Source organism: Herbiconiux flava (assembly GCF_013409865.1).
Lineage (GTDB): Bacteria > Actinomycetota > Actinomycetes > Actinomycetales > Microbacteriaceae > Herbiconiux > Herbiconiux flava.
Map to the genome: position 1 here is coordinate 1,343,827 of NZ_JACCBM010000001.1, position 56,696 is coordinate 1,400,522.

At 70.1% G+C, this 56,696-nt stretch carries 50 protein-coding genes (2 of these 50 only partly in view); 25 read left to right on the forward strand and 25 right to left on the reverse strand.

Going from position 1 to position 56,696, the window contains the following annotated elements; translation table 11 throughout:
- Positions 1–1,605: the 3' portion of a cellulase family glycosylhydrolase gene (locus tag BJ984_RS06445; RefSeq protein WP_179547325.1), read on the forward strand. 138 nt of this gene lie to the left of the window's left edge; 1,605 of the gene's 1,743 nt are visible here — the last part of the coding sequence; its start codon lies off the left edge, out of view; the stop codon is at positions 1,603–1,605.
- Positions 1,606–1,711: 106 nt separating this feature from the next.
- On the opposite strand, the gene BJ984_RS06450 is transcribed toward BJ984_RS06445, so the two are convergent.
- A complete protein-coding gene (locus BJ984_RS06450) occupies positions 1,712–1,996 on the reverse strand; it encodes a putative quinol monooxygenase (RefSeq protein ID WP_179547326.1) in 285 nt (94 codons plus the stop codon).
- 83 nt (positions 1,997–2,079) lie between these two features.
- Here BJ984_RS06450 and BJ984_RS06455 point away from each other — a divergent pair, with 83 nt between their 5' ends.
- Together BJ984_RS06455 and BJ984_RS06460 are read left to right on the forward strand one after the other, a co-directional pair.
- Complete coding sequence (locus BJ984_RS06455; RefSeq protein WP_179547327.1) at positions 2,080–5,259, forward strand: DUF2207 domain-containing protein; 3,180 nt, start codon at positions 2,080–2,082, stop codon at positions 5,257–5,259.
- A gap of 98 nt (positions 5,260–5,357) precedes the next feature.
- Positions 5,358–6,947, forward strand: coding sequence for an APC family permease (locus BJ984_RS06460; protein WP_373877389.1), 1,590 nt, complete (start codon positions 5,358–5,360; stop codon positions 6,945–6,947).
- On the opposite strand, the gene BJ984_RS06465 is transcribed toward BJ984_RS06460, so the two are convergent.
- Both BJ984_RS06465 and BJ984_RS06470 read right to left on the reverse strand, forming a co-directional pair.
- Entirely contained in the window at positions 6,944–7,099 is a 156-nt protein-coding gene (locus BJ984_RS06465; protein ID WP_179547328.1) for a hypothetical protein, read from the reverse strand. The genes BJ984_RS06460 and BJ984_RS06465 overlap by 4 nt on opposite strands.
- A gap of 137 nt (positions 7,100–7,236) precedes the next feature.
- Positions 7,237–7,602 carry a VOC family protein gene (locus tag BJ984_RS06470; protein ID WP_179547329.1) on the reverse strand — a complete coding sequence of 122 codons (366 nt, stop codon included), beginning with the start codon at positions 7,600–7,602 and terminating at the stop codon, positions 7,237–7,239.
- 60 nt (positions 7,603–7,662) lie between these two features.
- Between BJ984_RS06470 and BJ984_RS06475 the strand changes: the two genes are divergently transcribed.
- Positions 7,663–8,109, forward strand: a complete 447-nt coding sequence (locus tag BJ984_RS06475; RefSeq protein WP_179547330.1) for a MarR family winged helix-turn-helix transcriptional regulator — start codon at positions 7,663–7,665, stop codon at positions 8,107–8,109.
- 115 nt (positions 8,110–8,224) lie between these two features.
- Here the strand turns inward: BJ984_RS06475 and BJ984_RS06480 are convergent, their stop codons facing one another.
- From BJ984_RS06480 to BJ984_RS06500, 5 genes are all read right to left on the reverse strand, one after another.
- The gene (locus tag BJ984_RS06480; RefSeq protein WP_179547331.1) at positions 8,225–9,463 is read right to left on the reverse strand and encodes a metal-dependent hydrolase family protein; all 1,239 of its coding nucleotides are present in this window, start codon (positions 9,461–9,463) and stop codon (positions 8,225–8,227) included.
- Positions 9,464–9,514: 51 nt separating this feature from the next.
- Positions 9,515–10,804 (reverse strand): ABC transporter permease, encoded by a 1,290-nt coding sequence (locus tag BJ984_RS06485; RefSeq protein WP_179547332.1) that lies wholly within the window; start codon positions 10,802–10,804, stop codon positions 9,515–9,517.
- A complete protein-coding gene (locus BJ984_RS06490; protein WP_179547333.1) occupies positions 10,801–11,919 on the reverse strand; it encodes an ABC transporter permease in 1,119 nt (372 codons plus the stop codon). Before BJ984_RS06490 ends, BJ984_RS06485 begins: the two co-directional genes overlap by 4 nt.
- Positions 11,916–13,472, reverse strand: coding sequence for an ABC transporter ATP-binding protein (locus BJ984_RS06495; protein WP_179547334.1), 1,557 nt, complete (start codon positions 13,470–13,472; stop codon positions 11,916–11,918). Before BJ984_RS06495 ends, BJ984_RS06490 begins: the two co-directional genes overlap by 4 nt.
- A gap of 113 nt (positions 13,473–13,585) precedes the next feature.
- Positions 13,586–14,626 (reverse strand): BMP family lipoprotein, encoded by a 1,041-nt coding sequence (locus tag BJ984_RS06500; RefSeq protein ID WP_173183220.1) that lies wholly within the window; start codon positions 14,624–14,626, stop codon positions 13,586–13,588.
- Positions 14,627–14,817: 191 nt separating this feature from the next.
- Between BJ984_RS06500 and BJ984_RS06505 the strand changes: the two genes are divergently transcribed.
- The 4 genes from BJ984_RS06505 to BJ984_RS06520 are packed head-to-tail and all read left to right on the forward strand — an operon-like array spanning position 14,818 to position 18,957.
- The gene (locus BJ984_RS06505; protein ID WP_179547335.1) at positions 14,818–15,933 is read left to right on the forward strand and encodes a LacI family DNA-binding transcriptional regulator; all 1,116 of its coding nucleotides are present in this window, start codon (positions 14,818–14,820) and stop codon (positions 15,931–15,933) included.
- Entirely contained in the window at positions 15,930–16,730 is an 801-nt protein-coding gene (locus BJ984_RS06510) for a glutamine amidotransferase (protein WP_179547336.1), read from the forward strand. Before BJ984_RS06505 ends, BJ984_RS06510 begins: the two co-directional genes overlap by 4 nt.
- Positions 16,727–18,172, forward strand: a complete 1,446-nt coding sequence (locus BJ984_RS06515; RefSeq protein ID WP_218869987.1) for an amidohydrolase — start codon at positions 16,727–16,729, stop codon at positions 18,170–18,172. The genes BJ984_RS06510 and BJ984_RS06515 overlap by 4 nt, the downstream gene beginning before the upstream one ends.
- Positions 18,173–18,210: 38 nt before the next feature.
- Entirely contained in the window at positions 18,211–18,957 is a 747-nt protein-coding gene (locus BJ984_RS06520; protein ID WP_179547337.1) for a creatininase family protein, read from the forward strand.
- A gap of 18 nt (positions 18,958–18,975) precedes the next feature.
- Here the strand turns inward: BJ984_RS06520 and BJ984_RS06525 are convergent, their stop codons facing one another.
- Positions 18,976–20,376, reverse strand: coding sequence for a glucose-6-phosphate dehydrogenase (locus BJ984_RS06525; RefSeq protein WP_179547338.1), 1,401 nt, complete (start codon positions 20,374–20,376; stop codon positions 18,976–18,978).
- A 171-nt stretch (positions 20,377–20,547) separates the two neighbouring features.
- Between BJ984_RS06525 and BJ984_RS06530 the strand changes: the two genes are divergently transcribed.
- From BJ984_RS06530 to ppk2, 6 genes are all read left to right on the forward strand, one after another.
- On the forward strand, positions 20,548–20,841 hold the full coding sequence (locus BJ984_RS06530; protein WP_179547339.1) for a DUF4287 domain-containing protein: 294 nt from the start codon (positions 20,548–20,550) through the stop codon (positions 20,839–20,841).
- Between the two features lie 122 nt (positions 20,842–20,963).
- Complete coding sequence (locus BJ984_RS06535) at positions 20,964–22,280, forward strand: ABC transporter substrate-binding protein (protein ID WP_271206431.1); 1,317 nt, start codon at positions 20,964–20,966, stop codon at positions 22,278–22,280.
- A gap of 76 nt (positions 22,281–22,356) precedes the next feature.
- A complete protein-coding gene (locus BJ984_RS06540) occupies positions 22,357–23,241 on the forward strand; it encodes a carbohydrate ABC transporter permease (protein ID WP_179547340.1) in 885 nt (294 codons plus the stop codon).
- 4 nt (positions 23,242–23,245) lie between these two features.
- A complete protein-coding gene (locus BJ984_RS06545; protein WP_179547341.1) occupies positions 23,246–24,160 on the forward strand; it encodes a carbohydrate ABC transporter permease in 915 nt (304 codons plus the stop codon).
- A 1-nt stretch (position 24,161) separates the two neighbouring features.
- Complete coding sequence (locus tag BJ984_RS06550) at positions 24,162–26,813, forward strand: alpha-L-rhamnosidase (RefSeq protein ID WP_218869989.1); 2,652 nt, start codon at positions 24,162–24,164, stop codon at positions 26,811–26,813.
- A gap of 58 nt (positions 26,814–26,871) precedes the next feature.
- Positions 26,872–27,690, forward strand: a complete 819-nt coding sequence (gene ppk2 / locus BJ984_RS06555) for a polyphosphate kinase 2 (RefSeq protein WP_179547342.1) — start codon at positions 26,872–26,874, stop codon at positions 27,688–27,690.
- Positions 27,691–27,750: 60 nt separating this feature from the next.
- Here the strand turns inward: ppk2 and BJ984_RS06560 are convergent, their stop codons facing one another.
- Positions 27,751–28,743, reverse strand: coding sequence for a LacI family DNA-binding transcriptional regulator (locus tag BJ984_RS06560; RefSeq protein ID WP_179547343.1), 993 nt, complete (start codon positions 28,741–28,743; stop codon positions 27,751–27,753).
- Positions 28,744–29,082: 339 nt separating this feature from the next.
- On the opposite strand from BJ984_RS06560, the gene BJ984_RS06565 reads away from it, so the two are divergent.
- Positions 29,083–31,911 (forward strand): beta-glucosidase, encoded by a 2,829-nt coding sequence (locus BJ984_RS06565; protein ID WP_218869991.1) that lies wholly within the window; start codon positions 29,083–29,085, stop codon positions 31,909–31,911.
- A 70-nt stretch (positions 31,912–31,981) separates the two neighbouring features.
- Here the strand turns inward: BJ984_RS06565 and BJ984_RS06570 are convergent, their stop codons facing one another.
- Positions 31,982–32,839 carry an NmrA family NAD(P)-binding protein gene (locus tag BJ984_RS06570; protein ID WP_179547344.1) on the reverse strand — a complete coding sequence of 286 codons (858 nt, stop codon included), beginning with the start codon at positions 32,837–32,839 and terminating at the stop codon, positions 31,982–31,984.
- Between the two features lie 82 nt (positions 32,840–32,921).
- Between BJ984_RS06570 and BJ984_RS06575 the strand changes: the two genes are divergently transcribed.
- Entirely contained in the window at positions 32,922–33,680 is a 759-nt protein-coding gene (locus BJ984_RS06575) for a TetR/AcrR family transcriptional regulator (RefSeq protein ID WP_271206432.1), read from the forward strand.
- Positions 33,681–33,713: 33 nt separating this feature from the next.
- Entirely contained in the window at positions 33,714–34,145 is a 432-nt protein-coding gene (locus BJ984_RS06580) for a hypothetical protein (protein WP_179547345.1), read from the forward strand.
- 83 nt (positions 34,146–34,228) lie between these two features.
- Here the strand turns inward: BJ984_RS06580 and BJ984_RS06585 are convergent, their stop codons facing one another.
- The 6 genes from BJ984_RS06585 to BJ984_RS06610 form a co-directional block, all read right to left on the reverse strand.
- Complete coding sequence (locus BJ984_RS06585; RefSeq protein ID WP_179547346.1) at positions 34,229–34,621, reverse strand: ChaB family protein; 393 nt, start codon at positions 34,619–34,621, stop codon at positions 34,229–34,231.
- 66 nt (positions 34,622–34,687) lie between these two features.
- On the reverse strand, positions 34,688–36,100 hold the full coding sequence (locus tag BJ984_RS06590; RefSeq protein WP_179547347.1) for an amidohydrolase: 1,413 nt from the start codon (positions 36,098–36,100) through the stop codon (positions 34,688–34,690).
- A gap of 11 nt (positions 36,101–36,111) precedes the next feature.
- A complete protein-coding gene (locus BJ984_RS06595; protein ID WP_173183234.1) occupies positions 36,112–36,810 on the reverse strand; it encodes a purine-nucleoside phosphorylase in 699 nt (232 codons plus the stop codon).
- Between the two features lie 109 nt (positions 36,811–36,919).
- Positions 36,920–38,611, reverse strand: a complete 1,692-nt coding sequence (locus tag BJ984_RS06600) for an ABC transporter permease (protein WP_179547348.1) — start codon at positions 38,609–38,611, stop codon at positions 36,920–36,922.
- A 2-nt stretch (positions 38,612–38,613) separates the two neighbouring features.
- A complete protein-coding gene (locus BJ984_RS06605; RefSeq protein ID WP_179547349.1) occupies positions 38,614–39,441 on the reverse strand; it encodes an ABC transporter ATP-binding protein in 828 nt (275 codons plus the stop codon).
- Positions 39,442–39,518: 77 nt separating this feature from the next.
- Complete coding sequence (locus BJ984_RS06610; protein ID WP_179547350.1) at positions 39,519–40,574, reverse strand: ABC transporter substrate-binding protein; 1,056 nt, start codon at positions 40,572–40,574, stop codon at positions 39,519–39,521.
- 285 nt (positions 40,575–40,859) lie between these two features.
- On the opposite strand from BJ984_RS06610, the gene BJ984_RS06615 reads away from it, so the two are divergent.
- Positions 40,860–41,876 (forward strand): LacI family DNA-binding transcriptional regulator, encoded by a 1,017-nt coding sequence (locus BJ984_RS06615; protein ID WP_179547351.1) that lies wholly within the window; start codon positions 40,860–40,862, stop codon positions 41,874–41,876.
- A 4-nt stretch (positions 41,877–41,880) separates the two neighbouring features.
- Here the strand turns inward: BJ984_RS06615 and BJ984_RS06620 are convergent, their stop codons facing one another.
- Entirely contained in the window at positions 41,881–42,594 is a 714-nt protein-coding gene (locus tag BJ984_RS06620; RefSeq protein WP_179547352.1) for an SOS response-associated peptidase, read from the reverse strand.
- A gap of 147 nt (positions 42,595–42,741) precedes the next feature.
- On the opposite strand from BJ984_RS06620, the gene BJ984_RS06625 reads away from it, so the two are divergent.
- The 3 genes from BJ984_RS06625 to BJ984_RS06635 all read left to right on the forward strand — a co-directional run bounded on the left by BJ984_RS06625 (position 42,742) and on the right by BJ984_RS06635 (position 45,371).
- Entirely contained in the window at positions 42,742–43,371 is a 630-nt protein-coding gene (locus tag BJ984_RS06625) for a TetR/AcrR family transcriptional regulator (protein WP_179547353.1), read from the forward strand.
- A 72-nt stretch (positions 43,372–43,443) separates the two neighbouring features.
- Positions 43,444–44,070 (forward strand): hypothetical protein, encoded by a 627-nt coding sequence (locus tag BJ984_RS06630; RefSeq protein WP_179547354.1) that lies wholly within the window; start codon positions 43,444–43,446, stop codon positions 44,068–44,070.
- Entirely contained in the window at positions 44,067–45,371 is a 1,305-nt protein-coding gene (locus BJ984_RS06635) for a glycosyltransferase (protein ID WP_179547355.1), read from the forward strand. Before BJ984_RS06630 ends, BJ984_RS06635 begins: the two co-directional genes overlap by 4 nt.
- A 24-nt stretch (positions 45,372–45,395) precedes the next feature.
- Here the strand turns inward: BJ984_RS06635 and BJ984_RS06640 are convergent, their stop codons facing one another.
- From BJ984_RS06640 to BJ984_RS06655, 4 genes are all read right to left on the reverse strand, one after another.
- Entirely contained in the window at positions 45,396–46,187 is a 792-nt protein-coding gene (locus BJ984_RS06640; RefSeq protein WP_179547356.1) for a spermidine synthase, read from the reverse strand.
- Entirely contained in the window at positions 46,180–47,334 is a 1,155-nt protein-coding gene (locus BJ984_RS06645; RefSeq protein ID WP_179547357.1) for a winged helix DNA-binding domain-containing protein, read from the reverse strand. The genes BJ984_RS06640 and BJ984_RS06645 overlap by 8 nt, the downstream gene beginning before the upstream one ends.
- A gap of 82 nt (positions 47,335–47,416) precedes the next feature.
- On the reverse strand, positions 47,417–47,914 hold the full coding sequence (locus BJ984_RS06650; protein WP_179547358.1) for an anthrone oxygenase family protein: 498 nt from the start codon (positions 47,912–47,914) through the stop codon (positions 47,417–47,419).
- A 31-nt stretch (positions 47,915–47,945) separates the two neighbouring features.
- Positions 47,946–48,782 (reverse strand): DNA/RNA non-specific endonuclease, encoded by an 837-nt coding sequence (locus BJ984_RS06655; protein WP_179547359.1) that lies wholly within the window; start codon positions 48,780–48,782, stop codon positions 47,946–47,948.
- Between the two features lie 209 nt (positions 48,783–48,991).
- Between BJ984_RS06655 and BJ984_RS19185 the strand changes: the two genes are divergently transcribed.
- On the forward strand, positions 48,992–50,002 hold the full coding sequence (locus tag BJ984_RS19185) for a replication initiator (RefSeq protein WP_373877390.1): 1,011 nt from the start codon (positions 48,992–48,994) through the stop codon (positions 50,000–50,002).
- 83 nt (positions 50,003–50,085) lie between these two features.
- Positions 50,086–52,338: a hypothetical protein gene (locus BJ984_RS06660; RefSeq protein ID WP_179547360.1), complete on the forward strand. Its 2,253-nt coding sequence runs from the start codon at positions 50,086–50,088 to the stop codon at positions 52,336–52,338.
- A 35-nt stretch (positions 52,339–52,373) separates the two neighbouring features.
- On the opposite strand, the gene BJ984_RS06665 is transcribed toward BJ984_RS06660, so the two are convergent.
- Complete coding sequence (locus BJ984_RS06665) at positions 52,374–53,387, reverse strand: Cfr10I/Bse634I family restriction endonuclease (RefSeq protein ID WP_309298937.1); 1,014 nt, start codon at positions 53,385–53,387, stop codon at positions 52,374–52,376.
- Entirely contained in the window at positions 53,387–53,617 is a 231-nt protein-coding gene (locus BJ984_RS19190; protein ID WP_179547362.1) for a helix-turn-helix transcriptional regulator, read from the reverse strand. Before BJ984_RS19190 ends, BJ984_RS06665 begins: the two co-directional genes overlap by 1 nt.
- Before the next feature lie 116 nt (positions 53,618–53,733).
- Here BJ984_RS19190 and BJ984_RS06675 point away from each other — a divergent pair, with 116 nt between their 5' ends.
- Positions 53,734–55,005 carry a DNA cytosine methyltransferase gene (locus BJ984_RS06675; RefSeq protein ID WP_218869993.1) on the forward strand — a complete coding sequence of 424 codons (1,272 nt, stop codon included), beginning with the start codon at positions 53,734–53,736 and terminating at the stop codon, positions 55,003–55,005.
- Positions 55,006–55,059: 54 nt separating this feature from the next.
- Here BJ984_RS06675 and BJ984_RS06680 read toward each other — a convergent pair whose 3' ends face one another.
- Complete coding sequence (locus BJ984_RS06680) at positions 55,060–55,278, reverse strand: hypothetical protein (RefSeq protein WP_179547363.1); 219 nt, start codon at positions 55,276–55,278, stop codon at positions 55,060–55,062.
- 1,116 nt (positions 55,279–56,394) lie between these two features.
- Here BJ984_RS06680 and BJ984_RS06685 point away from each other — a divergent pair.
- Positions 56,395–56,696, forward strand: partial view of a hypothetical protein gene (locus BJ984_RS06685; protein ID WP_179547364.1) — the 5' portion only. The gene runs 22 nt beyond the window's last position; only the first 302 of its 324 coding nucleotides appear in the window; the start codon lies at positions 56,395–56,397; its stop codon lies beyond the right edge, outside the window.

Consider the following 56,696-nt stretch of genomic DNA (forward strand, 5'->3'; position numbering starts at 1 on the left):
AGCGGCGCCCAGATCGTCACCGCCTCGAACACGCCCTACGTCGTCAAGGCCGCCGCCTGGTTCGGCATGGAGACCTCGAACTGCGCCCCGCACGGCCTGTGGTCGATCTCGCTCGACGCGGGCATGGGGCAGATCGCGTCGATGGGGTTCAACACCATCCGGCTGCCGTTCTCGAACGAGTGCCTCGCGCAGGCGGCGCCGAACTCGATCAACGAGCAGGTCAACCCTGGCCTGTCGAAGCTGACCGTGCTGCAGCTGCTCGACCGGGTGGTGGCGCGGGCCAACGCCTACGGGCTGAACGTCATCCTCGACCGGCACCGCCCCGACTCGGGCGGGCAGTCCGAACTCTGGTACACGGGGCGGTACAGCGAGGCGAAGTGGATCGCCGACTGGAAGGCCCTCGCCACCCGCTACAAGTCGAACCCCGCCGTGATCGGCGTCGACCTGCACAACGAGCCGCACGGCAGTGCGTGCTGGGGCTGCGGCGACGCCTCCCGCGACTGGCAGGCCGCAGCGACGCGGGCGGGCGACGCCGTGCTCGCGGTCAACCCGAAGCTGCTCATCGTGGTCGAGGGCGTCGAGCGCCAGCCCGACGGCAGCTCCACCTGGTGGGGCGGCGGGCTTTCCGGCGTGGCGAGCAAGCCGGTCAGGCTCTCAGTCGCGAACCGCGTCGTCTACTCGCCGCACGACTACCCGTCGACGGTCTTCGCGCAGAGCTGGTTCCAGGCGTCCGACTACCCGGCGAACCTGCCGGCCGTGTGGGAGAAGAACTGGGGCTTCATCGCCACGAAGAAGATCGCCCCCGTGCTCCTGGGTGAGTTCGGCACGAAGCTCGAGACCCGCAGCGACCAGCAGTGGCTCGCGAAGCTGGTCGGCTACCTGTCCGCCAAGAAGCTCAGCTTCGCCTACTGGTCGTTCAACCCCAACAGCGGCGACACGGGCGGGCTCGTGAAGGACGACTGGGTCACCCCGCAGTCGGCCAAGCTCACCGCGCTCCGCCCCCTCCTCGGCGCCGGCGTCCCCGTCCCCACGCCGACCCCGGCGCCCACCACGCCCAAGCCGACCCCGAAGCCGACGTCCACCCCGGTGCCCACGCCGAAGCCGACGTCGACGCCGAAGCCGACGTCCACCCCGGCGCCGACTCCGAAGCCGACGACGACCGCCACGCCCAAGCCCACCTCCACCCCGGCGCCCACGTCCACCCCGAAGCCGTCGACCACCCCCGCGCCCACGTCCACCCCGAAGCCCACGACCGCCCCTTCCCCCACCCCCACCCCGAAGCCGACGGGCACCCCCGCGCCGGGCGCCCCGGTCGCGGCGGCCTGGGCGCTGCAGAGCGCGTGGGGCGAGGGCTACGTCGCCGACCTCACCCTGACGGCGACGTCCACGGTCGCCGGCTGGACGGTCACCTGGCCCGACCCCACGGTCACCTCCGTCGCGAGCTCCTGGGGAATGAGCTGCACGGCGGTCCCGAAGACCTCGATCACCTGCACCGGCGCCGACTGGGCCGCCGCGCTCGCCCCCGGCCAATCCGTCCGCGTGGGCCTCCAGGTCGTGGCCCCCAAGGCGCCGACCACCCCCACCCTCACGGTCACCGCCCGCTGACCACGGCCCGGTCGCCGCCCACGGTGCAGTGACCCGACCACCCTCACCCGCCCGCTAGTCGCGTCCCTCCCGCCCGCGGCCACGTGCGGTCATGCGCCGAGCTGCGTCAGGCGGGGAGGCCGGTGGTCGTGTAGTCGCGGGCGAGGTGCGCCGTGGCGCGGCCCCAGGGGCTCTCCGCCGCGCGCGACCGGTGGGCACGGAAGGAGGGTTCGCCGTCGAAGCGCTCCTCGACGGTCCAGACGAGCGGGTCGGCCGTCGGCGTCACCTCGAACGAGAGGCAGCCGGGCTCCGCGCGGGTGAGCGCGAGATGCGCCGGGAGGTGCTCGGCGACGATCGACGCGTCACGGGCATCCGCGCAGATGAGGCGGCCGGACAGGTGCACGACGGTCATGCCCCCACTGTAGCCAGCGGCCGATGGGGCGGATGCGGCCGGCTTCTCGTAGGCTCGAGTGATGAGCCGCGGCCGCTCGGCGGGTGGGCCGGACGCGGTGGGCCGACGATGACGGGGGAGACGACATCAGCGACGACAGCAGTGGGCGCGGCGACGACCACCCCGACACGAATGCCGAGGCCGCGACCGGTTCGCCCGACGAGCGGGTGGCGGATGCTCCGCCGCAGCACACCGCCCTCTGGGTCGTGCTGTCGCGGTGGCTGCTCGCGGCCGAGGCGTGGCTGCGGTCGCACGGCGGCACGCGGCTGCGGAACGGGATCCGCGCGTTCTGGGCCCTGGTCGCCGTCGGCGGTCTGGTGCTGCTGTTCGGCCCGGTCATCAACGAGCCGCTGAGCCTCGAGGACATCACCGGATCGGCCGACACCGCCACCGACACCTGGATCGCCCGCGACTTCGACGTCGACTACACCGTCGAGCGCGGCGACGACGGCCGCCTGACCGCCCACGTCGAGGAGACGATCACCGCGTTCTTCCCCGACGACGTCGAGGAGACCGGCATCCGGCGCGTTCTGGCGACGCATTACCAGGGCCACGCCCTCGAGCCGTCGGACGTCACGGCGACCGTCGACGGGGTGGCGGTCGAACCCCGCCGCAGCGAGACGTCCGACCAGATGGCCCTCGACCTCGAGGCGCCCGACACCACCGACGGTGCCGCCGGCGGCAGCGCCGTGCTCCAGGGCGACCACGTCTTCGTCATCACCTACGACCTCCACGACCTCGCCTACGTCACCACCCAGGCCGACGCCTCGAACACCGCCGACGACGAGAACCCCGACACCACCCCCGTCGACCTGCTCGAGTGGGACGTCTTCGGCCCCGACTGGCGCCAGGCCCTCGCCGGCCTCGACGTCTCGGTCACCCTGCCCGACGACGTCGACGCCCAGCTGCTGCAGCAGCCCCGCGGCACCCTGGCGTGGCTGCTCATCGGGGGCGGCGAGTGGCTCGCGCCCGAGCCCGGCCCGGATCCCGGCACCACGACCTACGGCTTCAGCAACGACCAGAACATGCCGCCCTACGCCCAGGCCCGCTTCCGGATGGTCTTCGAGCCCGGCACCTTCACCATGCCCGCGCCGACCGCGCTGTTCTGGCTGCAGACGTACGGACCGCTGGCGCCGCTCGCCATCCTGTCCGCCACCCTGCTGCTCGCGCTCGCCGCCCGCGCCGTCGCCTGGAGCGACGCCCGCGGACGCCCCTGGTTCATCGCCCAGTACGACCCGCCGAAGGGGGTCTCGGTGCGGATGGCCGCGCAGATCCTCCGCGAGCCCGCCGCCCTCGAGCTCGCCGAGGCGCTCGCCAAGGCCCGGTCGGCTCCCCGCGCGGCCACGACGAAGCGCCGCTGGGGTCGCCGCAAGAAGACCGGCACGACCGGCACGACCGCTCCGCCGGCGCCGAGTGCCGCGCGCCAGCGGCTGCTGCGCGAGGCGTCCCGCGTCGCCGCGCGCACGGGCCGCCTCGGTGATCGCCCCCGCGCCCTCAGCCGGTACCTCACGGCGTCGGAGCGGGCGGGGCAGCTGCGGGAGGGCATCCGTCGCCTACCCCGCGGCTTCGTGCGCGACCTCTTCATCGCCGCACCGCTCGCGCTGACCGTGGTGCAGTGGGGGCTCGTGCGGCAGCTCTCGCATCAGACCGTGCTCGCGGTGGTGTGGTGGCCGGTCGCGTTCGTGCTGCTCTCGTCGGCCATCGCCGTCGTCGTGCTGGCGATCGCCCTCACCTCGCGCCCGCTGACCCGCAAGGGCGCCCTGCTCAAGCAGCACCTGCGCGGCATCGGCGTCTATGCCGAGCGCACGCGGATGCTCGCCCGCGGCCCCCTCCGCGAAGACGCCCTGGCCTACGCCGTGCTGCAGTCGCCGCCGCGCGAGGCCGGCCGCAGCGTCGTCGCCCTGATCGACCAGGAGCTCGGCGAGGACTCCAGCCGCGGCTGGCGGTCGAGGTCGTTCCTCGGCGGCGGCCGCATCGGTCTCCGGATGCTCGCCCTGCTCCTCGTGGCCGGCGCCGTCGCCGCGGTGGCCTTCCTGCCGTCGCCCTTCCCGCGCTCCTACGACTACGCCACCTATTCGGGCGATGTGCCCGGTGCCCTCTTCACGACGGTGCAGTCGCTCGACGCCGTCGCGGAGCTCACGCGGGACGACGACGGCGCCGCCCGGCTCGCCGTCACCGAGACCCTCGACGTCACGTTCGACGACGAGGGCTCGCGGGTTCCGCAGTTCGCGCAGCAGTGGCCTCGCGAGGCCGGCGGGCAGGACCTCGGACTCCGCGTCGAGGACGTGCGGGTCGACGGGGGCTCGGTGCCCTTCGCCACGCGGCCCGACGGGGACACGCTGCTCGTCGTGACACGGCTGGTCGAGGTGCTCGACGGCTCGCACGAGGTGGAGGTCGATTACGTGCTGGGGTCGGCGGCGGTGGCGGCCGGGCCCGTGTCGGGTGGGGCGGCCGGTTCGGGTTCCAGCTCCGACTCCCGTGGTTCCGATGCGGTGGTCGACTCGGTGCGCTGGGCCGCCCTCCTCGAGTCGTGGGAGTACGACTCCAACTGGGGCGACGACCCGGGCCTCGACCCGCTGCGCCTGGAGCTCCGGATGCCCGAATCCCTCGCCTCCGAGGCGGTCGCCGGCGGCTGGATCACCCTCGACACCGACTCGGCCGACGAGCCGAGCCAGTGGGCCGAGGACGTGATCCCCTTCGGCTCGGTCGGCGAGGACCTCGCCCCGTCGAGCGACTCCACCTCGACCGCCGACGACATGCGCTCCGTCGTGCTCGACCTGAAGCAGGACGGCGACGCCGGCTGGCCCTTCGAGCTGACGACCGACGACCTCGGGGCCCGCCTCGACTTCCCGGCCGGAACCTTCGCCGGCCCCGATCCCGACGCCCTCGCCGCGACCCGGGCCGCCGCCGTGCTCCCGGTCGCGGTGGTCGGCGCCTTCGGCGGCCTCGCGCTGCTCATCGGCCTCGCCGGCCTCCTGCTGCGGCGCCGGCACCTCGCGTCGCTCACGACCCCCGGCCTCGGCCGTGACCTCGTGCGCTGGCTGGCGCCGGCCCTCGGCCTCGCTGCGATCATCCTCTTCATCTGGATGACCATCGACATGCCCGACGACCGCCCCGAGTTCGCCCCCCTCGCCCTGGCGGCCCTCGCCGCGGCCGCGGGCACGGCCCTCGCCCTCACGGCCACCCGCCGCCCGCGCCCCACCCCCACCCGCACCCGCCCCTGAGGCCGGCGTCGCCGCCGCGTCGCCCCGAACGGGTGGGGCGCGGCCGCGGCGCGGTTCCCCTACTGTGTGCACAGGGGCGAGGGCCGGAACGGGGTGCGGTGAGCGGGCACAGCGACCACGGGCGTGCGAGCGACGCGCCCCCGGCGAGCGCCGCCGGCACGCCGAGCGACGACGGCATGGCCGAGTTCGGGTACCGCCCCACGCTCTCCCGCAGCATCGGCCGCTTCGCCAGCTTCGCCGCCGGGGTCAGCTACATCTCGATCCTGACCGGCACGTTCCAGCTGTTCTACTTCGGCTTCCTCAACGGCGGCCCGGCCTACTGGTGGTCGTGGCCGCTGGTGTTCGGCGGGCAGCTCATGGTGGCGCTCTGCTTCGCGGAACTGGCCGCCCGCCATCCGGTGGCAGGATCCGTCTACAACTGGAGCAAGCGCGTCGCCGGCCCCACCGTGAGCTGGCTCGCCGGCTGGCTGATGGTGATCGCGTCGATCGTCTCGCTCGCCGCGGTCGTGCTCGCCTACCAGGTGACGCTGCCGCAGCTCTGGAGCGGCTTCCAGCTGGTCGGCGACGGCACGGGCGCGAGCTTCGGTGTCAGCGCGGTGATCTGGGGAACGATCCTGGTCGTCTTCACCACCGTCGTGAACGCGGTCGGCGTGAAGCTGATGGCCCGCATCAACAGCATCGGCGTGATGATCGAGCTGGTCGCGGCCGTGCTGCTCGTCGTGGTGCTCGCGGTGAACGTCGTCAATCCGCCGTCGGTGCTCGTGGAGACCCAGGGCTTCGGCACCGGGATGCCCGGCGGCTACGCGGGCGCCTTCCTGATCGCGGCCATCGCGTCCGCCTACGTGATGTACGGCTTCGACACGGCGAGCTCCCTCGGCGAGGAGACGATCGACCCCCGCCGCACCGCGCCGACCGCGATCCTCCGGGCCGTCGTGGCGTCGTTCGTGATCGGCGGGCTGATCCTGCTCTTCGGCATCCTCGCCGCGCCCGATCTCGCCGATCCGGCCCTCGGCGAGCCCTCGGGCGGGTTGCAGCTGATCGTGCTGCAGGTGCTCGGCGGCCCGCTCGGCTCGGTCTTCCTCGGCTGCATCGTCGTCGCGATCACGGTCTGCGCGCTCGCGGTGCACACGGCGGGCATCCGTCTGGTCTTCGCGATGGCCCGCGACAACGCCCTCCCGGCCAGCGCCGCCCTCGCGAGGATCGACCCTCGCCGCCGCACGCCTCTTATCCCCGCGATCGTCATCGGCGTGCTCGCCGTGCTCATCCTGGCCGTGAACATCGGCACCCCGCAGATCTTCACCGCGGTCACGAGCGTCGCGGTCATCCTGATCTATCTCGCCTACCTGCTCGTCACGCTGCCTCTGCTCATCAGGCGCCTGCGCGGCGAATTCAGGTCGACGGATGCTCGTCCCGGCCGCTTCTCGCTCGGCCGACTCGGGCTGCCGATCAACATCCTCGCGGTGCTCTGGGGTGCGGCGATGGCGGTCAACCTGGCATGGCCGCGCGTGGAGGTCTACGGCGACGACGGGCCGCTGCAGTACATCGCGGTGATCGTGATCGGCGCGGTCGTGGCGCTCGGGCTCGCGTGGTACCTGCTGCGGGGGCGGCACCGTGTCGGCACGCTGCCGGAGCACGCGGAGCAGACCCGGAATGCCGGCCGGACCCGGAATGCGGGGGAGGTCGGCTAGACGCCGGGACGGCCCCAGAGCGCCAGGACGCTCAGCACCAGCGCGGCGACGGCCGACGCCGAGACCGCGAGGGCCTTCAGCGCCGACGAGCGGCGTTCGCGCACCTGGTGCCGTGCGATGTCGGGGTAAGCGGTGTGGATGTCGATCGCCATGGGTTCTCGCCTTTGAGTGGGTGGCAACGGGTGGACGGATGATCCGGGTGGCCAGGGACCACGACGGACCCCGGTCACCCGATCATGCCATGACCGCCGCACTCGTGCGAGGGCGCTCGCGCGTGTCGGCAGGCCCGTCAGGCGCGATCGTGAAGCGTGATCTGGTAGCCGTCCGGGTCGGCGAAGGTGAAGGTGCGACCGAACGGGCCGTCGATCGGCTCCGCCACGATCGTCACGCCGGCCTCGACGAGGGTGTCGTGCACGGCCTGGGTGTCGGGGGTGTGCAGCCAGATGGCGACGCCGATGCCGGGCTGCGGGATCGCGTCGAGGTCGACCCCCGGGAGCGCGCTCCGCACCGCGAAGGCCGCCGGGACCGTCGCGAAGACGACGGCGTGCGGAGGGCCCGCCTGGCGGGTGAAGCCGAGGTGCGTCTCGTAGAACGCCGCGGACGCGTCGAGGTCGCGCACCTGGAGGGAGATGAAGCCGGGGCCGGAGGAGGTCATGGGAACTCGCTTTCGTCGATGTCAGTTTGTTGACATAGAAGAGTATGTCAGAATACTGACATGAAAAGCGAATCCCCCGGTATCGAGTTGCCTACATCGGTCGGGTACCTGCTGAAGGAGGCGGCGACGGCGCTGAGGGTCTCGATGGAGGCGGTCCTGCGTCCACTCGGGATGAGCGTCACGCACTACTCGTGCCTCGAGCTGCTCGCCCAGCGGCCGGGGCTGTCGAACTCGGAGCTGGCGCGCGGCGCCTTCGTGACGCGGCAGTCGATGAACGTGCTGCTGCAGTCCCTGGAGCGGGACGGTCAGGTGACCCGTCCGGAGCAGCCGTCGTCGGGCCGCGTGCTGCCGACCGAGCTCACGCCGGAGGGTCGGGCCGCGCTCGCGCGGGCCAGCGCGGCGGTCCGAGGCGTCGAGGACCGCATGAAGTCGGGGTTGAGCGAAGCGGAGCAGGCGGCTTTCGCCGACTTCCTGCGCCGCAGCGTCGCCGCGCTGGCCGCCGGCTGAGCCGCACCGCACTGAGCCGCACCGCTCCGCACCGGAGCGCTCCGCACAGAAGCGCTCCGCTCCGGGGCGCTCCGCACAGAAGCGCTCCGCTCCGCTGGCCGCTGAGCGCTCCGGGTCAGGCGCCGGGGAGGGCGCCCGCCACGACGCGGCCGCGCGAGACCACCGCGACGATGCGGGAGGTGTCGAGCTCGGCGAGGTCCTGCCAGGGCCGCCCCTCCATCACGAGGAAGTCGGCCGCCGCACCGGGAGCGAGGGTGCCGAGCCGGCCCTCTTCGCCGATCGCCTGGGCGGCGCGGGAGGTCGCCGACTCCAGTGCCCGCGCCGGCGACCAGCCGAAGGTCGCGGCCATCAGGCGCACCTCCTCCATCTGGTCGCCGAAGTCCACGTGGTGGCCGTTCGCGTCGGTGCCCAGCACGAAGTCGACGCCGAGGTCGGCGGCCTCGCGCATCCGGGAGTCGCGCAGGGCGACGAGGTCGGCCGCCTTCTCGGCCTGCTCGGCCGAGACCCCGGCCCGGCCGGCCGCGATGCGGTCGTTGATGAGCAGGGTGGGGGCGACCGTGATGCCGAGGCCCACGATCCGGCCGGCCTGCGAGGCGCTCAGCAGCGTGCCGTGCTCGATCGAGTCGACCTCGTGCCAGATGGCCGCGTCGATGCCGGCCTCGGTGTGGGCGTGGGCGGCGACGCGCAGGCCCAGGGCGTGCGCCTCGTCGACGATCGCGTCGATCTCGGGGGCGGTGTAATTGCGCCAGGCGCTCTTGTCGCCCACCGAGAGCACGCCGCCGCTGGTGGCGATCTTGATACCGTCGGCGCCGGCGCGCGCCCAGTGCCGCACCAGCTTGCGGCACTCGTCCGGGCCGTCGGCGACGGGCTTCCGCAGCGGGAACGCCGGCGGGATGAAGAGATCGCCGTGCCCGGCGGTCATGCTGACCATGCCGTGCGCCTGCAGCCGGGGACCCTCCACGACACCCTGCTCGAGTGCCCGCCGCAGCGAGAACTGGATGTCGTCGGCCGAGAGGTCGCGCAGCGTCGTGACTCCGCCGCGCAGGGCGGCGCGCGCGTTGGCGAGGCCGTGCAGGGTCTGCTCCTCGGGGCGGGTGGTGAGCGGCCAGGTGAGGAAGTCGGCGGTGCCGTGGCCGGCGTGGCCGACGAGGTGCACGTGGGTGTCGATCAGCCCCGGGATGATGCTCAGCCCGGCGGGCAGAGCGGATGCGGGCAGAGCGGATGCGGTCGTGCCGCCGTCCGCCGGCCGCAGCCCCGAGATGGTTCCGTCGACACCGTCGACCGTCCAGTCGAGGGTGACGGTGCCCCGGGCGGTGGTGCCGTCCCAGAGCTCGGCGGTGAGGGAGTGGTTCATGGGGTCCTGACGGGTGGTGAGCGCGGAACGTGGTGCGGGCGGGAGGGTGGGTCAGCTGCGGGAGGTGCGGCGCGGGAAGAGGTGGCCGAGGGCCGCCGGTGGGCGCATCGTGGTGCCCGCCACCACGAGCACCGCGAGGGTCACCAGGTAGGGCGCCGCCGTGGCGAGCTCGGGCGGCAGCGGCACGAACAGGAACACCAGCACGAGCACCGCGCCGAGCGCGAGCGGGGCGATGCCCGAGCGGCGGGCGCCGCGCCAGAACCGCAGGGCTCCGACGACGAGGAAGATCACCGCGAGGATGAACAGCAGCGCCCGGAACGTCTCGGGCCGCCCGAGCCCGACGGCGTCGGAGAAGCCGAAGAGCGACGATCCGAGGAAGACGCCCGAGGGCATCCAGTTGCCGAAGATCAGCGTCGCGAGACCGATGAAGCCCCGCCCCGCGGTCTGGTTCTCGACGTAGGCCTGCGAGATGAGCGCGAGGTAGCCGCCCGCGAAGCCGGCCAGGCCGCTGCCGACGAGCACGGCGATGTACCGGGTGCGGTGCACCTTGCCGCCGAGCGCCTGCAGCGCAGCCGGCTCCTCACCCGCGGCCCGCCAGCGCAGGCCGAACCTGGTGCGCCAGAGCACGTAGGCCGTGGCGGGGATGAGCAGCAGCCCGATCACGGCCGCGAGCGAGACGTTGTGCGTGAGCCCCCCGACGATGCCGCCGAGCTGCGAGACGACCGGGATGCCCGACTGCTCCATCGTGGCGGTGAGGTCGGGCGTGCCGAGCCCGCCCGAGAGGAACGGCACGCTGAGCACCGGCAGCGAGCCGTCGATGCGCGGCGAGCGGGCGATGGTGCCGCCGTCGACCCCGTTGAACACGATGTCGCTGGCGAAGCGCGCGGAGGCCCCGGCGATCACGTTGATGGCCACACCGACGACGAGCTGGTTCAGCCCCATCTCGATGCAGAGCACCGCCATCAGCAGCCCGAACACGAGGCCGCCGACGACCCCGCCGCCGAGGGCGGCCCAGGGGCCCCAGAGCCAGCCGAACACCCCGGCCATCCAGGTGCCGCCGATCATCATCCCCTCGAGGCCGACGTTGATGACTCCCGCGCGCTCGGAGTAGAGGCCGCCGATGGCGACCACCGCGATCGGCACGGTGAGCCGCAGCGCCGAACCCCAGGTGGCCGAGGCCGCGATGCCGGGCGCGTCGGCGACGTACTGGGCCACGATGACGAGGCCGAGGCCGAGCAGGCCCCAGCGGAGTCCGGCGCGCAGCCGCTGCCGACTCGGGGCGAGCGATCGCGGGGCGGCCGCCGGGGCGGTGGGGGCGGTGGGCTCGACGGTGTCGGTCATCGCGAGGCCTCCATTCCGGTCGGCAGGGGAGCGGCGGGCGGCGGGGTCTCGCGGCGGCGGCGGCGGAGCGTGTTCCAGAGCGTGACGCGCTGGTCGGCGCGCTCGGTGAGCCAGTAGCCGACGGCCGAGCTGAGCAGGATGACGGCCATGAACACCGAGCCGACCTCGGTCGGCAGCTGCACGAGCCCCAGCACCTGCGAGCTGCGCTCGACGAAGGCGAGCACGAAGGCGCCGGCCGCGATGCCGATCGGATGCGAGCGGCCGAGCAGCGCGGCGGCCAGCCCCGTGAACATGAGGTCGGTGGGCAGGGTGCCGTCGAAGCGGAATGCGGTGCTCAGCACGTGCGGCATGCCGACGAGCCCGGCGATCGCGCCCGAGCCGAGCATTGCCCAGATGATCCGCCGGTTCACCTTGATGCCGGCCGACTCGGCCGCCTCGGGCGAGCGCGAGGCCACCTGCAGGGTGAAGCCGAAGACGGTGCGGTACTGGATCAGGTAGAACAGGATGCCCACCACGATCGCCACGACGAGGAAGCCGGTGATCGAGGTGCGGTTGCCGATGCCGAGGTCGATCAGCACGGGCATCGCACCGTCCTCGCCGATGATCGCGGTGCCGGTGTTCTGGCCGCCGCCGGAGCGGAAGACGTCGGCCAGCAGGATGGCGACGACCGTGGTGGCGATCGCGTTCATCAGGATCGAGGTGATCACCTCGCTGACACCCCGGTAGACCTTCAGCAGGGCGGGCACGAGAGCCCAGAGGGCACCGGTGGCGCAGCAGACGATCAGGGTGATGGGCAGCCGGAGGTAGAGCGGCAGCGGCAGATTCGCGGCGACGACCGCGCCGGCCAGGGCGGCGACCCGGTACTGGCCGTCGACGCCGATGTTGAACAGGCCCATCCGCAGCGCGAAGGCCGCGGCGACGCCGGCGAGGTAGAGCGGAACGGCGTTGTTCAGCGCCGACACGAGCGAGGCGGGCTCGATGCCGTAGTTCCACATCACCTCGTAGGCGCTCGTGGCCGAGTAGCCGCCGATGGTGAGGAAGAGGGTGGTGACGAGCAGGGCGAGCAGCACCGAGACGACGGGGCCGGCCAGGGTGACCGCGATGCGCCGGATCATGCGGCACCTCCTTCGGCTGTGTTCGTCGTGTGGCCTCGTACCCCGGTCATGTACTCCCCGAGCTCCTGCGCATCCACCCGCCGCGGATCGAGCGCCCCTACGATGCGCCCGCGGTAGAACACGAGCAGCCGGTCGCTGAGCGCGAGCAGCTCGTCGAGGTCGGCCGAGATGAGCAGTGTTCCGAGACCGCGGTCGCGGGCGGCGGTGAGTTCGCTCCAGACCGCCGACTGGGCGCCGATGTCGACACCGCGGGTCGGATGCGCGGCGATCAGCACGCGCGGATCGCTGCCGAGCTCGCGCCCCACGATGAACTTCTGCTGGTTGCCGCCCGAGAGCGCCGACGCGAGCGTGGACGGGTCGCCGCCCCGCACGTCGAAGCGGCTGATGATGGCCCGGGCCTGGGCTGCGGCACCGGCCCGGCTGAACCACGGCCCCCGCTTCACCGGCGGCCGGCCGTGGTAGCCGAGGGCGGCGTTCTCGCGCAGCGCCATCGACAGCACGACGCCGTCGCGATGCCGGTCTTCGGGGATGTAGGCGAGCCCGCGGGCCCGCCGGGTCTCGGTGGGGAGGGCGTCGATGTCCTCTCCTCCCATGCTGATGCGCCCGGTGTGCGCGACGCGGCCGAGCAGGGCCATCAGGAGCTCCGACTGCCCGTTGCCCTCGACGCCCGCGATGCCCACGATCTCGCCGGAGTGCACCTCGAGCGAGACGTCGTCGAGCGCCGGCACCTCGCCGGCCTCCCCGACGGTGACCCCGTGCGCGGAGAGCACCACGTCGGTGCCCGGCGGAACCGCCCGCGGGGCGACCGCCGGCATCGCGACCTTGACCATCAGGGCGGCGAGGTCGGAGGCGGACGATTCCAGGGGGGTCGTGTGCCCCACCACGGCGCCGGCGCGGATGACGGTGATCTCGTCGGCGAAGTCGAGCACCTCGTCGAGCTTGTGCGAGATGAAGATGACGGCGGCTCCCGCCTCGGTGAAGCGGCGCATGGCGGCGAACAGCGACGCGGCTTCACTCGGCACGAGCACGGCGGTGGGCTCGTCGAGGATGATGATCCGCGCGTCGCGGTAGAGCACCTTGAGGATCTCGACCCGCTGGCGGCCGCCGACCCCGACGTCGCGCACCACGGCGTCGACGTCGACCTCGAACCCGTTGCGCGTCGCGAGCGCGGCCACCCGTGACCGGGCGGCGGCGCTGTCGAGCCGGAAGGCCGATCCGGGTTCGTCGGCCAGCACCACGTTCTCCCACACGCGCAGCGCCGAGGCGAGCAGGAAGTGCTGGTGCACCATGCCGATGCCGGCCTGCTGCGCATCCCGCGGCGAGGAGAAGGAGCGCGGGGAGCCCGCGATCTCGATCGTGCCCTCGTCGGGCCGCTCCTCGCCGGCGAGGATCTTCATCAGAGTGGACTTGCCGGCCCCGTTCTCGCCGACGATCGCGTGCACCGTGCCCGCCCGCACCGTGAGGTCGATGCGGTCGTTCGCCACGAAGGCGCCGAAGCGCTTGACGATGCCCGTCAACCGCACCAGCACGTCGTTCTCGGCTGTCTCGCTCATCAGGTGCTCCTGTCGGGGAGGGAAACGGGGGACGGAGGCGGCGGGGGAGTGGAAGCGCCCGACCGCCGGCGGTGTGGGGCCGCCGGCGACCGGGCGCCGTCTGGGTGAGCGGATCAGACCGCGCTCGGCACCTCGATGGTGCCGTCGATGATGTCCTGCTTGGCCTTCTCGAGCTGATCCGTGTACGCATCGAGGAAGTCGCCGCTCGTGGAGTAGCCGACGCCGTCGTTCGAGAGGTCGAAGTCCTGCTCGCCCGCCTCGAGGCTGCCGTCGAGGAACGACTTGATCGAGTCCTCGACCGCGACGTTCACGTTCTTGATCGCCGAGGTGAGGATGAACGGCTTGATCGACTCGTCCACCTGGTTGTAGACGTCGCCGTCGACCCCGATGGCCCAGTTCTTCTGCGCATCCGTCGACGAGGCAGCGGCCTGTTCGTAGACGCCCTGGCCCGAGCCGCCCGCGGCGGCGTAGATCACGTCGGCGCCACCGGCGTACATCGAGGCGGCGGCCTCCTTGCCCTTGGTGGGGTCGGAGAAGCCGGTGAAGTCGCCGAGGGGCGAGAGGTACGTCGTGTCGACCGTGATCGACGGGTTCACCGACTTGGCGCCGGCCTCGTAGCCCACGAAGAAGTTCTGGATGCTCGGCTGGTCGACCCCGCCGATGAAGCCGATGTGACCGGTCTTCGAGGTGAGGGCTGCGGCCACGCCGACGAGGTAGGAGGACTGCTCGGCCGCGAACGAGATGGTCGTGACGTCGGGGATGGAGGTGCCCTTGTCGATGTCGACCGCCACGAACTGCGTGTCGGGGTGCTCGGTGGTCTGCTCCATCGGGGTGGCGTACTGGAAGCCGATGCCGATCGCGAGGCCGGCACCCTGCGAGATCGCGAGGTCGAGGCGGTCCTGGTAGTCGTCGGTGTTGGGGCTCGAGAAGTCGAGGGGGGTGAACGAGAACTCCGACTGCGCGTCGGTGAAGCCCTTGTAGGCGCTGTCCATGAAGGAGAAGTCGCCGGTGGTGCCGTAGAGCATCGCGACCTTCGGCAGATCGGCGTCGGCGCTCGGCTGCACCGTGGCGGTCTTGCCCGAGCAGGCCGAGAGCAGCAGGGCGGCGGTGAGTGCGGTGGCGCCGAGGGCGGCGGCCTTGCGCGAGAACGTCATGGGGCTCCTTGGAAATCGTTTGCAGAAACGTCGGGCGGGGGGAACGGAAACCGGTGCGAGAATCAGTGTTCGCCCGCGCCGTTGCCGCCGCATTTCTCGAATGTTTCTAGCATGTTTAACGTCGGCAAGGTTCTGCAATCGTTTGCCTAAATTTGCCCGAGGCGGGGCCCCGGAGAGCCTATGCTGTCGGCATGCAGACCCCCGAGCCGACCCTCGCCGACGTGGCCGCCCGCGCCGGCGTCAGCGTGGCCACGGCATCGCGGGCACTCACCGGGGCCCGGCCCGTCAGCGACACCCTGCACCGAAAGGTGCGCGACGCCAGCCGTGAGCTCGGTTATCGGCGGAACGCCGTGGCGAGCGCCCTTCGCCTGCAGCGCACCGAGACGGTCGGCCTGGTGCTGCCCCGCTACACCACCGGCTTCCTGTCCGCGCTGATCGAGTCGGTCAGCGACGGCCTCGAGCGCAACGACCTCTCGCTGGTGCTGCGCTACTCCGAACCCGACGCGCTGCACGACGTCGGCAACGTCGAGTCGCTGATGGCGCGCCGCGTCGACGGCATCATCATCTGCCCCTCCTCCCTCGAGGCGAGCCAGGAGTCGATCGAGGCCGCCGGTCCCGTGCCGATCGTGCAGGTCGGCCGCTTCGTCATCACCGATCGCTCCGACTCGGTCGGCCTCGACGAGGACCGCGCGACCGCGATGCTCGTGGCGCACCTCGTCGAGCGGGCGGCCCGGCGCATGCTCGTCGTCGGGCTCGATCCGGATGCTCCCGCCGACGCCCGCCGCATCCGGGCCCTGCGCGGCGCCGCCGAGGGCGCGGCGGTCGTCGACGTCGCCCCCTTCACCCCGGCGGTGCTCGACGGCGGCATCCGTGCCGCCGAACGCGTGGTGGCGGCCGGACCGGCTGCCCTCCCCGACGCCATCGTCTGTGCCAACGACGACGTGGCCGCGGGCGTGCTGGCCGTGCTGCGGATGCGCGGCCTCGCCGTTCCCGCGCGGGTGCAGGTGGCCAGCCTGCTCGATCTGTCGCCCGGCCGGGAAGACCTGACGGTGACGACCCTCCGGCATCCGTGGCCCGAGATGGGGCGGGAGGCCGTTCGCCTGCTGCTCGACTCGCAGCAGCGGGGGCGCGGACCTGGGGCCGAACCCGCCGCCGAGCGGATAGCCCGCCGGGTCAGTCTCGCCCCTCAGCTCGTGCCCGGCCAGTCGACCCGCGAGCACCCCGTGCCCGATGCCGCCTCGCCCGGGGCCGTGTCGTCCGCCACCGTCCCGACCGCCACCGTCCCCCACCCGAAGGAGATCCCGTGACCCGAATCCTGCTGCTCGGCGAATCGTGGTTCGTGCACTCGATCCATCAGAAGGGTTTCGACTCCTTCACCACCTCGGAGTTCACCCTCGGCGGCGCGGAGTTCAGCGCCGCGCTGCGCGAGGCCGGCCACGAGGTGACGCACCTGCCCTGCCACGAGATCGTGGACGGCCTGCCCGCGACGCCCGAGGGGCTTCGTGCGATCGCCGACGTCGTCGTCATCTCCGACGTCGGGGCGAACACCCTGCAGCTGCCGCCGGCCACCTTCGGCCGCTCCGAGACCTCCGTCGATCTGATCGAGGTGCTGCGGCGCTACGCCGAGCTCGGCGGCGGGTTGCTCATGGCGGGCGGGTACATGTCGTTCTCGGGAATCGACGCCAAGGCCCGGTGGGGGCGCACCGTGCTCGCCGAAGTGCTGCCGGTCGGCGTGCTCGACCGCGACGACCGGGTCGAGCTGCCGGCGGGGGCGGCGCCGTCCACGGTGGCCGCCCATCCGGTGACGGCGGGCCTCGAGGGGGAGTGGCCGGCGCTGCTCGGGCTGAACGAGGTCACGGTGCGCGAGGGAGCGGTGGAGCTCGCACGCTGCGCCGGGCATCCGCTGCTCGTGGTCGGCGGCTACGGCGAGGGGCGCACCGCCGCGTTCACCTCGGACATCGCGCCGCACTGGGCGCCGCCCGGCTTCGTGCAGTGGCCGGGCTACGCCGCGCTGTTCGACCGGCTCGTGCGCTGGCTCGCGGGCGAGGAGCTGCCGGTGGCGTCCGATTCGGCAACGGGCGCGACGAGCGAGGTCTCGGCGTGAGCGGCGACGAGCGGATGCGCTCCGACTCGGTCACGCTGGCCGACGGTTCCGACACCGTCGACACGGTCATCACGCCGGTCACCGTGCTGGCGGGCACCACGCGGCCCGCGCCGGGCTACCCCGACCTGCCGCGCGACGACGTGGCCGCCCGCGGGACGGCCACATTCCTCGAGGGGCATGCGATCGGCATCCGCGACGGGATGATCGCCTGGATCCGGCCGGCGGCCGAGGTCGAGGCCGCCACCCTCGCGCAGGCGGCGGTGATCGACGGCAGCGGGCAGGTCGCCATCCCGGGCCTGATGAACTCGCACACCCACTCGCCGATGACGATGTTCCGCGGCTCGGCCGAGGACGTGCCCATCAAGGACTGGTTCAACAAGCACATCTGGCCGATGGAGGTGAACCTGACCGAGCGCGACGTCACGCTGGGCGCCCGCCTGGCCGTCGGCGAGATGCTGCTCGGTGGGGTGACGAACTTCGCCGACCACTACTTCTTCACGGATCGCATCGCCGAGGTCGTCGCGGAGAGCGGCGCCCGCGGGCACCTCGCGTCGACGTTCTTCTCGTCGCAGGGCCCGGAGGGGCTCGAGCGCTCGGCGGCCTTCGCCGAACGGTGGAACGGTGCAGCCGACGGACGCATCACGACCACGCTCGGCCCGCACGCGACCTACACCGTGACCGACGCCGACCTGGAGGCGACGGCCGAGCAGGCGCGACGACTCGGGGTGCGCACCCACATCCATGCCGCCGAGAGCATGAACCAGACGGAGTCGAGTCTCGAGCGGCACGGCCGCACGCCGGTGCAGGTGCTGCACGACACCGGCATCCTCGAGACGGGGGCGATCATCGCCCACGGCGCGGGCATCGTCGAGAGCGACCTCGAGTGGCTGGTCCCGCACGCCGACCGCGTCGCCGTCGCGTCCTGCACCAAGGTCTACATGAAGCACGCGCACACCACGACTCCGGTGCGGATGCTGCACGACGCGGGTCTCACCGTGGGCCTCGGCACCGACGGGCCGGCCTCGCACAACACACTCGACGTGCTGGAGAGCATGCGGATGATGTCGCTGAAGCAGAAGGACGACCACCTCGACGCCACCTGGATGACCTCGGCCCACGCCCTCGACCTCGCCACCCGGCAGAGTGCGGCGGCGTTCGGACTTCAGGACTCGCTCGGGGTGCTCGCGCCGGGCTACAAGGCCGACGTGGTGCTGATCGACCTGCAGAAGCCGCACCTCCAGCCGATGCACGACCTCGCGGCCGCCCTGGTGCTGAGCGTGAAGTCGAGCGACGTCACCACGGTGCTCGTCGACGGCCGGCTCGTGGTCGAGCACGGCCGTCTCGTGACGATGGACCTCACCGACACCATCGCCGAACTCAACCGCCGCCTGCCCGAGCTCTCCGACCGCACCCGCGGCACGATCCAGGACTACGCCCCGTGAGCGCCCCCCGCCCGCGCGCACACGCCGGAGGCCGTCCGATGACCCGCGTCGACGCCTACTCCACACCCTGGACCGACGTGGCGAGCCACCTCGCCGCCGGCGACGGGCTCGTGCTGCTGCCGTTCGGCGCGCTCGAGCAGCACGGCCCGCACCTCCCGCTCGGCACCGACACGGCCACCGCCGTCGCCGTCGCGGAGCGCCTCGCCGACCGGCTCGACGCCCTGCTCTTGCCGCCGATCCACTACGGGGACACCTGGAACAACGCCGGCTACCCCGGCACCGTTTCCCTCTCGCCCGAGACGGTCACGTCGATCGCCGTCGACATCGGCCGCTCGCTCGCGGCCTCGGGCGCCCGGGCGCTGATCGTCGTGAACGGCGACTGGGGCAACCGGCAGCCGCTCTACACTGCCGTGCGCCGCCTGAACGCCGAGCGCATCCTGCCCGCTCTCGCACTGGACTACCCGGGCATGGACGAGGCCGTCGCCGAGGTGCGCACGAGTCGCGGCGCCGCCCCGGGCCTCAACCACGCCGAGGAGGTCGAGACGTCGATCATGCTGGCCCTCGAGCCGGAGCACGTGCATCCGGAGCGCTTCGCCGCCGAGTACCCCGAGTTCCCGAGCGACTTCGGCACGCGGCCGATGCAGCTGCACCCGTTCTCGCCCTCGGGCGTCTTCGGCGACCCGTCGCACGCGACCGCTGCCAAGGGCGAGCACATCCTGGCAGCCACCGTCGAGGGCTCGCTCGCGGTGCTCGCCGACTTCATCGCCGGGCTGCCCCCGCGCTGAGGGGTGGAGCACCGGCACTCACCAGTCCGCGGGCCCCGCGCTCCCCGCCTCGTACTCCTCGAGCGGCGTCTCGCCCGCGGCCCAGGCGGTGAGCACCGGCGTCACGATGCGCCAGCACTGCTCGGCGATGTCGCCCCGCACCGACAGAAGCCGGTCGTGGGCCAGGATGCCCGCCAGCACCTGCCCGTAGGCATCGAGCTCGGCCTCCCCGGGCCGCGCCTCGAGCTGCACGCGCTCGAGCCGGTCGGTGTCGTCGGCGCTGTTCACGAACAGGTCGAGGTCGACGTCGCCGTTCAGGAGGGACATCCGCAGCACGGTGCCTTCGCCCGCGTCGGCCCCGCCGAGCCCCTCCGGCGGGGTCGACGGCCGGAAGTGCACCGCGACCTCGGCCCGCGGCGAGCCGATCGCCTTGCCCGAGCGCAGCACGAACGGCACGCCGGCCCAGCGCGGGGTGTCGACCTGCAGCAGCAGCTGGGCGAGGGTCTCGATGTCGTTGGCGGGATCCACGTCGTCCTCGTCGACGTACGACGGGAAGAACCGGCCGTCGACGCGCCCCTCGGTGTAGCGGGCGCGGCGGGCGGTGTGCGGGTCGTCGCGCCAGAGCCGCACAGCGCCGAGCACCTCGGCCATCCGGTCGTGCACGTCGTCGGCCGTGATGCGGTCGGGCCGTTCGAGCGTGGTCAGCGCGAGCACCATCAGCAGGTGGCTCTGCAGCATGTCGCGCAGGGCGCCGGTGGAGTCGTAGAACGCGGCCCGGCCCTCGAGACCGAGCTCCTCGTCGAAGACGATCTCGACCTTCTCGATCTCGTCGGCGCTCCAACCCGACTCGAGCAGGCGATTGCCGAAGCGGAGGCCCAGCATGCCGAGCACGGTGGCGTTGCCGAGGAAGTGGTCGATGCGCCAGAGCCGGTCCTCGGGGATGACGGCGGCCAGCGCCTCGTTCAGCGAGCGGGCGTCGTCCAGGTCCTCGCCGAAGGGCTTCTCGATCGCCACGACGAGGTCGTCGGGCAGCTCGAGCTGCGCGAGCGACTCGGCGACGGCGTGCCCCATCGCGGGCGGCAGGGCCACGTAGAGCACGGGCGAGGACGGGCAGGCCGCCAGCAGCGCCTTCAGCTGCTCGGGGTCGGAGGCGTCGGTCGCCACGAAGCGCGCCGCCTTCGACAGGGCGTCGACGGTGGCGGGCGCGATCTGGGCCGCTTCGAGGCTGCGGCGCACGAGGCCCTGCCACTCCTCGTCGCTCTGCGGCGTGCGGGCGGCACCGATCAGCGTGAGCTCGAGCCCGCCGGCGAGCTCGGCGACCTTCCCCAGCCCGGGCAGCAGCAGCCGTTCGGTGAGATCACCACCGGCGCCGAGGATGGCGATGCTCCGCGGCTCGCGGCCGAGCGACTCGGCGTCGGGGATTCCGGGCTGATCCGACATGGCTGACTCCTCGCTGATGCGGCCCGTGCAGCCGCCCCGAGCGCGACCCTACCCGGCCTTTCTGGCCATGGCCCGCCCCGCCCGCCCGCGGCCGGCCCGCTTCCGCGCCGCACTCGCCATGCGTCACACTGGCACCACGGCCGGCAGGAGGCCGACCACCAAGGAGGACCCATGTCGTTCCAGGCCTACCTCGACACCGTCGAGAAGAAGACCGGCCTCACGCCCCGCGAGCTCGTCGCCCTGGCGACCGACCGCGGCTTCGGCCCCGACACGAAGGCCGGCCCCATCCTCGCCTGGCTCGCCGACGACTACGGCCTCGGCCGCGGTCACGGCATGGCGATGGTGCACGTCATCACCAAGGGCGATCGCATCGCGTCGAAGCACGTCGACTCCGGCACCACCCACAGCGATCCGAACGACCACCTCTGGCTCGACGGCGTCGCGACGAAGCCTGACGGCTACTGACCCGGGCCCGGGTTGAATCGTTACACCGCCAGAACATCCGCGCTTGACACCGACCCCCCGCGTTCTTATGGTGGTCACTTGAAGCGCTTCAATTACGAAGGCTCGCACTTCAAGGAGGAATTGTGACCACAGCACGCACCGCTCGTCTCCGCCGCTCCCTCGTCCCCATGGTCGCGCTGGCCGGTGCCGGCGCCCTGGTTCTGACGGGATGCTCGGCGGGAGGCGGAGGCTCGGAGGGTTCCGGCGACGGAGCCTCCGAGTTCACCTACCTGTCCCTCACCGAGAACACCGCGGTGGCCGACATCCTGACCGGTCTCAGCACCGGCGCCTGCAAGGCCGAGAACGACGCCCTGCCCCTGAAGATCACGAACCAGCCGCAGGCGAGCTTCGACCAGCAGCTCCAGCTGCTCGCCGGCCAGGACGCCCTGCCCACGATCTTCGCCGCCGGCAACACCCCGCAGCTCGCCAAGGACCTCAACGACAACGGCCAGCTGCTCGACATCCAGAGCACCTTCGACGACCTGGGCGTCTCCGACGACCTCCTCCCCGCCGCGACCTCGACCATCGAGAGCCTCTACGGCTCGGTGATCGCGCTGCCGACCGAGTTCAACGTCGAGGGCCTCTGGTACAACAAGCAGATCCTCGAGCAGAACGGCATCACCCCGCCCACCACGTGGGACGAGCTGACCGACGCCGCCGCGACCCTGAAGGCCGCCGGCGTGCAGCCGTTCTCGGCCTCGGGCGAGCAGGGCTGGCCGCTGACCCGCCTCGTCGGCAACTACCTGTTCCGCACGATCGGGCCGGATGCGCTGCAGAAGGTCGCCGACGGCGACGCGAAGCTCACCGACCCCGAGTACGTCGAGGCCGCAGCCGCCGTGGCCGAGCTGGGCTCCGAGGGCTACTTCGGCGAGGGCGTCGGATCGATCGACTACGACACCTCGCTGAACACCTTCACCACCGGCAAGGCCGCGTTCCTCTACATGGGCAGCTGGGCGCTCAGCGCGTTCAACGCCGACACGAACGAGATCGGCGCCGAGAACATCGGCTTCGTGGCGTTCCCCGACGTCGCCGGCGGCGAGGGCTCGAACGCCCAGCTCGCCGCCAACGTGGGTGTGCCGATCGCGGTGTCGAAGAAGGCCTACAACGAGAAGGTCGGCGCGTGGCTGAGCTGCATCGCCGACAACTACGGCGCAGCCTCGCTGGGTGACCAGGGCGTGCTGAGCGGCTTCACGGTGAACGACGACGCCGTCGAGGTGCCGCCGCTGACCGCCGAGCTGCAGACCACGATCGACGAGTCCAGCGACAGCGTGCTCTGGTTCGAGGCCCTCTTCGACGCGCAGGCCACCACGACCAGCCAGACCAACGCGGCCCAGCTGGTCACCGGCGCCATCACGCCCGAGCAGTTCATGGAGCTGGTGCAGGCCGACCTCGGCAACTGACCCTCCGCACCATCCCGGGCTGCGGGGCGCCTCCGCCCCGCAGCCCTCCGCTCGTCACCCACCCGAAAGCCCCACCATGAACAACGTCTTCGGCAACAAACGCGCCGTGCTCGTCTTCGTCGGACCGGCGCTGCTGATCTACACCGTGATCATGCTCGTGCCGGTGCTCTGGTCGCTCGGCTACACGCTGTTCACCGGCAGCGTCATCACCGGCTTCGAGTTCTCCGGCCTCGACAACTTCGCCAAGCTCTTCAGTGACCCGAAGGTCGGCGAGGCGCTGCTGTTCACGCTGAAGTACGCCGTGATCCTCACGGTGGGGCAGGTTCTGGTGGGCTACGCCCTCTCCCTCCTCTACGTGTTCTGGCTGCGCAAGGCCTCGAGCCTCGTGCGCACCCTCGTCTTCTTCCCGATCGTGCTCCCCACCGTCGCGGTCTCGCTGCTGTTCCAGAAGATGTTCGAGGTGGCTCCGCAGAACGGCATCGTCAACGAGTTCATCAACCTCTTCGGGCTTCCCTCGGTCGACTGGTTCGGATCGCCCGACACCGCGTTCCTCGTGCTCGTCGTCATGGACATCTGGCGCTCGATGGGTTTCTACGCCGTGCTCCTGTACGCCGGTCTCCTCGACATCCCCGAGGAGGTGATGGAGTCGGCCCGCCTCGACGGCGCCGGCGGCTGGACGCTCATCCGCCGCATCGTCATCCCGATGTCGCTGCCGGTGCTGCTCTCCTCCATCATCTTCAGCATCAACGGCACACTCAAGGTGTTCGACTCGGTGCTCGCCCTGACGAACGGCGGGCCGGGCTCGTCGACCACCCCGCTCACCCTGCTGATGTTCCGCACGGCCTTCAGCTACGGCGACTACGGCTACGGAAGCACCATCGCCCTGCTGCTCACCGTGATCTGCCTGCTGGTCACGATCTTCATCTTCCGCTCGTCACGACGTGACCTGACCAAGGGCTGATCCCATGACCACCACCGCATCCGCCCCCGGCCGCCCGACGTCGGCGAAGCCCGGCCGCCCGCTGCGCATCCGTCGCCGGATGACCCCGCGCCGTGCCGGCAGCATCGCCCTGAAGACCCTCGTCATCGGCTTCCTGCTCGCCATCACCGTGCTGCCGCTGATCTGGCTGCTGCTCGGGTCGCTGAAGACCCAGAGCGAGTGGCTGAACAGCCCGTCGTGGGCGCTGCCCGAGAACTTCCTCAACTTCGAGAACTACCAGGTCGCCTGGGTCGACGGCGACATCGGCCGGTACATCCTGAACAGCGCGCTCGCGACCTTCCCGTCGCTCGCCCTGATCGTCGTGCTCGGCGTCGCCGCGGGCTTCGCGCTCGAGGTGCTGATCTGGAAGGGTCGCGGCGGCGTGCTGCTGCTCTTCCTCGCCGGCATCATGGTGCCCGGGCAGATGATCCTGCTGCCGCTGTTCTCGGCCTACTTCCAGACCCACCTCACGGGAACGATCTGGCCGCTCATCCTGACCTACACGGCCACCGGTCTGCCGCTGACCGTGTTCATGATGGCCACCTACTTCCGGGCCGTGCCGCGTGAGATCTTCGAGGCCGCCGCGATCGACGGGGCGAGCATCTACCGCTCCTTCCTCTCGATCGGCTTCCCGATGGTGCGGAACGCCGTCTTCACGGTCGCCCTCGTGCAGTTCTTCTTCATCTGGAACGACCTGCTGATCGCCCTGACCTTCACGAGCGTCGGCGACTTCCAGACCATCCAGGTGGGCCTGCTCAACTTCACCGGTCAGTTCGGCCAGGTGCAGTACGGCCCGACCTTCGCGGCGATCTGCATCAACGTGGTCGGCATCCTCGTGCTCTACCTGTTCCTGAACCAGCGGGTCATGCGCGGCCTCACCGCCGGCTCCGTGAAGGGCTGACGTGACCCGCCTCGACGATTCCCCTGCGGGGGCCCGGATGCTCGACCGCGCCCACCCGCGGGCCGCCCCCGTGGTCATCCGCGTCTCGGCCGAGCACCTCGACGTGCCGTTCGGTCTCGGCACGGCCGTTCCCCGCCTGAGCTGGCAGACCGAGGCGGCGCCCGCCTGGAGCCAGCACGGCTACGAGCTGAGCGTGCAGCGCGCAGGCGCGGGCGAGGAGCGGTTCGCCGTCGACTCCGCCGAGCAGCTGCTCGTGCCCTGGCCTGCCCCGCCCCTGCACTCGCGCGAGATCGCCACCGTGGCGGTGCGCGTGACCGGCGCCGACGGTGCGGCCTCCGACTGGTCGGCGCCGCTGACCCTCGAGGCCGGCCTCCTCGATCCGCTCGACTGGACCGCGACCGGCATCCAGCCGCCCTGGCCCGAGGACCACTCCGACGACGACCGCCGGCCGCCGCTGTTCCGGCGGGAGTTCGAGCTCGCCGACGCGCCCCGCCGGGCCCGTCTGCACGTCACGGCCCACGGCCTGACGGAGCTCGAGATCAACGGGCGGCGGGTCGGCGACGACATCCTCGCCCCGGGCTGGACCGTCTACCAGGACAGGCTCCGCACCCTCAGCTACGACGTCACCGACCATCTCACCGCCGGCGGGAACGCGATCGGCGCCTGGATGGCCGACGGCTGGTGGCGCGGACGCTACGGCTTCGACGGCGGCACGCTGAACATCTACGGCACCGACATCGCCCTGCTCGCGCAGCTCGAGATCGAGCGGGCCGACGGCACGGTCGAGGTGATCGGCACGGGGACCGACTGGGTCGCGCATCCGTCGCCCATCGTCAAGTCGAGCCTCTACACGGGCGAGACGTTCGACGCGACGCTCGTGCCCGAGGGGTGGACCCGACCGGGCTTCGACGACTCGGCGTGGCAGCCCGCCAAGGTGGCCGAGTTCGCCCCCGGCACCTTCGTGGCCGCCGAGGGGCCGCCGGTGCGCTGCACCGAGGAGCTCGTGCCGGTCGCCGTGCGGCGCACCGAGCGCGGCTCGGTCGTGCTCGACTTCGGCCAGAACTTCTCGGGGCGCCTGCGCGTGCGCGCCGCCACCGGGGTCGGGGAACGGCTCGTGCTGCGGCACGCGGAGGTGCTGCAGGACGGCGAGCTCTACACGCGCACCCTGCGCGACGCGACCTCGGTCGACGAGTACCGCGGGTCGACGGGCGCGATCGACTGGGAGCCGCGGTTCACCATCCACGGCTTCCGCTACGCCGAGATCGAGGGCTACGACGGCCCGCTCGAGGGGCTCGACGTCGTGGGCCGGGTGTACCACTCCGACATGCGGCGCACCGGCTGGCTGAGCACCTCGCACGAGGGGCTGAACCGGCTGCACGAGAACATCCGCTGGAGCATGCGCAGCAACTTCGTCGACATCCCGATGGACTGCCCGCAGCGCGACGAGCGGCTCGGCTGGACGGGTGACATCCAGGTGTTCGCCCCCACCGCGAGCTACCTCTACGACTGCTCGGGACTGCTCAGCAGCTGGCTGCGCGACCTCTCGGCCGAGCAGGAGCGGTTCGGCACGGTGCCCTGGTACGTGCCGGTCATCCCCGGCGCGCCGATGTGGACGCCGATCCAGCCCGCCGCCGTCTGGGGCGATGCCGCCGTGCTCACGCCCTGGGCGCTCTGGCGGGCTTTCGCCGATCGCGAGCTGCTCGCGCGGCAGTACCCGAGCGCCTCGGCCTGGGTCGACCAGGTCACCCGGCTCGCCGGCCCGTCGCGACTCTGGAACACGGGCATGCAGCTCGGCGACTGGCTCGACCCGAACGCACCGCCCGACGACCCGGCGCTCGCCGTGACCGATCCGTACCTCGTGGCCACGGCGTACTTCGCCTGGTCGGCCGAGACGCTCTCGCAGACGGCCGCCGCCCTCGGGCTGACGGCGGACGCCGAGCGCTACCACCGGCTGCACCTCGAGATCGCCGACGCCTTCACCGCCGAGTGGGGCGGTGCCGACCGTCCGCTGGATCAGCAGACGCAGACCGCGCTGGCGCTCGCCGTGCGCTTCGGGCTGCTGCGCGACCAGGCCCGCCGCCAGGAGGCGGGTGACGCGCTGGCCCGGCTGGTGCGGGACGGGGGGCACCGGGTCGGGGCCGGCTTCGCAGGCGTGAACCTGCTGAGCGACGCCCTCACCGAGACGGGTCACGCGGACACCGCCTTCGCGCTGCTGCTCGAGCACCGGAGCCCCTCGTGGCTGTCGATGGTCGACAAGGGCGCCACCACGATCTGGGAGCGCTGGGACAGCCTGCTCGACGACCTCACGGTGAATCCCGGCAGCATGACGTCGTTCAACCACTACGCGCTGGGCTCGGTCGCCGACTGGATGCATCGGGTGATCGGCGGCATCGAGGCGACCTCGGCCGGGTACCGCACGGTGCGGATCGCACCGCGTCCGGGGCCGCTCGAGCGTGCATCCGCTCGTCTCGAATCGGGCTACGGACCGATCACGACCGAGTGGTCGATGCAGGGGGAGGAGTTCTCCCTGCTCGTGCACCTGCCCACCGGCGTGACCGGCGCCGTCGAGCTGCCCGACGGCACGGTGACCCAGGTCGGCCCGGGTGACCATGCCTTCCGGGCGAGCGTCGAGGCGGTGTCGGGCGTAGCGTGACGAAGGCGCCGATCCGGCGTCCGCCGAGGTCCGTCGAGGACAGCTGGGATCACGCGCCATGTCGAAGAAGAAACCCCGCCCGCAGGTCGAGCGCGTCCGCAAGGACCTCTACGAGGCGGAGCTGGAGCGGCTGCAGATCGAGCTGGTGACCATGCAGCGCTGGGTGATCGAGACCGGCGCCCGCGTGGTCGTGATCTTCGAGGGCCGCGACGCCGCGGGCAAGGGCGGCGCGATCAAGCGCATCGTGCAGTACCTCAACCCCCGCTCGGCCCGGGTGGTGGCGCTGCCGACGCCCAGCGAGCAGGAGAAGGGGCAGTGGTACTTCCAGCGCTACATCGAGCACCTGCCCACCACGGGCGAGATCGTGCTGATGGACCGCTCCTGGTACAACCGCGCGGGCGTCGAGCGGGTGATGGGCTACTGCACGCCCGAGCAGTACCGCCTCTTCCTGCGCCAGACCCCGGTGTTCGAGCGGATGCTCGTGGAGGACGGCATCATCCTGATCAAGTACTGGTTCTCGGTCTCCGACGACGTGCAGGAGGACCGGTTCCGCTCGCGGCTGGACGACCCGATGCGGCGCTGGAAGCTCTCGGACACCGACCTGCAGTCGATCACCCGCTGGGAGGACTACTCAAGGGCGAAGGACGAGATGTTCGAGGCCACCGACCACGCCGACGCGCCCTGGTGGACCATCGAGAGCGACGACAAGCGGGCCGCGCGGCTGAACGCCATCAACCACCTGCTGTCCCGCGTGCCCTACGAGCACCGCGAGCCCGAGCCGATCGACATCCCCGGGCGTCCGGCGTCGGACTCCTACGAGCGGCCCGCGCGCGACCGGTTCCAGTACGTGCCCGACCACGCGCACACGCTGGGCTGAGGCGGGGCTTCGCGCTAGCGCCGCACCGAGCTCGTGCGGGCGATGGCGCAGGGCTTCGCGCTAGCGACGCACCGAGCTCGCGCGGGCGATGAGGGCCGGCGCCAGCACGACGTGCTCGTGCTCGTGGCCCTCGTCGGCGACCTCGCTCCAGAGCAGGCGGGCGCCGATCTCGCCCATCTCGCGCCCGGGCTGGGCGATGGTGGAGATCGGGATGGCGCTCTCGCGCACGGCGCTGTTGTTGTCGTAGCCGATCACGGCGAGGTCGTCGGGGATGCGCAGCGCCGCCGAGAGCGTCTGCACGAGCCCGAGGGCCAGCAGGTCGGAGGCGGCGAAGACGCCGTCGGGCCGCTCCTCCGGCGCGCGGTCCAGGATGATCGAGCCGGCCGCCCGGCCCTCGGGGGCGTTGACCGCGCCCACGATGATCTCCTCGAGCGTGACGGCGCCGTTCGTCTCGGCCACCGCGCGCTCGGCGCCGAGCCGGCGCTCGAGGAGTGGCTCGAGCCGGTCGGGCCCGCCCACGAAGGCGAGGCGCCGGCGGCCCTCGTCGATCAGGTGGCGGGCGGCGAGGTAGCCGCCCTGGAAGTTGTCGACCACGATCGAGCAGCCCTCGTCGACCGGCACGGCGACGTTCAGCAGCAGCACCGGGCGGCCGTGGCCGCGCAGACGATGGGCGCTCTCGGGCGCCGCCTCGAACGGGGCGAGCAGGATGCCCGCGAAGCGCGCCTGGTCGAAGAGGTCGAGGTAGGTCTCCTGCTTGGCGTAGTCGTTGTCGCTGTTGGCGAGCAGGAGGGTCATGCCGTTCGCGGCCGCGCCCTCCTCGGCGCCCCGGGCGATGTCGACGAAGAACGAGTTGCCGATGTCGGTGACGACGAGGCCGAGGGTGGTGCTGCGGCCCATCGCGAGCGAGCGGGCCTGGTTGTTGCGCACGAAGCCGAGCTCGTCGATCGCCGAATGCACCCGCTTCAGCGTGGCCTCGGCCACCTTGTCGGGGTGGTTGAGCACGTTCGACACCGTGCCGAGGGCGACGCCGGCGCGCGCCGCCACGTCGCTCATGCTCGGCATGCTCCTGCTGGTCGACATCGTTCTCCGCGGCTCGGGGTGCAGCCAGAGCTCCGCTCCGGGCTCCAGCCAGCTTAGGGAATTTCCGCACGACTCCTGTTGACACACGCCAGTGCCGCACCTACTTTAACTTGAAGCGCTTCAATCAGCGCCGCACAACACCTCTAGTCACATTGGAGTGGCATGAATTCAACGAAGAGATCGAGGCGTGGACTGCTGGCCGGGGGGCTCGCGCTGGCGTTGGCCGCGGGTGGGTCGGCCCTGGCGGGCGGGCCGGCATCCGCAGCCGACGCGACGGCCGGAGCGACTGTCGGCACGGCATCGGCGTCAGGAGTGACGGGGGCACGCGCATCCGTCGACCTGGCCGAGTGCCCCTGGATGGACACCGCCCTCGGCGCCGACGAGCGCGCCCGGCTGCTGCTGGACGCGAGCTCGCTCGGCCAGAAGTACCGCTGGCTGAACGAGCAGGCGGCGAACACGCCCCAGCAGACCGAGTTCAGCGGCGTCTCGTACCCCGAGCAGGTGGGCTGCACCCCGACGATCGTCTACACCGACGGCCCCGACGGCGTGCGCTTCACCGAGGGCGTCACGGCCTTCCCGGCCCAGATCGCGCTCGCCTCGAGCTGGAACGCCGACCTCGCCTTCGACAAGGGCGCCGCCCAGGCCGCCGAGGCGTGGGACAAGGGCAAGGCCGGCGTGCTCGGCCCCGGCATCGCCGGCGGCCGCACCCCGCTCTCGGGCCGCACCGCCGAGTACCTCGGCGAGGACCCGCTGCTCAGCGGCACCCTCGGCGCCGCGAACACCCGTGGGCTCGAGGAGGGCGACCCCGAGAAGCCGACGCTCGCCGTGCTGAAGCACTACGTGGGCAACGAGCAGGAGACCGACCGTCAGACCAGCTCGTCGAACCTCGACGAGCGCACGCTGAAGGAAGCCTACGACCTGCCGTTCGAGATCCTCGTCGACGGCGGAGAGCCGGCCGGCGTGATGTGCTCGTACAACCAGATCAACGGCGTGTACGGCTGCGAGAACCCGCTGCTGAACACCGATCTGCGGGCGCAACTCGGCTTCGACGGCTACGTCGTCTCCGACTTCGGGGCCGTGCACAGCACAGCGGATGCGCTGAACGCCGGTCTCGACCAGGAACTGAACCGTCCCATCCACTACACACCGGCGCTGCTCGACGCGGCGCTCGCCGACGGCTCGCTCACCGAGGCCACCGTCGACACCGCCGCGTACAGCGTGGTGAAGTCGTACATCGGGGCCGGACTGTTCGACAGGCCGGCGCCCGAGACCCCGGTGGACGACGCCTCGACGCCCGAGCACAAGGCGCTCGCGCGGAGCATCGCCGAGGAGGGCTCGGTGCTGCTGAAGAACGACGGCCTGCTGCCGCTCGACGCCTCCGACGGCTCCACCATCGCGCTGATCGGCCCGACGGTGTCGAACACCCCGACCAATGGCATCAGCGCCTCGTCGGTGTGCAGCATGTCGTGGCGCTTCGGCAGCCCCAACACGCTGGCGTGCGAGGACGTGGTGGCACCCGACACGGCGTTCGCCTCCCGCGCTGCTGAGGCGGGAGCATCCGTCGTCGTGTCGAACGGAGCCGACCCCGCGGCAGCTGCGGCCACCGCAGCCTCGGCCGACGTGGCGATCGTGTTCGGCTACTACCGCTCGGGCGAGTTCAGCGACATCCCGGGCCTCGGCCTCGCCGACGGCGGCGACGAGCTCATCGCGGCGGTCGCGGCCGCCAACCCGAACACGGTCGTCGTGCTCGAGACCGGCAGCGCCACCGACATGCCCTGGCTCGACCAGGTCGACGGCGTGCTGCAGGCCTGGTACCCCGGTGAGCAGCAGGGCCCCGCGCTCGCGTCGCTGCTCTGGGGCGACACGAACCCCTCGGGCAAGCTGCCGATGACCTTCCCGAAGTCGCTCGCCGACACCCCGACCCCCACCCCCTCGCAGTACCCGGGAATCGTGGATGCCGAGGGCATAACGCAGGTCGACTACAGCGAGGGACTGGCGATCGGGCACAAGTGGTACGACGAGCAGGGCATCGACCCGCTGTTCGAGTTCGGGCACGGGCTGTCGTACACCTCGTTCGGCTACTCCGAGCTCGAGCTGTCGACCGCGGTCTCGGGCGGCACCGTCTCGACCACCGCGTCGTTCACCGTGACGAACACCGGGTCGGTGGCCGGCACCGAGGTGCCGCAGGTGTACCTCACGCTGCCGTCTTCGGCGGAAGCGCCCGGCAAGCGGCTGGTCGGCTACGATCGGGTCGCTCTCGAGCCCGGCGCCTCCCAGCGGGTCACGACGACGATCTCGTCGGAGTCGGCCGACCACCCGTTCTCGATCTGGGACGTCTCGGCGGACGCGTGGGAGGTCGTCGACGGCGGCTACACCGTCTCGGTCGGGTCGTCGTCGCGTGAGCTGCCCCTCACCGACTCGGTCGTGGTCGACACCGCGGGCACCGCGCCGGTCGTCTCGGTGGCGACCTCGCCCACGGCGCCCGACGGCGCGGCGGGCTGGTTCGTCTCGCCCGTGACCGTCACGGCCACCGCGGTCGACGACGTCGACCCGGCTCCGGTCGTCTCGACGAACCTCGACGGCGCCGGCTGGGTCGACGGCGGCACGGTCACGGTCTCGACCGACGGGGCGCACACCCTCGAGGTGCGGGCGACGGATGCGGCGGGCAGCGTCTCGTCCATCACGAGCGTCACGCTGCCGCTCGACCGCACCGCCCCCACCGTCTCGGCGTCGGCCGACCGCTCGGCGGGTGCGATCGTGCTGGCGGCCACGGACGCCGCCTCCGGCGTCGCCTCGGTCGAGTGGGCCGTCGCTGCCGACTCGCCCACGTGGCAGGCGTACACCGGGCCGGTGCCGGTCGCGTCGGCGGGGGAGCGGATCGTCTTCCGCGCCACCGACGTCGCGGGGCTCGTGAGCGCGGTGGGCACGTTCGACTATGCGGCGGCCGGGCCGTCGCCGTCGCCCTCGCCGTCCTCGTCGCCCTCTGCCTCGCCGGCGCCGGGTGCCGGGTCGTCGCCGGCGGGCGGTCTCGCCTCCACGGGCCTCGCGGCCGGTGGCATCGCCGCCTTGGCGCTGCTCCTCGTGGCAGGCGGCGCCGTGACGGTGCTCGTGCGCCGGCGCGGCGCGCGGAACGCCGGCTGACGGAGCCGGTGGCGCGTCCCCGACGGCCCTTCCTCTCGCGGGGAAGGGCCGTCGGTCCGTCTCCGCCCGCTCAGCCGAGCAGGCGCCGCAGGGTCGCCGCGACCGGGAGGGGCGGACGGCCGAGCAGCTCGCCGAGAGCCGGGTCGACCACGTCGAACTCGCCGCGGCGTGCGGCCCGGTAGAGCCCGAGCGTGAACTCGGCGGCCGGTGCCGGCATGCCGTGCTCGATCACCGATGCCAGCCACTCCTCATCGTCCACGACGGTGCGGGTGATGGTGCGGCCGGTGAGGGCGCTGAGCTCGGCGGCCACCTGCTCCAGGTCGAGCGCCTCGGCGGCCGTGAGCGGAGCGGTGACCCCGTCGCCCGGGTGCTCGGCCGCCAGCAGGATCGCGGCGGCCTCGGCGAGGTCGTCGTGCGCCGTCCAGGAGACCGGGCCGTCGGCCGGCGCCGCGACCGTGCCCGTCGTCAGCGCGCCGTCGAGCTGGAACGCGAGGGTGTTCGCGTAGAAGCCGTTCCGCAGCGCCGTGGTGGGCACCGTGAGCCGGGCGAGATGCTGCTCGGTCGCCGCGTGCACGGCCTGGGGGGCGAAGAGCGAGTCGGCGGCCGACGCCTGATGGCTCGTGTAGAGGATGCGCCCGGCGCCGGCCGTGACCGCCGCGTCGACGGCGGCCAGGTTCGCCCCCACCGCGGCGTCGCCCCGGATCGAGGCCGAGATGACGAGCACCCGGTCGGCGCCCTCGAACGCGTGCCCGAGGGTCTCGGGCTCGGTGAAGTCACCCGCCCGCACCCGCACTCCGCGGTCGGCGAGCGTCTGCGCACGGGCGGGGTCGCGCACGCTGACGCCGACGGTCTCCGGCGGTACCCGCTCGAGGAGCCGGTCGACGATCCGCGAGCCCAGTTCCCCGGTCGCTCCGGTGATGATGATCATTGCTACTCCTATCGTGTTTCCAGTGATAACGGACGGTAGCAGGGTGTTTCCATCGATCGCAAGTCACTGTTATCGTTGATCCGTGAGCGTCGACGAGTTCGCCCCCGTGGCAACCCAGCCGCAGCGCGGCGCCGTGCGCTCGCGCATCGTCGAGGTCGCCGCCGAGATGCTGCGTGAGAGCGGGGCCGCGGCCCTCACCACCCGCCGCGTCGCCGATGCCGCCGGAGTGCAGGCCCCCACGATCTACCGCCTCTTCGGCGACAAGGACGGCCTCGTCGACGCCGTCGCCGAGCATGTGCTGGGCGAGTTCGTGGCCCGCAAGACGGCCCTTCCCGCCGGCACCGACCCGGTCGAGGCGCTGCGCGACGGCTGGCGCCAGCAACTCGACTACGCCCTGACGAATCCCGAGCTGCATCGGCTGCTCGGCGAGGCCGGCCGCAGCCGCCGCTCCCCGGCGCTCGACGCCGGGCTCGCGGTGCTGCGCTCCCGCATCCACGGCCTCGCGGCCGCCGGGCTGCTCCGCGTCGACGAGCAGCGCGCGCTCGGCATCATCCGCGCGGCCGCCACCGGCACCGTGCAGCAGCTGCTCGACAGCCCACCGGCCGATCGCGATCCCGGCCTCGCGGAGGCGATGCTCGAGGCCGTCCTCGGCCGCATCCTCGTCCCCGGCTTCGATTCGGCCGCCGAGGCTCCCGGCCCGGCCCTCGACGGTCCGCGATCCGCCGCGATCGCTCTCGCGGCCCAGCTCGACGCGTTCCCCGCGTTCTCGGCCGCCGAACGCCGGCTGCTCGCCGAGTGGCTCTCCCGCGCCGTCGAGGATCAGGACGCCACGGGCCACTGACACACGGCCGCGGGTCGTGGCAGGGTGGATGGGATGACGCTGCGCATCGTGAACCCGTACGGCAAGTTCCTCTACGTGCTGATCGGCGGGATCGCCGTCGTGCTGCTCAACCTGCTCGTCGCCGCACTGGTCGGGCCGGTCGTCGGCCCGGTGCTCTACGTCGTCGTCCTGTTCGGCTGGATCCTCGCCGGGGCGCGCTTCTTCCGGGTGCCCGAGGAGCCGATCGAGCCGCCGCGGCCGTGGTGGAAGCTCACCGGGCGACCGACCGCCGGCTTCGTGCTCGCGGCGCTGTTCGCGCTGCAGGCGATCACGAACCAGCTCACGCCGGTGCTGGGCGACCGCGGCCGCGCCGGCGACGACGGCGGCAGCACCACGACGGCCACCGTCGTCACGGTCGCCTGCGCGATCGCGGCGGTGGCCTACCTCGCGTCGTCGCTCCGCCTGCGCGGCCGGCGCGCCGACTAGCCGCAGAGCGGCCGGCGGCCAGCGGCCGGCGCGCCGACTAGCGGCACAGCGGCCAGCGGCAGCGCGGCCGGCGACTCAGCGCCTCAGCGGCTGCGGGCCGTCTCGCGACGGTTCGCCTTCTTGAGCGCGTCGACCAGCTCGTCCTTCGTCATCCGCGAGCGTCCGCGCACGTCGAGCCGCTTCGCGAGCTCGAGGAGGTGCGCCTTCGTCGCGTTCGCGTCGACGCCCTCCTGGGTCTCGCCCGCCGACCCGCGCCCGCCCGCGGCCTTCGCGTCCGACGGGCCCGACTCGTCCTTCCGCTCCCAGTGGTCGCCGACCTTCTCGTATTCGTGCTTCAGCGCGGCGAAGGCCGTGCGGTGGGCGCGCTCACCCTCGCCGTAGCTGTCGACGGCCGAGTCGTGCGCCTTGCTCCAGAGCGCCTGCGCGTGCTTCTCCGAGCGGGCGAGGGTCGAGGGGAGTTCCTCCGATGCGAGCATGATCGTCTCCTTCGTTCCCCTCCACCCTCAACCCGCCCGCCGCGGCCCGCAACACGGCCGTGAACCCTAGGCGTCGTAGTTCTGGATGCTCTTCCCGTGCGACCGGTCGGTCAGCCGCGCCAGGCGCGGCGCCAGCTCCGCGACCACGCCCGGCACGTCGACCGTGAGCAGTCGGCGGTCGCGCATCAGCACCCGGCCGTCGACGATCGTCGTGTCGATGTCGTTCGAGCGGGCGCTGTAGATCAGCGTGCTCGCCAGGTCGTGCACGGGCTGAACCCGCGGATCGCTCAGGTCGACGAGGATCAGGTCGGCCCGGTAGCCCGGCTCGATCCGCCCGACGACGCCCGCGAGCTGCACGGCGGCGGCGCTCTGGGTGGTGGCGTGGTCGAGCAGCTCCTCGGCGCGCATCCAGGTCGTGTCGAGCTCGGTGGCCTTCTGCACGTAGGCCATGAAGGTCATCGACTCCCAGACGTCGAGCGTGTTGTTCGACGCCGCGCCGTCGGTCGCGAGCCCGACCGGCACACCCGCTGCGGCGAGCAGGCGCACGGGCGTCGTGTCGAAGCCGAGCTTGAGGTAGCCCTTCGGCGCACTGCCGACGCCGACCCGGCCGTCCGCGGCGGCGGGCGCGAGCAGCGGCAGGTCCTCGGGCACGATGCCGATTCCGTGCGCGATCAGCACCTTGCCGTCGAGCAGCCCGGTGTCGTGCAGCACCCCGATCGGCGTGCGACCGGTGCGCTCGCGGCTGTGCACGGTCTGCGAGCGGCCCTCCGCGGCGTGGATGTGCACGAGCAGGTCGTGCTCCTTGGCCGCCCTGGCGGTTGCGGCGAGGTCGTCGTCGTTCAGCGTGTAGGTCGCGTGCGGAGCCAGCGCGGTGCTGATCCGGCCGTTCGCCGCTCCCCGCCAGCGCGTCGCGAACTCGAGCGACTGCTCGAGCCCTGCCTGGCCGTCGCTCGAGAAGTAGGTCGAGCCGAGCACGCCGCGGAGGCCGGTCTCGTCGGTCACGTTCGCGATCCGGTCCATGTTGAAGTAGTGGTCCGCGAAGGTCGTGACCCCGTGCCGGATCATCTCGGCGGCCGCGAGCCGCGTGGCGAGCTCCACGTCGTCGTCGGTGAGGTTGACCTCCATCGGCCAGATGAAGTCGTTGAACCAGCGGTCGGCCGGCACGTCCTCGGCCGCTCCGCGGAACATCACCATGGGGGAGTGCGTGTGGCAGTTGATGAACCCCGGCATCGCGACCTTGCCGCGCGCGTCGATCGTCTCCCGGGCGGCGGGCGGGGCGACGGATGCTCCGCTCGCGTCCACCGCATCCGTCACCGACTCGAACACCCCGTCACGGATCGCGACGATCTGCTCAGGCACGAACGAGATGCCGCCCGTCTCGTCGTGACGCAGCACGGTGGCACCGGTGATGACGAGGTCGGCCGGCCCGCGGTCGGGAGAGGTCGTGGGCGCGCCGAGCGCCAAGCCGGACCCGCTCATGCCCGACCCGCTCATGCGAGCGCCGCCAGCCCGAACGACACCATGTTCTCGAAGGTGGCCTCGCGCTCGGCGGCGGTCATCTCCGAGCCGGGCAGGTCGCTCACGGTGCCGACCATCAGCGACTCGAAGCCCTCCTTCAGCGCGACGGCGTAGAGCCCGGCCGCCTCCATGTCGATGCCGATGGTGCCGTAGGCGAGCAGCCTCGGAACCAGGTCGACGTCGGGGTTGTAGAAGGCGTCGGTCGTGAAGAGGGGCCCCACGTGCATCCGCTTGCCCGTCGCCTCGCCGAACTCGACGGCCTTGCGGAGCAGCCCGAACGACGGCGCGTGGCTGAGGGTCACGCCCGGAACCCACTCGCTCGTCATCGCCGAGTTGGTGTGGGCGGCGCTCGCCGCGATCACGTCGCCGAGCTCGAGGTAGGGCGCGATGCCGCCGATGGTGCCGACGCGCACGATGCGCTTCACGCCGTAGTGGCGGGCGAGCTCGGTGCTGTAGATCGACATCGACGGGATGCCCATGCCCGAGGCGAGCACCGACACCGGCCGGCCCTCGAAGGTGCCGGTGTAGCCGAGGATGCCGCGCACCTCGGTGACGAGCCGGGGCGAGTCGAAGAAGGTCTCGGCGATGAGCTTGGCGCGACGCGGGTCGCCGGGCATGAGGACGTCGGGGGCGAAGTCGCCGTCGAGGGCGCCGATGTGCGGGGTGGGCATGGTGTTCCTTCCGGGAGCGGTCGTGGGGGCGGGTCTGGTGGGCCGTGCGGGTGGTGTGGCCGGGTCGGCGGGCGGATGCGCGGCCCGGTGTCGTGGGGTCGGCCGGGGGTCAGCCGAGCTGGGTCGGCGAGTACTTCGCGAGCACCGCGCGCTCGGCCCAGCTGACGAGGCTGTAGAAGATCAGGGAGACGGCGGTGAGGATCGCGGCCGCCGCCCAGAGCCCCGTGTAGTCGGAGTGCGCGCGGGAGGCCACGATCTCGTGCCCCAGCCCGTCGCCGGTGGCCAGCCACTCGGCGAGCGTCGCGGCGAGCACGGCGGTGGGGGCGGCGATTCGCGCCGAGGCGAAGATCGACGGAAGCGTGTAGGGCAGCTGCAGGCGCCAGAGGTTGCTCCAGATCGAGGCGTCGTAGCTGCGCATCAGCGTGAACGCGTCGGACGGCACGCGGCGCAGCCCGCTCTGCGTGTTCGCGAGCGTCGGGAAGAACGTGACGATCGCCGTGATCGCGACCACCCCGCCGAGCCCGCGGCCGAGCGCCAGGATGAGAACCGGGATCAGCACGATGATCGGCACCGAGCGCAGCGCCACCGCGAGCGGTGTCAGCACCCGCTCCACCACCGGGAAGGTGACGAAGGCCACGGCCGCCGCGATGCCGATCACGAGACCCGCGACGTAGCCCACGCCGGCGTGCACGAGGGTCTCGCCGAGGGCCTTCAGCATCACCGCCTGGTTCGCGGCGGCGTCCTCGCTCGTGAACAGGTAGGCGAAGACGTCGAGCGGCGTCTTGCCGACGAACGGCGACATGTCGAAGACGATCAGGTAGGCCCACCAGGCGGCGAGGATCACGAGGATCGAGCCGACGGTCCACGCCACCGTGCGCAGCAGCCGGGCGGCGAGCGGCCCGCGCCGGGCCGGGGCGGCGGCCTGCGCGGTCGAGATCGACGCCGACCATGGGGTGAGCCACCGGCGCAGCAACCCGAAGACGCCGTAGGGCACCGCGGCCATCACGGTCGCGATGACGGCGACCGACCAGACCCGGCCGAGCTCGAGCGACATCAGGCCGTTGATCAGCAGCACGCCGAGGCCGGCCTTCGCGCCGATGAACTCGCCGAAGATCGCGCCCAGCACGGCCGCCGCGGCACCGATCTGCAGGCCGGTCAGGATGGCGGGGATCCCCGAGGGGAAGCGCACGAAGCGCAGGGCCGAGAGCGAGCGGCCGCCCCAGGCCGTCACCATCGTGAGCGGCCCGCCGTCGGCCGAGCGGAGGCCGAGCATCGTGCCGACGAGCGTGGTGAAGAACACCGACAGGGCCGCCAGCACGACCTTCGCGGTGTCGGGGTCGAAGGTGAGCTGGAGCAGCGGGTTCACCGCCACGAGCGGAAGGCAGAACAGGGTGAGCGCGAGGCGCAGGAAGAGCGACTCGAGCGCCGGCAGCTGCACGAACAGCACCGCCACGACGACGGCGGCGAGGTTGCCGAAGAACCAGCCGCGCACCGCCACCCAGGCGGTGGCCGAGAAGGCGTTGAGGTAGACGGGCCAGTCGGCCACGAGGCTCTGCACGATCGCGGTCGGCGAGGCGAGCACGCCGAGGCGGGTCAGCCACAGCTCGGCCGCGATCTCCCAGAGCACGAGCAGGGCGACGCTGACGAGGGCGGTGACGACCCAGCCGTTCAGGGCGCCGCGGCGGGAGTCGCGGCGGGAGCGGGCGCGCTCGGTGGCGATGGCGCTCGCGGCCCGCTCGGCGGCGGCCCGCTCGGCGGCGGACGCGGCCGTCTCGGCGGGCGCTGCCGTGCCGGTGCTCACGCTCACGCCTCCGCCGGTGCGACCGAGGCGAGCTCGCCGTCGCTCACCAGGTCGTCGGGGTCGTCGTCGGTGCCGGCGTGCAGCATCCGCGACAGCTCGTCGCAGACGGCGTGGAACTCGGGCGTCGCGAGCAGCTCCCGCCGCCTCGGCCGGGCGAAGTCGAGGTCGATCTCGCCGACGATCCGGCCGGGCCGCGGCGACATCACCACGACTTTGTCGGCGAGGAACGCCGCCTCCGAGATGGAGTGGGTGACGAGCAGCGCGGTGGCCTTCGTGGCCGACCAGAGCTTCTGCAGCTCCTCGTTCATCCGCTGCCGGGTGATCTCGTCGAGGGCGCCGAACGGCTCGTCGAGCAGCAGGATCTCGGGCTCGGCGACGATGGCGCGGGCGATCGCCACGCGCTGGCGCATGCCTCCCGAGAGCTGGGCGGGACGCGCATCCGCGAAGCCTTCGAGGCCCACGAGGCGGATCAGCTCGTCGATTCGCGAGGCCGGGATGGGCGTGCGCATGACCTGCCCGGGCAGCCGGATGTTGTCGCGGACGCTGCGCCAGGGCAGCAGCGACGGGTCCTGCAGGGCGAGCCCGAGGCGGTGCGCCGAGCGGATGTCCGCCGGCGTCTCGCCGTGGATCGTGACCTCGCCGGCCGAGTACGACTCTAGGTCGGCGAGGATGCGCAGGATGGTGGACTTGCCGCAGCCCGACGGGCCGAGCAGCGCGGTGAACGAGCCCTGCGGCACGGCGAGCGACACGTCGTCGAGGGCGAGCACGTCGCTCTTCTTCGACGAGTAGACCTTGGTCAGATTGCTGAGGGTGAAGCCAGAGCCGGTCACGGCGCCTCCGTTGCTGGTGGTGAAGCCCGGGCCCTCCTCCCGCGGCGGGATCGCGCGGGAGAAGGGCCCGGTCGGTGCTACTTGATGGTGTTCGAGCCCGCGTAGACCTCGTCGAGCACCGAGGTGTCGAAGAGCGAGTCGTCGACGCCGGTGATGCCCAGCGTGTCGAGGGTCGCGACGTTCTTCGCGATGGCGTCGGAGGACATCGTGAGCAGACCGTTCTCCTTGGTCTCGTCGGTGACGAGCAGGTCCATCTGGAGCTGGGCCTGCTTGGTCTGCTCCTCGATGGTCAGGCCGCCGTCCTTCGCGTAGTCGTTGACGGTGAGCTCGACGGCCTCGGTCGGGTCGGCCACGTAGTCCTGCCAGCCCTCGATCTCGCCCTTGAGGAAGCCCTCGATGGCGGCGCGCTTGCCGTCGTCCTCGAGGCTCTCCCGGGTGACCGCGTAGACCTGGGCGTAGATGTCGAGGCCGTAGTCGGCGGTGAGGAAGACGGTGCCGGCCTTGCCGGTGGCCTCCTCGTAGGCGATGGGCTGCTCGGAGTAGAACACCCACAGGCCGTCGACCTCGCCCGAGACGAGCGGGGCGACGTCGAAGCCGACCGGCACGCTCGTGACCTTCGAGGCGTCGACGTCGTTCGCGGCGAGCAGCGCCTCCTGGGCGGCCTCGTCGCCCGAGGGCACGCCGATCTTCATGCCGGCCATGTCGGCCGGCGTCGCGATCGGCTTGTCGGGGCTCGACAGGATGGCGAGGGGGTTCTTCTGGAAGCCGGCGGCGATGATCACCAGGTCGGCGCCCTGCTCGTTGGCACGGGCGACGGTGTCGGCGTTGCCCATGCCGATGTCGGCCTGGCCCGAGACCACCGCGGCCATCGAGTCGACGTCGGGGCCGCCGGGGAGGATGTCGACGTCCACGCCGTTCTTCTCGTAGTAGCCCTCCTTGTCGGCGACGTAGCTGCCGCCGAACTGAACGAGCGGGATCCACGAGGTCTGCAGGGTGATCGGCGTGACATCGTCGCCCGAGGCGGTCTCGCCGCTGGAGGAGGAGGCGCAGCCGGCGAGCACGGCGAGGCTGAGGGCGCCGGCCGTCGCGGCGGCGAGCACGCGGCGGGCGCGGCGTGAGGGCAGTGAGGACATGGGGTGCTCCTAGGAGTCTCGGGAGGGGAGGTGGAACCGGGGGAGGTGCTGTGGGGCTGCGGTGCTGTGGGTGGTGCTGCGGTGCTGTGGGTGCTGCTGTGGGTCTGCAAACCGTTTTGCGGCGGGTGCGTGGCCCCAACCTAGAGCGTCGGTGTTTCGGCCCCATTACCCGGTGTTTCGGGGGTGTAAACGCCCGCGCATCCGCTCGTCTCTTCACCAGGATGCCGTGCAACACGTTTTGCGAAACCGGCGTCGGGGCGCCGCCCGCTCGGCTACTCTGAGGGCGTGAACGACCGACCCCGGCCCTGGACCATGCAGCAGATCGCTCTGGCCGCCGGCGTGAGCGTGACCACCGTGTCGCACACGCTCTCGGGCAAACGGCCCGTGCATCCCGACACGGCGCTCCGCATCAACCGGCTGATCGACGAGTTCGGCTACGTGCCGGATGCGGGGGCCCGGCGCCTGAAATCGGGTCGCAGCCAGATGATCGGGCTGGCCGTGCCCGACATCTCGCACTGGTACTTCGGCCGCATCGCCCGCGGCGTGGAGGAGATGGCGAACGAGCACGACTACGGCCTGATCATCGCGAGCACCTCGAACTCCGACCCGCGGCGCGAGAAGCGCTACTTCAACATGCTCCGCACCCGCGCGATCGACGGCCTCGTCTACACGGCGAGCCGCGAGATCAAGCCCACCGACGAGCTCATGTCGATGGCGTCCTCGCCCGCCCCGATCGTGCTCGCCGACGAGGACATCGAGGAGCTCGAGGGCCTGCCGTCGGTCACCTCGACCAACTATTCGGGTGCCCGCGACCTCGGCCGGCACGTACGGTCGCTCGGCCACACCAAGGCCGTGATCATCGCGGGCTTCCCGGGGCTGCACTCGACGGTGCAGCGGATGCGCGGCATCCGCGAATCGTTCCCCAACGCCCTGGCGATCCACGGCGACTTCGAGATCCGCTCGGGCTACGAGCTGATGGGCGACCTGATCGCGCACGAGGTGAAGTTCAGCGCGGTGTTCGCCTGCAACGACTTCATGGCGATCGGCGCCATGCGGCGGCTGTGGGAGGAGGGCCTGCGCGTGCCCGAGGACGTGTCGGTCGTGGGGTTCGACGACGTCGACATGGCGTCGGTGGTGACCCCGGGGCTGACGACGGTGCGGCAGGACATGCTCGAGATCGGCCGGCAGTCGGCCCGGCTGCTGATCGAAGGGCTGGCCGCCGGGACGATGGAGGGGTTGTCGTCGGTGCAGCTGCCTGTCGAGCTCGTGGTGCGGGGGACGACCGGGCCGGTCGCGGAGTGATCCGCTAGGCGGCCGTCAGGGGCTCGATCAGCGTCGGGTCGTCTTTCGCGACCGAGGTGTCGCGCACGTTGTTGACGCGCTTCGAGACCGGATAGGTCGTGATGGTCGACGCCACCGCGAGCGAGGAGCGGTCGAGCATCGCCAGCAGCTCCTCCTTCTCGTCGGTCTTCTCGAGCTTCATCGGTTCGACCCAGTGCTCCCAGGTGTCGGGGGTGAGGAAGACGGGCATCCGGTCGTGCACCTCGCCCGAGGCGTCGGCGGCCTCGCGCGTGATGATCGTGAACGAGACCGACCACTCCTCGCCCACCTTGCGCACCTCGTAGAGCCCGGCCGCGGCCAGAACGCTCTCGGGCGCGTGGATGTAATGCGGCTGCTTGCCGTGCTCGGTGGCCTCCCACTCGTAGTAGCCGTTCATCGGCACGATGCAGCGGCGCTGGGCGAAGGCGTTGCGGAACAGCCCGTTCGTCGACACGCTCTCGAGCCGGGCGTTGATGGGAGCCGGCCCGCCGGCCTTCGCCCAGGACGGCTTCAAGCCCCAGCTCGCCGCGTCGAGCTGCCGCACGAGCTCGCCGTCGATGAGGCGCTCGCGCACGATCGGCGACTCCTCGGTGGGCGCGACGTTGTAGGAGGGCCGCCAGTCCTCGAGCCGGCCGCCCCGCGCCACGAACTCGGCGATCAGTTCATCGGTCTCGGCGCTCATCGCGAACCGTCCGCACATGATCGCTCCTCTCGTCGGCCGGCTGCGGCGTCGTCGCCGCTCGTGGCTCGCCACTCGTGGCTCCATCATGCCCCCACCCTCCGACACCGCGGTCCGGCGGGCCGATTCGATAGGATGCCCTACCATCGGAAATCGGCTGGAGGAGCTGTGGCGAAGCGCGCGTACTCGTCCCCCCGCCGGGCTGCCGAAGCGGCGCGCACCCGGGAGCTGATCCTCGACGCCACCGCCACGCTGTGCGCCCGTGACGGATATCTGGCCACGACCCTCAAGGCGATCGCCGCCGAGGCCGGCGTCTCCGTGCAGTCGGTGACCGCGGCCGGCACGAAGGCCGTGCTGCTCATCGCCGCGTTCGAACGCGCCTTCAGCGGCACCGAGGGCCGTGAGAGCCTGGCCGATCGACCCGACGTCAGGGCGATCATGCAGCGGCCCGACACCGAGCTGGCCCTCGATCAGTACCTCGACTACGTCGCCGACGCCAACAGCCGCACCTCGGGCATCGTGCGGGCGATGGAGGCGGCGGCCCAGCTCGACGAGGCGGCGGCGGCTGCGCTCGCCGATCTCGAGGGGCGGAGGCGATCCGACATGGGGCTCGCCGCCAGATGGTTCGCCCAGCGCGGCCTGATCGATCCGGCCGACATCCCGCGTATCGCCGACGAGCTCGGCTACGTCGTGGGCGGTGAGGCGTACGCCTACTTCGTCGGACTGCGCGGGTGGACCGCCGCCGACTATCGGGCCTGGCTCGCCAGGGCCGTCTCGAGCATCCGCACTGATCGATAAATGAATAGAACTGACTTCTAGTTAATGCTATCTTGAACCTGTGAATCTCTCACCGACGAACAGGAGCCGCCCATGACCGCCACCACCCACCCGCTCACGGTCGCGGGGGACGCCGTCACGCACCCGTTCTGGAGTTCGCGGGGAGGGGCGGCCATCACCGTCGGCGGCTCACTGCTGCTCGCCGCCACCGTCGTGGAATGGCTGCTGGTGGCGCAGGATGCGGCGGGCCTCGTGCCGCTGTTCGCCGCCCTGTTCGTGGCCGCCGCCGTCGCCCACGCCGTCGCGATGGTGCCGGTGGCGTTCGGCCGGCACGGAAGCGACGGGGCCGTCGGACGGTCGGCGCTCGGCAAGGCCGGCCTGATCGTGTTCGGCCTGGCCTTCCTGGCCAACCAGCTCGCCTACCTCGTCGTCGCCTACTTCCTCCCGGCGCAGGACGACTACTCCGCGTTCCTGGCGCTGCAGACGGCGCTGGGCGTCGTGCAGTTCGTCGCTCTCCTGGCCGGCGCCATCGTGATCGTCCGAGCGGGGGTGGCCACGGGGGCGGCACGCTGGAGCCTGCTCGTGCTGGCGGTGCTGTCGATCGTCCTGAACGGCATCGGGCAGCTCTCAGGTGACGTCGACGTCGTGACCGTGGTGCACCTCGTCTCGACCGTGGCCCAGATCATCGCGGGCATCGTGTACCTGCGGCATCGGCGGTGACCGCGGTGGCTCGCACGGCGCTGCTCTGCAGCATGCCCGCGGTGGGGCACGTGACCCCGATGCTCGTCGTCGCGGCGGAGCTGCAGCGCCGCGGTTGGCGCGTGCGGATGCTGACGGGAGCCCGCTACGAACGGCTCGTGCGACGAGCGGGGGTCGCGTTCGAGCCGCTGCCGGCCGCCGCCGACACGCTCGACGAGATCGGCGCCGACAGCCGCAACCGAGGACTCGCCACGATCAACCGCGGGGTGGAGCAGGCCTTCATCGATCCGGCAGGGCCGGCGGGCCGGCGTCTCGAAGAGCTCATCGCGGCCGAGCCCGTCGACGTCGTGCTGCACGACATGACCTTCCTCGGCGTGCAGTCGCTGTTCGCCCGGCCCGCCGCGGATCGGCCGATCACCGTGCTCTGCGGCGTCAGTCCGGCGGGGTTCAGCAGCCGCGACACCGCGCCCTACGGGCTCGGCATCGTCCCTCTGGCCCGCCGACGGACGAACCGGCTCCGCAACGCGGTGCTGAACCGGGTGGCGCCGATCGTGCTGAGGCCCGCGCACCGCAGCCTCGACCGCTTCCTGCTGTCGACCGGCGCGCCGGCCCTCGACGGAGCGTTCTTCATGGACGTGCTCGCGCGAAGCGACCTGCTCGCCCAATTCACGGTCGCGGGCTTCGAGTACGAGCGGAGCGATGCGCCGGCGCACCTGCGCTTCTACGGTCCGATGGCCGCGGCGGCCTCGTCCGCCGTCGCGGCACCGGACTGGTTCGACGAGCTCGACCCGGCCCTGCCTCTGGCGCACGTGACCCAGGGCACCGTGGCGAACACCGACTACAGCGAACTCATCGAGCCGGCTCTCGGCGCCCTCGCGGATCTGCCCGTGCAGGTCGCCGTCACCACCGGCGGCCGCCCGCTGGACACCCTGCCGCCGCTGCCCTCGAACGCCTTCGCCGCCGAGTACCTGCCCTATGACGAGCTCCTCGCCCGCACCAGCGTGCTCGTCACCAACGGTGGCTACGGCGGATTGCACCACGCGATGCGCTTCGGGGTGCCGGTCATCATCGCCGGTGACACCGAGGACAAGGTCGAGACCTCGGCCCGGGTGCAGCACTCGGGTATCGGCGTGAACCTCCGGACGGGCAGGCCCACACCCGATGCGGTGGGCTCGGCCGTCACGCGCATCCTCGCCGACGGCCGCTACGCCGAGGCCAGTCGCCGGCTGGGGGAGGCCATCGGCCTCTCCCGCGGGGCGGCCGGGCTGATCGACGACGTCGAGGCCCTGGTGCGGGCGCGGGAACGGGGCGGCCGAGGCTGAGCGGACTCGGCGGCTCGCCCTCGCTCAGCCGGCGGCGCCCCGGAGTGCGGCGACGGTGTCGACCACTCCGGGATGCGGACCAGCTGCCCGGAGCGCCGGCAGCCAGTCGAGCAGCGCGGGCGACGCGGAGGCGAGGATGACGACGTTGCCGGCCCGCGCATCCGTCACCACCGACGACGGGCCCGAGAGCACGAGGTGGCTCAGCACCGGGTCGAGCGCCTCGAGGTGGGCGTGCAGCGCAGGGGCGTCGTCGTCGTCGGCGACGTTCACCACGAGCACGCCCTCGGGCGCCAGCAGAGCGGATGCCGCCCGGTAGAAGCCGGTGGTGCGCAGGTGGGCGGGCGTCGTGGTGCCCTGGTAGAGGTCGGCGATCACGAGGTCGGCGCGGCGCGCGGCGCGGGCGAGGTCGGCGCCGTTCAGCACGCGGGCGGCGTCACCCGGGTGTGTCGTCAGTCGGGTGCCCGCCGGCAGGGGCAGCGCGTCGGTCACGAAGGGCACCAGCTCCTCCGCGAGCTCGACCACGTGCTGCTCGGAGTCGGGACGGGTCGCCTGCACGTAGCGGGGGAGGGTGAGGGCACCGGCGCCGAGGTGCACGGCGGTGATCGGTTCGCCGGGCATCCGGAGCCGGTCGATGACGGCCCCGATGCGGCGGACGTAGTCGTGGAAGAGCGCCGCCGGGTCGCCCAGGTCGACGTGGGACTGCGGGCTGCCGCCGATGACGAGCTCGAAGGCGCCCGGCATCAGAGGGTCGCGGCGGATGACCGCCTCCTCGCCCGTCTCGCGCAGCCGCTGTCGGGCGACCTCCTCGTCAGCCACCGGTGTTCGGCGTCTTCATCGTCAGGGGCAGCTCGAGGAAGGCGGCGTAGCGCTCGAACGCCCGAGCGAACCCCTTCTGCTCGGCGGCCGTGAGCGGCTCGAAGGGGTCGGTGGTGACCGTGACGGCCTTGGCCGTGATGCTGCGCTTCCAGGTGCCGACGATCGCCCCGCGCGAGACGAGCATCGGCAGGAACATGCCGTTCTCGCCCGGCACCACACGGGCGCTGTACTCGGCGGCGAGGGCCGGCTGCCTGGAGCGGTAGCCCAGGAGGTACTCGTCGAAGCCGGGGAGGGCGAGCTGCTGCGGAGCGGTGGCCGGTTCTCCTTCTCGGGACCCCGCCTCGACCAAGTACCTCTGACCGCCCAGTTCGACCTCCTCCAGCTGGTCGCGGATGCGCGTGAGGGCCGCCGTGGAGTCGGACACGAGCAGCTTGCTCCAGTGGCAGAAGTCCTTGAGCGTGGTCGGGCCGTGCCCCCGCACGTAGCGGAGCAGCAGCTCGTCGTGCGAGTCGTAAGGCGACCACTCCCGGGTCGCCGGCGCCCACTCGTCGAGCAGCACGAGCGCCTGCTGCGTGCCGCCCTCGGCCATCGGCCCCCAGCAGATCAGGCCCTCGTGCGCCAGCAGCCAGATCAGGTGCATGCCCCGCTGCCCGGCCGGCTCGAGCCCGGCGCCCTCGAGTGCGGCGGTGAACTGCTCCCGGGTCGCCCGCCCGCCGCCGCGGAGCAGCCCGGTGGCGACGTCGCGGGCCCGCCCGACGGTCTGCTCGTCGATGCCGAGCCCCCGATGGCGCGCCGCAGCCCCGGTCACCGTGCGGCGCGCCGTCAGCGACAGGAACCCCCGCAGATCGTCGGGGTCGATCAGGTGCAGCGTGCCGCGCATCGGCCACGACCGCACCACGGCCCCGTGGTCGAGCGCGGCGAGCACGTCGCGCCTGGTGCCCCCGGGCAGGCGGACGCCCAGCGCCCAGACGCCCTGCCCGAAGTCCTGCGCCTGCGTGGCGAGCAGGCGCCGCGCGACGGCGGCGACGCGCGAGGGCCCGTCGTCGCCCTCGGCCGCTTCGCCGCCACCGCCGACGGGTGCGAGCCACTGCGACGCCAGCCGGCGCTGCAGCAGCTCGCGCTCACCGGCCGGGATGCGTCTGCTCATGCGCCCAGTATGGCGACGTCCCCCGACATCCGTGCGGCCGGTGAACATCCGTGCGGCCGGTGACATCCGTGCTGCGGGAACCTCAGAGCAGCGCCGTGAGCGCCGCCACCCCGAACAGCGCAGCCGCCAGCGCCCCGCCCACGGCGCGCACGTGGTTGCCCCGCGTCCACTCGGTGGCGTAGCGCGACCAGATGGCCACCGCATCCGGATCGTCGACCCCGACCCGGGCGAGCGCCTCGTTGCGCGGCACGTGGAACCCGATCGTCACCCCGACCACCGCCCCGAGGTACACGACCGCGCCGCCGACCGCCCACCACACTGCGTGACCGGCGCCCTCGACGGCCAGCAGCACGGCCGCGGCCGCCCCCACGAGGAGCGTGCCGAACAGCGCGACCATCAGCGGAGGCCGAACGGCCGCCCGGTTGACGCCCTGCATGGCGGCCAGGCCGGCCTTCGGCGGCGCATCCGCGAGACCGGGCATCACGAATGCCGAGAAGGCGAAGAACACTCCGCCGACCAGCCCGGCGCCGAGCGCGCTCACGGCGGTCAGCCCGATGGCGACGGGAGTCAGCGCGTCCATGCGCCCATTCTCGCGCTCCCCGGCCGCCCCGTCACCAGCGCAGCTGCTCGGCGGCGGTCAGCTCGATCCACAGCTCGCGATGGACGGCGGCCGTCGGCACCGTGCTCGCGAGCACGTCGGCGGCCACGAGCGCCCCGAAGTCGAGCCCGGTCAGCACGTCGAGGTCGGCGACCGGGACCTGGAAGGTGCGGAAGGGCCCGAGGGGCGGCGGAGCATCCGTCGCCGTCTGCTCGTTCAGATCGATGCCGCCCAGTTGCGGCGACTGGTCGAGCAGGTACCCGCTCGCCCGCAGCCCGCCCTCGCTCGCCCAGGCGGCGACCTTCCAGAACTGCTTCGGGATGCGAACCCCGCGATACGACTCGTCGTCGTCGGCGAACACCGGCCCGGTGAACACGCTCAGCCGCAGCCCGTTCGCGCTGGCGTACTCGAGCACGAGATCCTCGAGCCCGTTCCAGAGCTCGAGCGACTGATTGAACTCGGCCGCCTGGGGGGCGGCGTTCGTGTAGCAGAAGCTGTCGAAGTTGGCCTCGGAGGCGATCTCGACGTCGCCCCACACCGGATCCCGCCGCCGCACCAGGTGCCCGCGGTCGAGGTCGTTCCGCGCATACAGCTCGGGCCCGGCCTGCTCGTCGGCACCCACCCGCTCGTCGAGGTGCCAGTCGTCGCCCCGCCCCAGATCGAGCAGCGCGCTCCCGTCGATGTTCACCGCGGTCGCCGCCGCCAGCCGCCGCGCCGTGTCGAGCGCCACCGTGAAGTGCGTGTACTCCAGCCGCCGGATGCGCGCCCCCGCCGCCTCCCCGCGCGCCGCCGGCATCGGCACCGCGCGATCGTCGTCGAGGCCGAGGAACTGCGGGTCGTATCCGGTCATCTTCCGAGTCGACCACGACAGCGTCGGCGCGCAAGCCGCCTTCAGCCGATGTTCACCCGAGCGGGCGGAACCGGGCCGGAACGTGAGAAACCCCCGCCATGTAGAAGCTAGGCGAGGGTTTCAGTGGCTCCGACGGGCGTCGATCCCGTGACCTCACGATTTTCAGTCGTGCAGATGCCCGCGCCCCACATCTGCCGGAGAAGACGGAAATGCCCCCGCGCCCTAGTAGCTCTCGGAGTTCGTGCGTTCATCCGATAGATATCTCAGACGGGCGAACGGTGCGGTGTGGTTCACGGCTGAAGCATCGATGCTCCCCATGTGCAGAGCTGTACAGGGGAGATTGGGCAGCAATTGCCCGGTCGGGCGTGTTTGAGGACCCTGCTGCTCACTACAAATTCTTCCTGTTGACGCTAACGGCGCCGTCTTTCGGCCCCGTGCATCGGGTGTCCTCAGCCGGACGCCCTTGTCCATGCGGATCGCGACACGACGGTAACGACTCCGACTTGCTAGGCACTCCTCTAGACGTTCAAACCTATGACTATCTCGGGCAGGTCTCTTGGAACAGAGATTCGGGGCTCTTGTGGGACCGGACGCGCCGCCGCCTTCGGGACAGGTGGGATTCGCTCGAGTACTTCGTTGTACGGGAGTGGCAAGCTCGCGGCGTACTTCACGTCCACGCGCTTGTGCGGATTGCGCGGAGCGAGTGTCCATCTGAGGCCGAACTACTTACATCGGCACGAAGCGCGACCGCGACGTCCGCGGTCGACGGAGTGATTGTGCAATGGGGAGCGCAGGCAGCCTGCGACACGTTCCGGGTAGGCGCGGCCGGTGCGAAAGCGATCTGGTACATGGCCAAAGCGCTGAACTACGTACTAAAGGATTTAGCTCGAGCTGGCCTGAGTGACCGAGGGCGGTCATGGGTTCACATTGCTCGGCTCAATGCGGCGGCGCGCGCTATGAGATGCGAGTCGTCGTGCTATCCGCCAGATTGTATGAGCCGAGTGCATCAGAGGTTTGGGTCTCGGTCTCACGTGGCGTCTGCCTCTCGTGCGACGGCCAGACGGACCGGTTGGTCGTTCACCGCCTTGACGAGAAGTAGGCAGCGTACTCTGCGGTCGGAATGGGCGCAGAAGATGGCCTGCGTAGCTGACGAAAGACGTGCTGGGGAGAGTCGTCCAGCTGACGAGTCGGCTGCCCCAACCCTGTCAGACACGGGTTGATTAAGTTGTCGAACGTTTGAGCGCTAGCCCCTAGGGTCGAGGTGATGGGGGTCTGATGATGGGCTCGGCGAAAAGGGGATTCAATGGTTGCTGTCAACACCGAGAGAGTAGCTTTTGCGCTCAGCAAAGTAGAGGGATTTCCTTTCGAGCGCTTCGTTAACGACTTCTGGTCGGGGTTGAATGGCGCTGCATTTGTACCAATGGGCGGTGTGAAAGATGGTGGCGCCGACGGATTCGAAACGGTCCCTCTGCAGGACTCAGCCGGGCGTGTATTTGTGCAAACTAGCGTGCGGATCGACGCGGAAGACAAAATCAAGGCCACGGTGGCCCGACTCAGGGCCGTGGGCCGAAATCCCGTTTCATTGACCTACATCTGTGCGCGTCCAATCAAGCTCTCTGACCAGCTCGAAGACGAGCTAATGAAGGAGCTGGACATCACCGTCCGCATTCGCGACTCCGCCTATATTGCCGCGCATATCAATGACAACGCCGCCACTCAGGCAGCCTACTTTCAGCACTTGTATTACCTGACGGAATCTCTCGACCGGTTGGGTAGCAGCAAGGTTGTCGCCCCATCTGCTCACGTCAAAGATCCTTCAGTGTTCGTGTTTCTCACCAACGAGGTTGAGCATCGTAAGGGCGACCAGAGTCTGGTTTCAGCCGTTATCGACAGCCTTGTCCTTTGGGCGCTCGAAGGTACAGATCCTGACAAACAGATTTTGATGTCGATGGAGGACATTCTCCAAAAAATTACTGAAGTGTTGCCTTCGGTGGACGGGCTGGTACGTCCGAGGTTGAAGAAGCGACTTGACGCTCTAAGTGCTCGCGGTGGCGCGACAGGTCGATCAATTCGTACCTATAAGGGACGGAAGATGTTCTGTCTGCCGTTTGAGACGCGACGCCAGCTGACCGCCGAAAATGGCCAAGACGAAGCGCTTCGCTCTGCAGTCGAATCCAGTGTTGAGGAGCGGATATCCGCACAAGACCGGCCGCATTTTGGGCCGGCGACCGTTAAGAAGGCGGTCGATACAGTCATGCGTTCTTTGCAGCGCACCTTTGAGAAGCAGGGAATTGCCTTCATCTCTTCACTCCACTCGACCGATAAGACAGAAATTGTTGTCGTTAGCGAATCGGTGGGAATTGCCCTCGACGAGTTAGAGATCAATGGCGCGATTCGAGTTCAGATCGGAGACAGCGCTCTTGAATGCCTTCGCGGGGTTCTATACGAATCGACCGAAGAAGAGCGTGAGTACCTGCATAAGCTTTCGCGCACATACGCCTTGTTGTTCACACTAAATGTTGAGCCGAAACTTGTGGATTACTTCCAGAGGATGGCTGGCGATTTTTACCTATACGTAGGGGCTGATCAACTCGTGCGTGCTCTTTCTGAGCGGTACCTCGAGCCCGCGGATCAAGTCGTTGGGAACACTCTAAAGATGGCTGCGCAGGCGGGCGCTCGCCTAATTTTGACGAGTCCCGCGTTGAACGAAGTTGTGAGCAACCTCCGCGCTACGGATTTTGAATTCAAGAGCACATTTCTCGAGATCGAGAACTTCGTGACTTATGACATGGCCAGGAACTCACCGAAGATCCTCCTCCGGGCGTATCTATATGCCCGTCTGGGGATTAGTGCGCAGAAACCCAGCAGCTGGCAAAGTTTCGTAAATCAGTTCTGTGGTTATGAGGAACTACATCAGCCCTCGGCCTACGACTCGGTGCGGAGGTACTTGCTGGCGGAGTACTCCATGGAGTACCGGGATGCTGAGGACCTCAGCTCACTGGTCAAGGAGGCCGAACATGCTGAGCTGAAGGCTAGGCTTCAGCAAGATAAGAAGCTCGAAATTCTGGCTGACAACGATGCGCTGCTGGTTCTCGCCGTCTATGGGCATAGAAGGCGTAGTCGAGAGACATCGAACATTTCAGAGTTCGGCTATCAGACCTGGTGGCTGACAAGTGAGACGAAGGTCTTGGAGCACACCGAGGACCTAGTTCAATCCCATGGCGGGACGAGGTACATCATGCGTCCCGAGTTTCTGTTGAACTTTCTCACCTTGGCGCCAGCCGCTGCTGCAGCCAGGTCCTCCTTCGCGTCAATCTTCCCCAGCCTGCTTGGCGTGACCCTCTCTCGCCGGATGGCCGAGGAGCCGTTCAAACGGATCTTGAAAAAGGTCGATGCCGCAATCGAGCTGACGGATTCGCGACGTAACGCCGCGATTGCGCGGCTCTCTGACCAGCTGAAGGGCGATCTGCAGAAGCAGTACCTCTCAACCGACTCCGAGACTGGAACAGAGCTGGTCGGCCTTGATGCAGTAGCTGAACGCGCCCAAAGCGAATAGCTGATGCAGCGCGTCGACCGCTGGTTCTTCACGGGCTAAGCCTGTATCAGCGAGGTCCGCTCGTTCAGGAATCCAATGAAACGTTGCACGACCTGAGCGGCGTTGGCAGGAACGTAAAGTTCCCGGATTGCTCGATGAGGATGGTCGCTTGCGGCGGACGAGAGAGCCGCTGCAGAGTACGTATTCAAAGCGCCTGTTCCTTCAGCGCTCAGCGTATGAACTTCGAAGTCGACTCGCGGGGCTCCCAGGTGGCCCTCAAGGAGGAACTCCATCACGTTTGCCTCGTAGAGAGGTTGGTAAAGGCGGTCAGATCGAAGGCTCGTCTTTAGTGCTATCGCAAGCACGATCTCGCCTGGCTCTATTTTTCCTTCGAGTACTCGATGAGCTCCTTCGAGAGTGCGCTGACTCGCGAGGCTCATATTTCCAAGGCTCTGAGCCCAGACGGGCGCCTGTCGTTCGGTTTCCGGAAGCACAACGACCGCTACGTCCGGAGTGGACGTAGGCATTCCTAAGCCATGCGTCCCGAGACGCGCGCGTAAATTTGTGATCTCTTGCTGTGCACTTGGCACCAGCAGCTTGACCCAGTCGTACCTTCGAGGCAGGTTGAGAACAGCAATCTGCCGACCATCTGAGGCTCGGACCTGCGGACGCGCATACCGTGGGCTGGTCGGCCACGCTTGACCGCGCATCACGCGATTCCACGCCGCCGCAGTTTCCCAAAGGACAGCCGACGTGATCAACTCGTAGATGTCTCCGGCGACCTTCGACGCGGCGTTTGGCGCGAAGACATAGTCGCTGCCATATAGAAGTTGCCCTTCTGCGTGCGCGTTCTCGACAGGCTGTTGCACGACTTCGCGAAAGGGCATCGAATTGATTCCAGGCCCAGCCCAGCCTGGAATTATCGAGTCGAAGGTGTAGGCGAGCATATTCTGCTGAGCGAGGCGGAATTGAGTGGATCTTCCCCGAACTGGAGCGTTCCTTAAGTCAACGATTGATCGCTCCGCGTTCGTCAGGGCTTGAGAAGCAGTGCCGCTGAACCGAAATGGCATTATTCGATATCCTCCGCGTGCCTAATGATCTCGCTGAGGGGCATGTTGAATGCCGCTGCCACGCGATCTTGCGTGTCTAGAGTTGGGTTTCTCTTGCCGGTCTCTAGAGCGCTCACATAAGTGCGCGAGAGTGAGCTGGCCGCCGCCAATTCGTCTTGGGTTAGGCCTCGAGCCATGCGAGCCTGTCGAACCGCGAGCCCAAAGGAATGTGGGCTTACGCGATGCGTCATGTGTGCATGCTAGGTACGGCACAGCCGTAGAAGATCAGGCCTCTCCGTGTGTATCAGATGAAAGACATACGCCGGTCTAACCGTTCAATGTCGGTGATGGAAGTTAGGGTCGTGTTATGACTCTGAACCTGGCCTCGGACTTCGCACACAAACCAACTGCCGTGTCTCTCTTCTCGGGCTGTGGGGGATTCTGCGAGGGTATCCGAGCTGCTGGGTTTGACGTGAAGGCTGCCGTAGAGATAGATCGATTTGCGGCTCAGACGTACAGGGCCAACTTCCCGGAGACGCCATTGTTCGAGGGGGATGTTACCGATTTTCTCCGTGACGAGTCGCCGGCGTGGAAGCTCGACGCCGGACGCTTCCCCGATGTGACTCGCGGAGGTATCGATCTAGTCTTCGGTGGGCCGCCTTGCCAGGGCTTCAGCCAGATTGGGCCTCGCATCTTGGACGACCCTCGAAACAAGTTGTACATGGAGTTCATCCGTGTTCTTGAAGAGCTGCAACCCAAGGTCTTCCTGATTGAGAACGTACCGAACATGCTTCTACTGGCCAAGGGGAAGTTCAAACGAGAAGTCTTGGAGGCGCTCGCTGCAGCTGGTTATAGCGCCAGCACAGTGCGCGTAGTTGTGGCATCCGAATACGGCGTCCCGCAAGTGCGTCGGAGAGCGATCTTTTTCGGAGTTCGAGATGACCTAGATCTGGACGAGGCGGTCGATCAGTTCTTCGGCGACGCACTCGAAGAACAGAAGTTACCTGCACCGTCCGTTTGGGACGCGATTCGGGATCTGCCGGAGACTACTGCGATCCACTACGAGCCGGTTCAATACCCCAGATCTACAGCTGCCTCCCCTTTGCTTGACGAGCTGCGACTTGACCGCTCCGGGAATGTCTACGACAGGGTCCGAAAGGTGGCGCAGACGGGTGGAAAACGCGCGTTGCTGCACAACCACCACACCAAGGAAATTCAGGATCGTCGCAAGGCTTTGATTGCGCTCTTGAAGCCGGGCGCAAAGGGAGACAGCCTTCCTCGCGAGGTTTGGAACGGACTGCGTCCGGAAAAATGGCGTCGCTTGCCATTCGACCGTCCCGCCTACACAATTCTGGCTCAGATGCATCGAGATCTATCCGAGTGGGTGCATCCCAAGTACGAGCGTTGGATCACGGTGCGAGAGGCTGCGCGTCTGCAGTCGTTTCATGACGGATTCGTGTTCCACTCGAGTGAGTGGCAGATGCTCAAGCAGATCGGCAACGCGGTTCCGCCGCTGATGGGTCGCGCGCTCGGAGTGGTTGCCGCTAAAGCGATTGCATCGGTTCAATCACGAACCGTTGCACCTGTTGCAGAGATCGACAGTTACCGAGCCACCTCGGAGGTGGCAGCGCTGGGCTAGGGCGCAGCCCTCTTGATCTTGTATGGGAAATTTCGGGAGCAGGGGGCAGAGCGCTCATCCAAGGACAGCACGGAGCCGCTCGACTGCTTGTTCGGGAGAATCGAATAGCCCAAGTTCAGCCACGAGCTGGGATACGTCGTTGCTATCCGCATGACTAAGCCGGTAGCCGTTGCGCTCCCACTCGATCCTCCATGGTGTCTCGACAAGGGTCCCGTCAAATTCCTGCACGACCCAAAACGATCGGTCCTCGATGCCGCGGGCGAGATAGAGCACGGGTTGATCATATGTAGGCGCCTCGCGCTTGGGCCGGAGTAGCGGCTGTTTACTGACTCTCGGGGCCGATCGGTAACGAGACGGGGCCGCTGGTCAACTTCAATCGACGGCCCGAGAAAGCTTCGACTTGTTCGCTCGTCGGGGGTCGCACGCCGAACCGAACACGCCCATTGCGCTGATCGCTAGCGTCCCGAATGTCATACACCTCAACTACGAATCCGCCGAGCGTCGCGACTAGCGGCCGTCCGACTTGATCGAGAGGGTTCTTGCATGGCCACCAACCCCGCAATGCGTCCGCGCGCACAGTGGCATTCTGGGCAGCGCTCAGATCGGGATCGTAGGGCCCGCGTGAGTATCCCGTGAACATCCGGTCAGGCTCGAGCGTCGCCGCCTTAGAGAGTACGCGAACGACGTATGCGGGCGGGTATGGCTTGGGCACGAAAGGTAGTGCTGCGAGAAGCTCTACGGAATTTGCATCGTAGAGCTTCTGGCGACCAACTTGCTGGGGTGGGGGGAGTAGACCGGCTTTGCCAAGGTGATCTAACGCTCTTAGAGACACATTGAGGAGTGAGGCGGCAGCTCCTGCGGTCATCAACTCCACCTTGAGAGTCTATCGACGGTTGCTCCGGTTTTGACATTCATACATGTTGTGATCAAAACAAGTGTGATACGTTCTGACGTGAGCACGAGTCCCGTGTATGTATCCCTTGAAACAAGTGCACAAGATTGGAGTCCAATGGCCATCCTGAAATTGGAATCGAGGTGGGCAAGCGAGAACCTCCGAGCGCTCAGTCTGGGTGGAGAAGTCCGCCCTCGGTTGAACGATTCGGGCGTCCCGAAGCTCGCGCCGAACGGAAAGCCGACATTCTCGACTGGTGTTGTCGTGGCGCGCGCTGACGGCGGTCAGGATCGCGGAGTCACGATTTCGGTCACTGAGCCCGTGGTCCTCCAGCTGGGCGCGGCTCTTAGGCCGGATGGTGATGTCTGGGTGACGCCCTATGAGACAAACGGACGTGTGGGTCTGTCGATCATCTGTGAGCGCTTGGTGCCAGTCGGACCGGTCGCAGCCGCCAAGCGTCCTGAGTAGGCGTGATGCGGTATCTCATAATGGTCAGCTTGCTCATCCTGCGTTTCGCCCCTCCGCTGAGGAGTCGGCGCCATGAGGTAGATGCCGTGCGAACTGCCGTGTGGCGCTGGGAGTCGATGTTTCGTGGCTTCGAGGTTCCGTCGATTGTCGGTTTCGCTTTGGACTCCAACTGGATTCGCCTGGTGGTGGAGCCGCAGTGTGATTTTGGGCAGGGCGCTGTTGACGTCGCGCAAGTATGCGACGAAATCGGCCGACGGCTCGAAATGGTGCTATCCGTCGGTGAACATGGCGGCCTAGTGCACATCACATTTGTCGATCCGGAGCGCGATTC

What these genes read in the sequence shown, in the direction of transcription:
- BJ984_RS06595 (WP_173183234.1), bottom strand. Translation starts at nt 36,810, where the DNA reads ATGCCCACCCCGCACATCGGCGCCCTCGACGGCGACTTCGCCCCCGAC.
- BJ984_RS06655 (WP_179547359.1), bottom strand. Translation starts at nt 48,782, where the DNA reads ATGACCGGATACGACCCGCAGTTCCTCGGCCTCGACGACGATCGCGCG.
- BJ984_RS06490 (WP_179547333.1), bottom strand. Translation starts at nt 11,919, where the DNA reads ATGATCCGGCGCATCGCGGTCACCCTGGCCGGCCCCGTCGTCTCGGTG.
- BJ984_RS06495 (WP_179547334.1), bottom strand. Translation starts at nt 13,472, where the DNA reads ATGAGCGAGACAGCCGAGAACGACGTGCTGGTGCGGTTGACGGGCATC.
- BJ984_RS06480 (WP_179547331.1), bottom strand. Translation starts at nt 9,463, where the DNA reads ATGAACCACTCCCTCACCGCCGAGCTCTGGGACGGCACCACCGCCCGG.
- BJ984_RS06485 (WP_179547332.1), bottom strand. Translation starts at nt 10,804, where the DNA reads ATGACCGACACCGTCGAGCCCACCGCCCCCACCGCCCCGGCGGCCGCC.
- BJ984_RS06465 (WP_179547328.1), bottom strand. Translation starts at nt 7,099, where the DNA reads ATGGCGATCGACATCCACACCGCTTACCCCGACATCGCACGGCACCAG.
- BJ984_RS06540 (WP_179547340.1), top strand. Translation starts at nt 22,357, where the DNA reads ATGAACAACGTCTTCGGCAACAAACGCGCCGTGCTCGTCTTCGTCGGA.
- BJ984_RS06520 (WP_179547337.1), top strand. Translation starts at nt 18,211, where the DNA reads ATGACCCGCGTCGACGCCTACTCCACACCCTGGACCGACGTGGCGAGC.
- BJ984_RS06585 (WP_179547346.1), bottom strand. Translation starts at nt 34,621, where the DNA reads ATGCTCGCATCGGAGGAACTCCCCTCGACCCTCGCCCGCTCGGAGAAG.
- BJ984_RS19185 (WP_373877390.1), top strand. Translation starts at nt 48,992, where the DNA reads ATGCCCCCGCGCCCTAGTAGCTCTCGGAGTTCGTGCGTTCATCCGATA.
- BJ984_RS06500 (WP_173183220.1), bottom strand. Translation starts at nt 14,626, where the DNA reads ATGACGTTCTCGCGCAAGGCCGCCGCCCTCGGCGCCACCGCACTCACC.
- BJ984_RS06505 (WP_179547335.1), top strand. Translation starts at nt 14,818, where the DNA reads ATGCAGACCCCCGAGCCGACCCTCGCCGACGTGGCCGCCCGCGCCGGC.
- BJ984_RS06545 (WP_179547341.1), top strand. Translation starts at nt 23,246, where the DNA reads ATGACCACCACCGCATCCGCCCCCGGCCGCCCGACGTCGGCGAAGCCC.
- BJ984_RS06630 (WP_179547354.1), top strand. Translation starts at nt 43,444, where the DNA reads ATGACCGCCACCACCCACCCGCTCACGGTCGCGGGGGACGCCGTCACG.
- BJ984_RS06570 (WP_179547344.1), bottom strand. Translation starts at nt 32,839, where the DNA reads ATGATCATCATCACCGGAGCGACCGGGGAACTGGGCTCGCGGATCGTC.
- BJ984_RS06450 (WP_179547326.1), bottom strand. Translation starts at nt 1,996, where the DNA reads ATGACCGTCGTGCACCTGTCCGGCCGCCTCATCTGCGCGGATGCCCGT.
- BJ984_RS06650 (WP_179547358.1), bottom strand. Translation starts at nt 47,914, where the DNA reads ATGGACGCGCTGACTCCCGTCGCCATCGGGCTGACCGCCGTGAGCGCG.
- BJ984_RS06645 (WP_179547357.1), bottom strand. Translation starts at nt 47,334, where the DNA reads ATGAGCAGACGCATCCCGGCCGGTGAGCGCGAGCTGCTGCAGCGCCGG.
- BJ984_RS06660 (WP_179547360.1), top strand. Translation starts at nt 50,086, where the DNA reads ATGGTTGCTGTCAACACCGAGAGAGTAGCTTTTGCGCTCAGCAAAGTA.
- BJ984_RS19190 (WP_179547362.1), bottom strand. Translation starts at nt 53,617, where the DNA reads ATGACGCATCGCGTAAGCCCACATTCCTTTGGGCTCGCGGTTCGACAG.
- BJ984_RS06530 (WP_179547339.1), top strand. Translation starts at nt 20,548, where the DNA reads ATGTCGTTCCAGGCCTACCTCGACACCGTCGAGAAGAAGACCGGCCTC.
- BJ984_RS06620 (WP_179547352.1), bottom strand. Translation starts at nt 42,594, where the DNA reads ATGTGCGGACGGTTCGCGATGAGCGCCGAGACCGATGAACTGATCGCC.
- BJ984_RS06590 (WP_179547347.1), bottom strand. Translation starts at nt 36,100, where the DNA reads ATGAGCGGGTCCGGCTTGGCGCTCGGCGCGCCCACGACCTCTCCCGAC.
- BJ984_RS06665 (WP_309298937.1), bottom strand. Translation starts at nt 53,387, where the DNA reads ATGCCATTTCGGTTCAGCGGCACTGCTTCTCAAGCCCTGACGAACGCG.
- ppk2 (WP_179547342.1), top strand. Translation starts at nt 26,872, where the DNA reads ATGTCGAAGAAGAAACCCCGCCCGCAGGTCGAGCGCGTCCGCAAGGAC.
- BJ984_RS06610 (WP_179547350.1), bottom strand. Translation starts at nt 40,574, where the DNA reads ATGTCCTCACTGCCCTCACGCCGCGCCCGCCGCGTGCTCGCCGCCGCG.
- BJ984_RS06580 (WP_179547345.1), top strand. Translation starts at nt 33,714, where the DNA reads ATGACGCTGCGCATCGTGAACCCGTACGGCAAGTTCCTCTACGTGCTG.
- BJ984_RS06560 (WP_179547343.1), bottom strand. Translation starts at nt 28,743, where the DNA reads ATGAGCGACGTGGCGGCGCGCGCCGGCGTCGCCCTCGGCACGGTGTCG.
- BJ984_RS06475 (WP_179547330.1), top strand. Translation starts at nt 7,663, where the DNA reads ATGAAAAGCGAATCCCCCGGTATCGAGTTGCCTACATCGGTCGGGTAC.
- BJ984_RS06470 (WP_179547329.1), bottom strand. Translation starts at nt 7,602, where the DNA reads ATGACCTCCTCCGGCCCCGGCTTCATCTCCCTCCAGGTGCGCGACCTC.
- BJ984_RS06525 (WP_179547338.1), bottom strand. Translation starts at nt 20,376, where the DNA reads ATGTCGGATCAGCCCGGAATCCCCGACGCCGAGTCGCTCGGCCGCGAG.
- BJ984_RS06675 (WP_218869993.1), top strand. Translation starts at nt 53,734, where the DNA reads ATGACTCTGAACCTGGCCTCGGACTTCGCACACAAACCAACTGCCGTG.